General features: G+C 32.5%; 52 protein-coding genes (2 of these 52 cut by a window edge). 42 read left to right on the forward strand and 10 right to left on the reverse strand.

Going from position 1 to position 57,671, the window contains the following annotated elements; translation table 11 throughout:
• The 18 genes from SYNTR_RS11025 to SYNTR_RS11110 form a co-directional block, all read left to right on the forward strand.
• On the forward strand, positions 1-540 hold the 3' portion of the coding sequence (locus tag SYNTR_RS11025; protein WP_243140287.1) for an energy-coupling factor transporter ATPase. It extends 282 nt beyond the left edge of the window; only the last 540 of its 822 coding nucleotides appear in the window; its start codon lies beyond the left edge, outside the window; it ends in the stop codon at positions 538-540.
• Complete coding sequence (locus SYNTR_RS11030; RefSeq protein WP_156204557.1) at positions 525-1,400, forward strand: ATP-binding cassette domain-containing protein; 876 nt, start codon at positions 525-527, stop codon at positions 1,398-1,400. The genes SYNTR_RS11025 and SYNTR_RS11030 overlap by 16 nt, the downstream gene beginning before the upstream one ends.
• Positions 1,366-2,181 carry an energy-coupling factor transporter transmembrane component T family protein gene (locus SYNTR_RS11035; protein WP_156204558.1) on the forward strand — a complete coding sequence of 272 codons (816 nt, stop codon included), beginning with the start codon at positions 1,366-1,368 and terminating at the stop codon, positions 2,179-2,181. Before SYNTR_RS11030 ends, SYNTR_RS11035 begins: the two co-directional genes overlap by 35 nt.
• Before the next feature lie 107 nt (positions 2,182-2,288).
• The gene (gene truA, locus SYNTR_RS11040) at positions 2,289-3,023 is read left to right on the forward strand and encodes a tRNA pseudouridine(38-40) synthase TruA (RefSeq protein ID WP_156204559.1); all 735 of its coding nucleotides are present in this window, start codon (positions 2,289-2,291) and stop codon (positions 3,021-3,023) included.
• A gap of 172 nt (positions 3,024-3,195) precedes the next feature.
• A complete protein-coding gene (gene rplM / locus SYNTR_RS11045; RefSeq protein WP_320411446.1) occupies positions 3,196-3,630 on the forward strand; it encodes a 50S ribosomal protein L13 in 435 nt (144 codons plus the stop codon).
• A gap of 11 nt (positions 3,631-3,641) precedes the next feature.
• Entirely contained in the window at positions 3,642-4,034 is a 393-nt protein-coding gene (gene rpsI / locus SYNTR_RS11050; RefSeq protein ID WP_156204561.1) for a 30S ribosomal protein S9, read from the forward strand.
• A gap of 356 nt (positions 4,035-4,390) precedes the next feature.
• Positions 4,391-5,149: an N-acetylmuramoyl-L-alanine amidase gene (locus SYNTR_RS11055; RefSeq protein WP_156204562.1), complete on the forward strand. Its 759-nt coding sequence runs from the start codon at positions 4,391-4,393 to the stop codon at positions 5,147-5,149.
• A gap of 21 nt (positions 5,150-5,170) precedes the next feature.
• Positions 5,171-6,565, forward strand: a complete 1,395-nt coding sequence (gene amrA / locus SYNTR_RS11060; protein WP_156204563.1) for an AmmeMemoRadiSam system protein A — start codon at positions 5,171-5,173, stop codon at positions 6,563-6,565.
• A gap of 15 nt (positions 6,566-6,580) precedes the next feature.
• Positions 6,581-7,579: an AmmeMemoRadiSam system radical SAM enzyme gene (gene amrS, locus SYNTR_RS11065; RefSeq protein ID WP_156204564.1), complete on the forward strand. Its 999-nt coding sequence runs from the start codon at positions 6,581-6,583 to the stop codon at positions 7,577-7,579.
• 292 nt (positions 7,580-7,871) lie between these two features.
• Positions 7,872-8,540, forward strand: coding sequence for an MBL fold metallo-hydrolase (locus SYNTR_RS11070; protein WP_156204565.1), 669 nt, complete (start codon positions 7,872-7,874; stop codon positions 8,538-8,540).
• A gap of 192 nt (positions 8,541-8,732) precedes the next feature.
• Positions 8,733-9,770, forward strand: coding sequence for an N-acetyl-gamma-glutamyl-phosphate reductase (gene argC / locus SYNTR_RS11075; protein WP_156204566.1), 1,038 nt, complete (start codon positions 8,733-8,735; stop codon positions 9,768-9,770).
• 156 nt (positions 9,771-9,926) lie between these two features.
• Positions 9,927-11,132, forward strand: a complete 1,206-nt coding sequence (gene argJ / locus SYNTR_RS11080; protein WP_156204567.1) for a bifunctional glutamate N-acetyltransferase/amino-acid acetyltransferase ArgJ — start codon at positions 9,927-9,929, stop codon at positions 11,130-11,132.
• Positions 11,133-11,163: 31 nt separating this feature from the next.
• Positions 11,164-12,024 carry an acetylglutamate kinase gene (argB, locus tag SYNTR_RS11085; RefSeq protein WP_197079248.1) on the forward strand — a complete coding sequence of 287 codons (861 nt, stop codon included), beginning with the start codon at positions 11,164-11,166 and terminating at the stop codon, positions 12,022-12,024.
• Between the two features lie 17 nt (positions 12,025-12,041).
• Positions 12,042-13,229, forward strand: a complete 1,188-nt coding sequence (locus SYNTR_RS11090) for an aspartate aminotransferase family protein (RefSeq protein ID WP_156204569.1) — start codon at positions 12,042-12,044, stop codon at positions 13,227-13,229.
• Between the two features lie 12 nt (positions 13,230-13,241).
• The gene (gene argF / locus SYNTR_RS11095) at positions 13,242-14,180 is read left to right on the forward strand and encodes an ornithine carbamoyltransferase (protein ID WP_156204570.1); all 939 of its coding nucleotides are present in this window, start codon (positions 13,242-13,244) and stop codon (positions 14,178-14,180) included.
• A 487-nt stretch (positions 14,181-14,667) separates the two neighbouring features.
• Positions 14,668-16,785 carry a ribonucleoside triphosphate reductase gene (locus SYNTR_RS11100; RefSeq protein ID WP_156204571.1) on the forward strand — a complete coding sequence of 706 codons (2,118 nt, stop codon included), beginning with the start codon at positions 14,668-14,670 and terminating at the stop codon, positions 16,783-16,785.
• A gap of 127 nt (positions 16,786-16,912) precedes the next feature.
• Positions 16,913-17,620, forward strand: a complete 708-nt coding sequence (locus SYNTR_RS11105) for an anaerobic ribonucleoside-triphosphate reductase activating protein (RefSeq protein WP_156204572.1) — start codon at positions 16,913-16,915, stop codon at positions 17,618-17,620.
• A 229-nt stretch (positions 17,621-17,849) separates the two neighbouring features.
• Entirely contained in the window at positions 17,850-18,014 is a 165-nt protein-coding gene (locus SYNTR_RS11110; protein WP_156204573.1) for a hypothetical protein, read from the forward strand.
• A 30-nt stretch (positions 18,015-18,044) separates the two neighbouring features.
• Here SYNTR_RS11110 and SYNTR_RS11115 read toward each other — a convergent pair whose 3' ends face one another.
• The 3 genes from SYNTR_RS11115 to SYNTR_RS11125 form a co-directional block, all read right to left on the reverse strand.
• Entirely contained in the window at positions 18,045-19,475 is a 1,431-nt protein-coding gene (locus SYNTR_RS11115) for an asparagine synthase-related protein (RefSeq protein WP_156204574.1), read from the reverse strand.
• A gap of 144 nt (positions 19,476-19,619) precedes the next feature.
• Positions 19,620-20,504 (reverse strand): YitT family protein, encoded by an 885-nt coding sequence (locus SYNTR_RS11120; RefSeq protein ID WP_156204575.1) that lies wholly within the window; start codon positions 20,502-20,504, stop codon positions 19,620-19,622.
• Between the two features lie 247 nt (positions 20,505-20,751).
• On the reverse strand, positions 20,752-23,112 hold the full coding sequence (locus tag SYNTR_RS11125) for a PAS domain S-box protein (RefSeq protein WP_156204576.1): 2,361 nt from the start codon (positions 23,110-23,112) through the stop codon (positions 20,752-20,754).
• 192 nt (positions 23,113-23,304) lie between these two features.
• Here SYNTR_RS11125 and SYNTR_RS11130 point away from each other — a divergent pair, with 192 nt between their 5' ends.
• Together SYNTR_RS11130 and recQ are read left to right on the forward strand one after the other, a co-directional pair.
• Positions 23,305-24,078: an REP-associated tyrosine transposase gene (locus SYNTR_RS11130; RefSeq protein ID WP_156204577.1), complete on the forward strand. Its 774-nt coding sequence runs from the start codon at positions 23,305-23,307 to the stop codon at positions 24,076-24,078.
• A 54-nt stretch (positions 24,079-24,132) separates the two neighbouring features.
• The gene (gene recQ, locus SYNTR_RS11135; protein WP_156204578.1) at positions 24,133-26,286 is read left to right on the forward strand and encodes a DNA helicase RecQ; all 2,154 of its coding nucleotides are present in this window, start codon (positions 24,133-24,135) and stop codon (positions 26,284-26,286) included.
• A 55-nt stretch (positions 26,287-26,341) separates the two neighbouring features.
• Here recQ and SYNTR_RS11660 read toward each other — a convergent pair whose 3' ends face one another.
• Both SYNTR_RS11660 and SYNTR_RS11145 read right to left on the reverse strand, forming a co-directional pair.
• Positions 26,342-26,965, reverse strand: coding sequence for a 3D domain-containing protein (locus tag SYNTR_RS11660; protein ID WP_243140194.1), 624 nt, complete (start codon positions 26,963-26,965; stop codon positions 26,342-26,344).
• A gap of 224 nt (positions 26,966-27,189) precedes the next feature.
• Positions 27,190-28,074, reverse strand: a complete 885-nt coding sequence (locus tag SYNTR_RS11145) for an MBL fold metallo-hydrolase (protein WP_156204579.1) — start codon at positions 28,072-28,074, stop codon at positions 27,190-27,192.
• 203 nt (positions 28,075-28,277) lie between these two features.
• Here SYNTR_RS11145 and msrA point away from each other — a divergent pair, with 203 nt between their 5' ends.
• Complete coding sequence (gene msrA, locus SYNTR_RS11150; protein WP_156204580.1) at positions 28,278-28,907, forward strand: peptide-methionine (S)-S-oxide reductase MsrA; 630 nt, start codon at positions 28,278-28,280, stop codon at positions 28,905-28,907.
• A gap of 64 nt (positions 28,908-28,971) precedes the next feature.
• On the opposite strand, the gene SYNTR_RS11155 is transcribed toward msrA, so the two are convergent.
• The gene (locus tag SYNTR_RS11155; protein ID WP_156204581.1) at positions 28,972-29,544 is read right to left on the reverse strand and encodes a restriction endonuclease; all 573 of its coding nucleotides are present in this window, start codon (positions 29,542-29,544) and stop codon (positions 28,972-28,974) included.
• A gap of 121 nt (positions 29,545-29,665) precedes the next feature.
• Entirely contained in the window at positions 29,666-30,496 is an 831-nt protein-coding gene (gene uppP / locus SYNTR_RS11160) for an undecaprenyl-diphosphatase UppP (RefSeq protein WP_156204582.1), read from the reverse strand.
• Between the two features lie 453 nt (positions 30,497-30,949).
• Between uppP and SYNTR_RS11165 the strand changes: the two genes are divergently transcribed.
• The gene (locus SYNTR_RS11165; protein ID WP_197079120.1) at positions 30,950-31,654 is read left to right on the forward strand and encodes an N-acetylmuramoyl-L-alanine amidase family protein; all 705 of its coding nucleotides are present in this window, start codon (positions 30,950-30,952) and stop codon (positions 31,652-31,654) included.
• A gap of 51 nt (positions 31,655-31,705) precedes the next feature.
• On the opposite strand, the gene SYNTR_RS11170 is transcribed toward SYNTR_RS11165, so the two are convergent.
• Together SYNTR_RS11170 and SYNTR_RS11175 are read right to left on the reverse strand one after the other, a co-directional pair.
• Positions 31,706-31,867, reverse strand: a complete 162-nt coding sequence (locus SYNTR_RS11170; protein WP_156204584.1) for a hypothetical protein — start codon at positions 31,865-31,867, stop codon at positions 31,706-31,708.
• Between the two features lie 276 nt (positions 31,868-32,143).
• On the reverse strand, positions 32,144-33,244 hold the full coding sequence (locus tag SYNTR_RS11175) for an HD-GYP domain-containing protein (protein WP_156204585.1): 1,101 nt from the start codon (positions 33,242-33,244) through the stop codon (positions 32,144-32,146).
• 197 nt (positions 33,245-33,441) lie between these two features.
• Between SYNTR_RS11175 and SYNTR_RS11180 the strand changes: the two genes are divergently transcribed.
• From SYNTR_RS11180 to SYNTR_RS11245, 14 genes are all read left to right on the forward strand, one after another.
• The gene (locus SYNTR_RS11180) at positions 33,442-35,439 is read left to right on the forward strand and encodes a hypothetical protein (RefSeq protein ID WP_156204586.1); all 1,998 of its coding nucleotides are present in this window, start codon (positions 33,442-33,444) and stop codon (positions 35,437-35,439) included.
• 506 nt (positions 35,440-35,945) lie between these two features.
• Entirely contained in the window at positions 35,946-37,607 is a 1,662-nt protein-coding gene (gene ilvD / locus SYNTR_RS11185) for a dihydroxy-acid dehydratase (protein WP_156204587.1), read from the forward strand.
• 221 nt (positions 37,608-37,828) lie between these two features.
• Positions 37,829-39,511, forward strand: coding sequence for a biosynthetic-type acetolactate synthase large subunit (gene ilvB / locus SYNTR_RS11190; protein ID WP_156204588.1), 1,683 nt, complete (start codon positions 37,829-37,831; stop codon positions 39,509-39,511).
• A 3-nt stretch (positions 39,512-39,514) separates the two neighbouring features.
• Positions 39,515-39,997: an acetolactate synthase small subunit gene (ilvN, locus tag SYNTR_RS11195; RefSeq protein ID WP_156204589.1), complete on the forward strand. Its 483-nt coding sequence runs from the start codon at positions 39,515-39,517 to the stop codon at positions 39,995-39,997.
• A gap of 24 nt (positions 39,998-40,021) precedes the next feature.
• Positions 40,022-41,035 carry a ketol-acid reductoisomerase gene (gene ilvC / locus SYNTR_RS11200; protein ID WP_156204590.1) on the forward strand — a complete coding sequence of 338 codons (1,014 nt, stop codon included), beginning with the start codon at positions 40,022-40,024 and terminating at the stop codon, positions 41,033-41,035.
• 316 nt (positions 41,036-41,351) lie between these two features.
• On the forward strand, positions 41,352-42,881 hold the full coding sequence (locus SYNTR_RS11205; RefSeq protein WP_156204591.1) for a 2-isopropylmalate synthase: 1,530 nt from the start codon (positions 41,352-41,354) through the stop codon (positions 42,879-42,881).
• A gap of 36 nt (positions 42,882-42,917) precedes the next feature.
• A complete protein-coding gene (gene leuC / locus SYNTR_RS11210) occupies positions 42,918-44,177 on the forward strand; it encodes a 3-isopropylmalate dehydratase large subunit (RefSeq protein WP_156204592.1) in 1,260 nt (419 codons plus the stop codon).
• Positions 44,178-44,552: 375 nt separating this feature from the next.
• A complete protein-coding gene (gene leuD, locus SYNTR_RS11215; RefSeq protein ID WP_156204593.1) occupies positions 44,553-45,038 on the forward strand; it encodes a 3-isopropylmalate dehydratase small subunit in 486 nt (161 codons plus the stop codon).
• A 33-nt stretch (positions 45,039-45,071) separates the two neighbouring features.
• Entirely contained in the window at positions 45,072-46,148 is a 1,077-nt protein-coding gene (gene leuB / locus SYNTR_RS11220) for a 3-isopropylmalate dehydrogenase (RefSeq protein WP_156204594.1), read from the forward strand.
• The gene (cimA, locus tag SYNTR_RS11225; protein WP_243140195.1) at positions 46,145-47,749 is read left to right on the forward strand and encodes a citramalate synthase; all 1,605 of its coding nucleotides are present in this window, start codon (positions 46,145-46,147) and stop codon (positions 47,747-47,749) included. The genes leuB and cimA overlap by 4 nt, the downstream gene beginning before the upstream one ends.
• 292 nt (positions 47,750-48,041) lie before the next feature.
• Positions 48,042-48,263, forward strand: coding sequence for a DUF1659 domain-containing protein (locus SYNTR_RS11230; RefSeq protein WP_156204595.1), 222 nt, complete (start codon positions 48,042-48,044; stop codon positions 48,261-48,263).
• Positions 48,264-48,301: 38 nt separating this feature from the next.
• A complete protein-coding gene (locus tag SYNTR_RS11235) occupies positions 48,302-48,526 on the forward strand; it encodes a DUF2922 domain-containing protein (protein WP_156204596.1) in 225 nt (74 codons plus the stop codon).
• Between the two features lie 24 nt (positions 48,527-48,550).
• Positions 48,551-48,700, forward strand: a complete 150-nt coding sequence (locus SYNTR_RS11240) for a YvrJ family protein (protein WP_156204597.1) — start codon at positions 48,551-48,553, stop codon at positions 48,698-48,700.
• Positions 48,701-48,821: 121 nt separating this feature from the next.
• The gene (locus SYNTR_RS11245) at positions 48,822-49,886 is read left to right on the forward strand and encodes a nucleotidyltransferase family protein (protein ID WP_156204598.1); all 1,065 of its coding nucleotides are present in this window, start codon (positions 48,822-48,824) and stop codon (positions 49,884-49,886) included.
• A gap of 87 nt (positions 49,887-49,973) precedes the next feature.
• Here the strand turns inward: SYNTR_RS11245 and SYNTR_RS11250 are convergent, their stop codons facing one another.
• Positions 49,974-50,561 carry a hypothetical protein gene (locus SYNTR_RS11250; protein WP_156204599.1) on the reverse strand — a complete coding sequence of 196 codons (588 nt, stop codon included), beginning with the start codon at positions 50,559-50,561 and terminating at the stop codon, positions 49,974-49,976.
• Between the two features lie 99 nt (positions 50,562-50,660).
• Here SYNTR_RS11250 and SYNTR_RS11255 point away from each other — a divergent pair, with 99 nt between their 5' ends.
• The 6 genes from SYNTR_RS11255 to yhbH all read left to right on the forward strand — a co-directional run.
• The gene (locus SYNTR_RS11255; protein ID WP_156204600.1) at positions 50,661-51,902 is read left to right on the forward strand and encodes a BaiN/RdsA family NAD(P)/FAD-dependent oxidoreductase; all 1,242 of its coding nucleotides are present in this window, start codon (positions 50,661-50,663) and stop codon (positions 51,900-51,902) included.
• Positions 51,903-52,021: 119 nt separating this feature from the next.
• Complete coding sequence (locus SYNTR_RS11260) at positions 52,022-52,885, forward strand: AAA family ATPase (RefSeq protein ID WP_156204601.1); 864 nt, start codon at positions 52,022-52,024, stop codon at positions 52,883-52,885.
• Positions 52,886-52,929: 44 nt separating this feature from the next.
• Complete coding sequence (locus SYNTR_RS11265) at positions 52,930-54,141, forward strand: vWA domain-containing protein (protein ID WP_156204602.1); 1,212 nt, start codon at positions 52,930-52,932, stop codon at positions 54,139-54,141.
• Positions 54,142-54,386: 245 nt separating this feature from the next.
• On the forward strand, positions 54,387-55,064 hold the full coding sequence (locus tag SYNTR_RS11270) for a phosphoribosylaminoimidazolesuccinocarboxamide synthase (RefSeq protein ID WP_156204603.1): 678 nt from the start codon (positions 54,387-54,389) through the stop codon (positions 55,062-55,064).
• A gap of 414 nt (positions 55,065-55,478) precedes the next feature.
• The gene (locus tag SYNTR_RS11275) at positions 55,479-57,404 is read left to right on the forward strand and encodes a PrkA family serine protein kinase (RefSeq protein ID WP_156204604.1); all 1,926 of its coding nucleotides are present in this window, start codon (positions 55,479-55,481) and stop codon (positions 57,402-57,404) included.
• 11 nt (positions 57,405-57,415) lie between these two features.
• Positions 57,416-57,671: the beginning of a sporulation protein YhbH gene (yhbH, locus tag SYNTR_RS11280; RefSeq protein WP_156204605.1), read on the forward strand. Its footprint extends 914 nt past the window's final position; 256 of the gene's 1,170 nt are visible here — the first part of the coding sequence; the start codon lies at positions 57,416-57,418; its stop codon lies off the right edge, out of view.

Consider the following 57,671-nt stretch of genomic DNA (forward strand, 5'->3'; position numbering starts at 1 on the left):
GTAGAAGAAGACATAGCATTCGGTCCTGAAAATTTAGGTTTATCCCCTAAAGAAATAAAAAAAAGAGTTAAAAATGCTCTTAAGATGGTATCAATGGAGGAATACAATGTATATCCTCCTAATCTTTTATCTGGGGGACAAAAACAAAAAATATGTATAGCAGGTGTATTAGCATTAAAACCTAGCTACTTAGTACTTGATGAACCTACAACAATGCTAGATTTTAAAAGTAAGAAAGACATAATAAACACCTTACTAACTCTAAACAAAAAAGAAAATAAATCATTAATAAATATTACACATAATGCTGATGAAGCAATTTTTGCTGATAGGGCTATAGTTCTTAATAAAGGAAAAATAGTCTTAGAAGGTCCAACAAAAGAAGTTTTAACCCAAAGCAACTTACTTGAAAAATTAGGGGTTGAACCTTTAGATGTAAGCAAAATTGTAGAGAATGTAAATAATAAAAGCAAATTTACCTTAGATAAGTCAATACTAAAAGATGAAGAATTGGTGGATGCACTATGTCAATTAAAGTAGAAAAAGTTTCTGTAATCTACCAAAAGAAAACACCTTTTGAGCAACGAGCACTAAACAATGTATCTTTAACTATAAATCAAGGAGATATTCTAGGTATATATGGTTTAACAGGTTCAGGAAAATCAACTCTACTACAAACACTGAACGGTTTAATAAAACCTGATAGCGGCAATATCATTGTTGATGGTGTAGCGGTAAACAAATTAAAAGGTTCACAAATAACCGAGCTTAGACATAAAGTAGGGATGATATTTCAATATCCTGAACTGCAAATATTTGAACGTAATGTTTTTGAGGAAATAGCATTTGGTTTAAAAAATATAGGTCTGAAAGGTGAACAACTAAAAAAAAGAGTAACTAAAGCCTTGGATTTAGTAGATATGTCATTTGATGAATTTAAAGACCGCTCTCCTTTCACCTTAAGCTCGGGGCAGAAAAAAAGAATTACAATTGCTAGTGTATTAGCTTGTAAGCCCAAATATTTACTTTTTGATGAACCAACAACTGGACTAGATACAACAGGTAGAACAAAACTTCTAAGCCACATAAATGAAATTAATAATTTAGAAGGCATAACATCGGTTCTAGTATCACACAAAATTGAGGAACTAGTAACTGTATGTAATAAACTAATAATCATGGCAAATGGTGAAATTGCATTAAAAGGTACAGCTCTAGAAGTCATACAACAAGCAGAAAAAAATGGTTTAGTAGAACCTATTACTATCAGGAATATAGCAAATAACTTAAAACAAAGAGGCTTTAAGTTAGAAAAAAACATATTAAATATTGAAGATTTAAGTAATGAGATAATTAAAGCACTAAATGAAAGAGGAAATAATAGTGATTTCCGGTATTAATTTTGGACAATATATACCCGAAAATTCATATCTACACCAAATGGACCCTAGAACTAAAATAATTGTAACCATGTCTGGTGTGATAGCGGCTATTTCATTACAAACTACAATAGAGTTAGTAGTATTATTAGGCATAAATATAGTACTAATAATATTAAGCAAAGTGCCAATAACTACTTACCTAAAAGGTTTAAAGCCTTTCATAATAATAATAGCTATTATGTTTTTGATACAGGCATTTTTTACACCGGGTGAGCCAGTTATCAACATCTATTTGGAAAATATTAACATATCTAAAGAAGGCATAACATTTGCTTATATTTTAAGTATAAAGTTAATTATAATCATTCTGTTTGCGTTATTACTTACAACAACAACTTCAAGTATGAGTTTAACCTATGGTTTAGAAAAAATACTTAATCCCTTAAAGCGATTAGGTATGCCAGTTCACGAGATTATTATGATTATGACAATAGCACTAAGATTTTTACCAATGCTATCAGAAGAATCTCAAAGAATAATTCAGGTACAAAATGCTAGAGGTACTGATTTTAAAACTAAAAACATCTATAAACGTGTTAAAAATCTACTAGCCATTATTACTCCTCTAACAATTAATGCATTTAGACGTGCAGAGACTTTAGCAGAAGCTATGGAATCGAGAGCCTACACAGGAGGACAAGGGCGAACTAGATTAAACGAACCAAACATGACTAAATTAGACTATACAGTTATAGCTTTAATCATATTTATGTGGATAGTGCTTCTACTACTAAGATAAATATATCACGGGGATGTACGGGGGCGGTATATCACGGGGACGGTTCCTTTGGTATATTTTCTTAAACATATCAAAGGAACCGTCCCCCCCGATCGGAGGGGACATTTGTGCGTAAAATAAAAATGATTGTTGAGTATGATGGTAGTAATTACCATGGATTTCAATCACAAAAGAATGCTCATACTATTCAAGATACAATTGAAAATGCTTTATATAAGCTAACAGGCCATAAAATCCCCATAATAAGTGCAGGAAGAACAGACAGAGGGGTACATGCCTTAGGACAAGTAATAGCTTTTGAAACAGAGGCTAAAATTCCTTCTGATAAGTTTTATTTAGCACTTAACAGTGTATTACCAGAAGATATAAGAATATTAAATAGTAAAGAAGTTGAAACCGATTTTCATCCAAGGTTTCAGGCTATAAAAAAACAATATAGCTATTACATTTATACCAAAGATAGTGGAAAAACCTTTTTAAGAAAATTTGCTTGGTGCAACTCTGAACCACTTAATATAGATGATATGATAAAAGCTTGCAAACAATTCGAAGGGAGACATAATTTCTTATCTTTTTGTTCAAGTGGTTCAAGTGTAAAAACATTTGAACGGACGATAGAAGTATGTCAATTACAACAAAAGAATGCGTATTTAAAATTTGATATAAAAGCAAATGGCTTTTTATACAATATGGCGCGAATTATTGTAGGAACAGTTGTAGATGTTGGGAGGGGAAAAATTAAAGTAAATGATATAAACGATATAATTAAAGCAAGAGATAGAAATGCTGCAGGATCAACTGCACCACCACAAGGGTTATATTTAATGTATGTAGAATATTAAAAAATTAAACAAAAACATAAACTGTCTAATTGACAAAGCCTATAATTTTTGGGTAATATTAAAAGGTAGGCTCTAAGTTTGTCTGACCCAATTCCCCGTTGACAGAACAACATTTAGAGTAATTATTATAATAATTAAACAGTCCATGTATTTTAGTACAGGAGGTAATAACGTGAAAAGCTATATGGCAAAAGCTACCGATATAGACCGCAAATGGTATATAATAGATGCAACAGACCAAACTTTAGGAAGATTAGCGTCTGAAGTAGCTTCAATTTTAAAGGGTAAACATAAACCTATTTATACTCCACATGTAGATACCGGTGACTATGTAATAGTTATTAACGCAGAGAAGATAAGACTAAGTGGTGATAAGCTAAATAAAAAGAAATATCGTTACCATACTGGTTATCCTGGTGGACTTAAAGAAATGGATTATAGAACTTTATTACAAAGAAAACCAGAACAAGCAATAAAATCTGCTGTAAAAGGCATGCTTCCTCATAACCGTCTTGGTAGACAAATGAATAAAAAATTAAAAGTCTTTAGAGGAAGCGAACATCCCCATCAGGCACAAAAACCTGAAGTTCGTGAACTTAAAGGTTAAGGAGGATAAAAATGGCACAAGTACAATATTTGGGAACCGGAAGAAGAAAAAAAGCCGTAGCCAGAGTAAGATTAGTACCTGGTGATGGAAACATAATTGTAAATGGTAGGAAATTTGAAGATTTTTTTCCGAATAAAACTAATAGACTTATAGTATTACAACCTTTAGAGCTAACAAATATGGACGGAAGATTTGATATTATCTGCAGAGTTCATGGTGGCGGTATTACAGGACAAGCAGGTGCTATCCAATTAGGAATTGCACGTTCATTAATAAAAGCAAGCCCTGAGCTTCGCTCAGACCTAAAAAAAGCAGGCTTTCTTACCCGTGATCCTCGAATGAAAGAAAGACACAAATATGGATTCAAGAAAGCAAGAAAATCCCCTCAATTTTCAAAAAGATAATACAAACACAAAAATCTCTTCTTACTGGAAGAGATTTTTTTTTGCTTTTTTCGATAAAAATTGATTCTGCTGCAAAAAGTAACTACAACAAACTTAAGGCTGAGCAAACATGTTTATCTAAGTCCCGAATAGCAAGGCGTGGTGCATAGATCACGGCTAAGTATAGATAAAAATCATTTTAGATAATAAGTGCTAAGCTAAAATGAAGGTAAAGACCGATGAGTGGCGTGATAAACATGTTTGCTCAGCCGATTCCATACTCTAAGTTTAGCTTTTTGCAGTGGAATCAAAATTATAAATTTGAGAGTATTAGCATATATAAGTAAATAATAATTTTTCCTCTAGGAGGGAAATATATGCGAAGAATCGAAATTTTATATTTTAATAAGAAAAAAGGTGCTATATCTTTAGCGACAGTATTGTTAATTGCGCTGTGTTTTGTTGGAGCCAAAATGGGATACCAAGAAGAACGAATGGTTATGGAAGATAGTGCAGTTATATCCTATGCTATTGCCAACAAAGTTATAGTAGTAGATGCAGGACATGGTGGTGTTGATCCTGGAGCAATAAGAGGCAATATTGTGGAAAAGGATATAACCCTAGAGATTTCCAAAAAGCTTACCGAAAAATTGAGTCAAGCAGGTGCATTGGTAATAATGACAAGAGAAACTGAGACTGATGTAATAGGGGAAGAAATATCAGGAAAAATATCAAACAGAAAAAGAAAAGATTTAGCTCGTAGGGTAGAAAAAGCAGAAGAAGCAAAAGCGGATTTATTTATTAGTATACATACTAACGCAGATGTTAGTTCAAAGTGGCGTGGGGCCCAAACATTTTATAGTAGTGGTAGTGAAATAAGTAAAATTTATGCAGAAAGTATACAAGAGGAAATGACAAGGATATTAGGCAACACGAATCGAAAAGCAAAACCAGGTAGTTATTATGTTATGGATAAATCATCTATGCCTACTGTTATAGTTGAAGTTGGATTTATATCTAATCCTCAAGAAGCAAAGTTATTACAAGATGATGCTTATCAGTCACAGGTTTGTTACTCAATTTTATCAGGGATTGTAAAAGCAGAATTGCAGAAAATGCAAGTAGAAGAAAATTAAAAATAAGGAGGTAATTTTTAAGTGATTAGTTATGCAGCTATAGCTCCTCATCCCCCTCTTTTAATACCTCAAATTGGTGGACAAAACATTAAAGAAGTAGAGAGTACAGTTAATTCTATGGAAACCATAGCTCAAGATTTAGTAAAAATTTCTCCTGATACAATCGTGTTTATTACACCTCATGGAAATGTCTTTTCAGACTGTGTATCTTGTTTAACAGATCCAATCCTAGAAGGTAATTTAGCTCAATTTGGAGCGGCTGATATTAAGACTAGTCACAAAAATGACATAGCCTTAATAAGAGAAATAGGAGAAAATGCCCTTGCCGAAGGGGTTAATGTTATTGGTATAGACCAAGATTTAGCTCGGGGTAAATCCTTAAAATCTAAATTGGATCATGGAATAATGGTACCTCTTCATTATGTAGAACAGGCGGGGTTAAAAGAAGTAGCAATAACAGCAATGACATTAGGTTATCTTCCTTTAATGGATTTATACACTATTGGTAGTGCTATAAAAAAATCTGCTGAAAAACTAAACAGAAAGATAGCAGTTATTGCTTCTGGAGATCTATCACACAGATTAAAAGATAGTGGGCCATATGATTATCACCCAGATGGAAAACAGTTTGATATGACATTAAAAAAACATATTGAAAATCAAGATATTCAAAGCATACTTACAATGCCAGAAGAACTAGTTAATAATGCAGGTGAATGTGGCTATAGGTCTTTAATTATTATGCTAGGTGCATTAGATGGAAGCGAGTATGATTCGCGTGTTTTAAGTTATGAAGGCCCCTTTGGAGTTGGTTATCTAACAGCTTCATTTATTCCTAAGAAAGAAAGCCATAGCTTATTAGAAAATTTAAAACAAGAATATAAAGAACAAATTAAGGAACAACGTGAAAGTGAGTCAATGTGTGTTAAATGGGCTAGAACAGTTTTGGAAAATTACATTAAAAATGGTGACAAAGCTAAATTGCCAGAAGAATGGAAAGACCTCGAAAAAGAAAACAAAGCAGTATTTGTTTCTTTGAAAAAACACCAACAATTAAGAGGTTGTATAGGAACAATAGTTCCTATTCAAGATAATTTAGCAGAAGAAATCGCCAATAATGCTATTGGTGCAGGCATAAATGATCCGCGATTTTTTCCAGTAGAAGAAAATGAATTAAATGACTTAGTATACTCCGTTGATGTTTTAACTGATTCAGAACCATGTGAGAAAAACCAATTAGATCCTAAAAAATATGGTGTAATAGTGACTCAAGGTAATAAGCGGGGTCTTTTACTACCTGATTTAGAGGGAATAGATACTGTTGAACAACAATTATCAATAGCACTAGAAAAAGCAGGAATAGCTCCGGATTCCGATTATAAAATAGAAAGGTTTGAGGTTAAGCGCTATACATAAGGGTGGAGTGGTTAAATGTCATATGAAAAAGAAGCTCTATACTATAATAGTTTAAGTAACAAAGAAGTTAAATGTTCTTTATGTCCACATAATTGTAATATAAAAGAAGACAAGTTAGGGCTATGTAGAGTCAGATACAATAACAATGGCATACTTTACTCTTTAAGTTACGGAAAAACAACTGCATTAGCTGTTGATCCAATTGAAAAGAAACCACTATATCACTTTTATCCAAATAGTACTATCCTTTCTGTTGGTAGTTTTGGATGTAATTTATCATGTGGTTTTTGTCAAAACTATAGAATTGCTCATTCCCAACCAGATTATAAATATATAAGTCCAGAGTTACTTTGCAATATAGCAGAAGATGCTAAACAAACTGGTTCGGTAGGAGTTGCTTTTACATATAATGAACCATCCATTTGGTATGAGTATATATATGATACAGCGAAACTATTAAAAAAGAATGATATCAAAACAGTATTAGTAACTAATGGTTATATAGAACTTGAACCTTTAAAAGATTTAATTCCATACATTGATGCAATGAATATTGATGTAAAGGCATTTACGGAATCATTTTATAAAAAGAACTGTAAAGGGAAATTAAATGATGTCAAAAGAACTGTTGAATTCTGTTCTAAAAAAACACACATAGAAATAACTACACTATTAATACCTAGTGAAAATGATAGTTCAAAAGAAATAACAGATTTAGTATCATGGATATCTTCAATAAATAGCGATATACCTATTCATTTATCGCGTTACTTTCCTGCGTTTAAATTTAAACAACACCCAACTCCAGAAAATACAATGTATCTAGCTAAAGAAATAGCTAGTAAATACTTAGCATTTGTTTATATGGGAAATATTCCAGGAATAGACAACAACACTTATTGCAAGATTTGTCAAAACCTAGTCATAAACAGAAATAATTATGAGGTTAATGTAAGGGGTATTCAAAATAATTCATGTAAAGAATGTGGCAATCCAATAAATATAGCAATGTAAAGTGGGAAGGGAAATAAAGATCCCTTCCCATCTATATGAAAGCTGGTGGGGGAAAACCCACCAAGCTGTTCACTCTTCTCACACAATATATTACCCATAATAAACAATATTAATACGAACATAATTATGTGACAAAATAATAAATTAAAAAGTTATTTTTTCTAATAGGTTAGTACATAGATAAATTGCAGTAGAAATAAGTACAAAAAAATAGGTCGGTTTATTGTTTTGCGTTAATGAAACAATAAACCGACCCTTTGCATATTTGGTATTATATTTATGAGGTGATTTCATGGATATAAAAAAAATAAGGCTAGGAGTTACTAATATATATTTAATTAAGGGTAATAATGGATATGTTATGATTGATACTGGGGAACCAAGAAAAGAAAAGAAGTTTTTCAAAGCACTTAACCGCTTAAATATTAAGCCCCAAGACATAAAGCTAATAATAATAACTCATTGTCATTTTGACCATGTAGGTAGTTTGGCTGCAATTAAGGATGTAATTAATAGTCCAATACTAATACATCCTTTAGAAGCTAAAACAGTTGAAAATGCAGATGTAATAATTCCTCCCGGAACTGATATAATAGGTAAAATTTTAGGTGCAGTAGGAAAGAAGTTAACGTGGTTTTTGGCCTTTAAAGGAATAAAAGCTGAAAAATTATATCAAGATGAATATGACCTATCCACATATGGCATAAATGCAAAGGTTATAAATACTCCTGGTCATACCAATGGTTCATTATCAATTATATTCAATGATGGAAGAGCAATAGTTGGGGATTTAGCTATGAACTATCCGTTACATAGCAAATTTCCTATTTTTGCAGAAGAGCCGGATAAAGTTTATGAATCGTGGAAAACTCTTATAGAAAAAGGTGTCAAAAAAATTTATCCTGCGCACGGAAATAGTTTCGATAGTATCGAGATAGTAAGGCTACTAGGAAAAAAATAAACCAATATCGAAAACCAGGTGCAGGTCACCTGTTTTTTGATGCTTATTTTCAAATCCATAATCAAGTAATATTACAACCACTAGTTTAGATCAGCTAGTTTTTATTAGAATAACATACTACAAGTAAAACCCATTGTGTTTTTATACATCCAAATGTATAATTATAAATGAAGATTCAAAGGAGGAAATAAAATGTTTAAGGTTGGAATTATAGGAGATGGCTATACAGCAGCCGATTTATTAAGATTATTAACAAGGCATGATTATATAGAGCCTGTTTACATATCATCAACAGAGAATATAGGTAAAAAAATATATGAATTATATCCTAACCTTATAGGTTTTAGCAATTTAACATGTGAAAAAACAAATATTGATAAAGTTAAGGAAGTTTGTGATGCAGTATTTTTAGCTTTACCTCATGGACTCTCAGTGCCAATGGTAAGAGATTTATCCAAGGCTAATATAAAGTGTGTAGATTTAGGTGCCGATTTTAGGTTAAAAGATTCGTCTATATATGAGAAATATTATGATATGGTACATGAATCACCAGAAATGCTAACAGATGCAGTTTATGGTTTGCCGGAACTATATCGAGAACAAATAAAAAAGGCTCAAATAGTTGCTAATCCAGGTTGTTTTCCTACAGGAGCCATAGTGCCTTTAGCACCGCTTTTGCAGGCTGGTGTAATTGAAAATGAAGGTATAATTATAGATTCTAAAAGTGGTGTATCAGGGGCTGGAAGAACACCTAAAACAGCTAGCCATTTTTGTGAGGTTAATGAAGGATTAAAAGCATATGGGGTGGGAACACATAGACATAGTCCAGAAATAGCACAAGAACTTAAATTTGCGGCAGGCAATAAAACACAGCTAATATTTACACCACACTTAGTACCTATGAACAGGGGGATTTTAACAACGGCTTATAGCCGTATAAGGTCTGGTATTAATCCTTCTAAAATTAGGCAATTAATAGAGGATAAATATAACAATGAGTATTTTATAAGAATACTACCAGAAGGTGTATTTCCTAATACTAAATGGGTTTATGGAACCAACTTTATAGACATTGGAATATATGTAGATAATGAAACTGGCCAAGCCATAATAGTTTCAGCAATAGATAATCTAACAAAAGGAGCATCAGGGCAAGCAATACAAAACCTAAACCTAATGTTAGGGCTTAAAGAGAATGAAGGGTTAAAGCTAGTAGGACTTCATCCGTAGGAATTTTTAATTTTTAATTCATAATTCTTAATTAAGGAAGGAAAGCAAAGCTTTCCGTATATTTAATATAAAAGGGAAACTTAGTTTCCCTACAATAATTAAAAATTAAAAATTCACAATTAATAATTTATACAGTTGTAGTTGGAGGTATAGATAATGAAGATTATAGAGGGTTCTGTTACTGCTCCAGAAGGTTTTATAGCCCAAGGGGTTTGTGCAGAAATAAAAAAGCAGGATAAAAAAGATGTAGCTATTATATATTCAGAAGATAAATGTACTGCAGCAGGAGTTTTTACTAAAAATAAAGTTAGGGCTTCATGTGTTGATATAAGTAGATTTCATCTTCAGGATGGACATGCCCAAGCCATTGTTGTTAACAGTGGAAATGCAAATGCATGTACAGGAGAGCAAGGTGTTGCAGATACAGTTCGTATGGCCGAACTTACCGCACAATTACTTGATATTGGAATCAATGACATTATAATAGCATCAACTGGTGTTATTGGTGTATCAATGCCAATGGATAAAATTGAAGGTGGTATTAGAGATGCAGCTAATAACTTATCTAAAGAGGGAGCACAAAATACAGCATGTGCAATAATGACTACTGATTTAGTAAAAAAAGAAATTGCGGTTGAAATCGAAATAGACGGTATACCGATAAAAATTGGGGCAATAGCGAAAGGTTCTGGCATGATACATCCTAATATGGCGACAATGCTAGGCTTCATAACAACAGATGCTGATATAAACAGCACTTGTTTACAAAAATTGGCAAAAGATAGTTGTGACCTATCTTACAATATGATAAGCGTTGATGGTGATACATCTACAAATGATATGGCCATCATAATGGCTAATGGCAGAGCGGGTAATAATCGAATCGAAAATGAAAATTCTAAAGAGTACCATATTTTTAAAAAAGCTCTAGACTATGTAAACATTACACTAGCTAAACAAATCGCTCGTGATGGAGAAGGGGCTACTAGAGTAATCGAAGTTCAAGTAGCAAATGCTCCTAATGAAATTACGGCACGTACTATAGGTAGGTCTATTACCACCTCAAGCTTAGTAAAATCAGCTATTTTTGGGGAAGATGCTAACTGGGGACGTATCATAGCTGCTGCTGGTTATTCAGGTGCGGATTTTGATCCCTCTAAAACTGACATATATCTTGGGAATGAAAAAATGGCTTCTAATGGCATGGGATTGGTTTTTGATGAAGATAAAGCTCGACAAGAGCTACAAAAAGATACCGTAATTATTAAAGTAGACTTAAAACAGGGTAATGAAAATGCTACAGCCTGGGGTTGTGATCTTTCATATGATTATGTGCGTATTAATGCAGCATATAGAACTTAATCACCTTACTTAAGGGGAGGAAAATATTGTGATATTAACAGCTATGGAAAAAGCAGAAATATTAGTTGAGGCTTTACCATATATAAAAGAATTTTACGGTAAAAGGGTTGTAATAAAATATGGTGGTGCTGCTATGCTAGACTGTGACCTTAAAGAAAAGGTTATGCAAGATATAGTACTTATGAAATATGTAGGCATGCACCCTATTATTGTACATGGTGGTGGTCCAGAAATAACTAATATGCTAACTAGAGTAGAAATTGAAACAAATTTTGTTGACGGACTTAGAGTAACCAATAAAGATACAATGGAAATTGTAGAAATGGTGCTTGGAGGAAAAGTAAACAAAGAAATAGTTAGTGGTATTAATGCTAGTGGTGGTAAAGCGGTAGGTATTACAGGTAAAGATGCAAGGCTTATAGAGGCTGTACCCGTAGATTCAAGTGGTCAATTAGGATTTGTAGGTGAGGTTAAAAATATTAATGCAGAGATTGTGGAAACAATAATACAAAATGGCTATATACCTGTTATAGCTCCAATTGGCATAGATAATGAATGCCAAAGCTATAATATAAATGCTGATTTTGTAGCTGCAGCTATAGCGGTAGCAATGAAAGCGGACAAATTAGTACTTTTAACAGATGTGCCTGGTCTGTTAAAAGATAAAGATGATATAGAAAGCATAATATCAGTACTTAAAATAAGTGAAGTTTCAAAATATATTGAAGCAGGAATCATTGCAGGTGGAATGATTCCTAAAATTAAATGTTGTGTAGAATCAGTAACTGGAGGAGTAGGCAGAACTCATATAATAGATGGGAGAGTTGCCCATGCTATACTGCTAGAGATATTTACTAATAAAGGTATAGGTACAATGGTTGTAAATGAATAAACAGGGAGGCTTAATCAATGACTAATAAAGATATAATGGATAAAGGACAGCAATATGTAATGAATACCTATGGTCGCTTTCCTATAACTATGGTTAAGGGAGAAGGGGCATACTTATGGGATGTTGATGGAAAACAATATTTAGATTTTGTTGGTGGGATAGCAGTTTGTTCATTAGGACACTGCAATAATGATCTACAAAAGGTTTTAAAAGAACAAGCTACTAAATTATGGCATACTTCTAATTTATATTGGATAAAACCACAGGTAGAGCTGGCTGAAAAGCTAGTTAATCTATCAGGGATGGGAAAAGCATTTTTTTGTAACAGTGGAGCAGAAGCAAATGAAGCAGCTATTAAACTAGCGCGTAAATATTTTTACCGAAAAAAAGAAGGAAACAAAAACGAAATAGTGGTATTTAACAATTCCTTTCATGGAAGAACATTAGCTACTGTTACAGCAACAGGACAGCCAAAATACCAAGAGGGCTTTGCACCTTTACCTACAGGCTTTGCTTATGCAGAGTTTAATAACATAGATTCGGTTAAAAATGTAGTTAATGAAAATACATGTGCAATAATGGTTGAAGCTATACAAGGTGAAGGTGGAATTACACCAGCAGACTTAAACTTTTTACAAGAAATAAGGAAAATTTGCGATCAACAGAATTTATTATTAATATTTGATGAGGTTCAAACAGGAATAGGTAGAACAGGTGAATTTTTTAGTTATCAGACATACGGTGTTACTCCAGACATAATAACACTAGCTAAAGGACTAGGAGGAGGTTTTCCAATTGGTGCAATGTTAGCTACAGATGATGCAGCTAATGGTTTTGCTCCAGGTGATCATGCATCAACCTTTGGAGGTAATTATTTGGCTACAGTAGTAGCAAATGAGGTGGTAGATACAATAAGTGAACAGCAATTTCTTGATAATGTTGATAAAGCCGCAGAGCAACTTTTCAAAGGGATAAATGAATTAAATGATAGTAGAATAAAGAACATTAGAGGAAAGGGTCTAATGCTTGGAATTGAGTTTGATACAGAGGTTAAAGATCTTATTAGTATATGCATGAATAAAGGTCTTCTTTTGATAGGTGCTGGTACTCATGTATTACGCTTTGTACCACCTTTAAATATAAAATCGTTGGAGATAACACAAGCTGTTTCTATATTAAAAGAAGCTTTAAAGGAATGGAATTAAGGGGAGTGAACAATGATAATAAAAGATCATCTAAGGGGAAAACACTTTATTAGTATTCATGATTTTTCAGCCGAAGATATTTTACACATTTTAGAGGTCGGAGCACAGCTAAAAGCAAGACAAAAGAACGAAATACCACATAAAATATTAGAAGGAAAAACTTTAGGTATGATTTTTCAAAAATCATCAACTCGGACAAGAGTTGCTTTTGAAGTAGGAATGTATCAGCTTGGAGGACATGCATTGTTTTTGAGTCCTCGTGACATACAGATAGGCCGAGGAGAAACTATAAAAGATACAGCACAAGTATTATCCCGCATGGTTGATGGTATTATGATAAGAACCTTTGATCATGATGAAGTAATTGAACTAGCTAAGTGGTCTTGTGTTCCAGTAATAAATGGCTTAACAGACTTATTACATCCAACTCAAATAATAGGTGACCTAATGACTATTCAAGAATACAAAGATGAACTAGAAGGCTTAAAATGTGCCTTTATAGGAGATGGAAATAATGTAGCTAATTCTTTATTATTTGGTGGAGCTAAGGTGGGGATGAATATTACAATAGCAACCCCTGAAGGTTTTGAACCTAATGATAAAGTATTAACCTCTGCTAAAGAGGATGCATTAGAAACTGGAGCAAAGCTTGAAGTCATAGAAGACCCATTTGAAGCTGCGCGTAATGCAGATGTAATCTATACAGATGTTTGGGCTAGTATGGGTCAAGAAGATGAAGCTGATGAAAAGGAAAACAAATTTAAAAAATATCAAATAAATGACCATTTATTATCTTATGCTAAGGAAGATGCAATTGTATTACACTGTTTACCGGCTAAAAGAGGTAAAGAAATTACTAACGAAGTAATGGATGGACCTAAATCAGTAGTATTTGAAGAAGCAGAAAATAGACTACATGCTCACAAAGCTATAATGGCGGTATTAATGTAGAAATACTAAAGGCTTTAGTAAACTTGTTTATCTAAAACATAAGTGAAATGAATCGTAGGGGAGAATTCATTCCCTAGACTATAGACTTAGTTGTTTTAACGCAGACAATGAATTCTCTTCTACGTTTAATGGTTATATATTCTATTATAAAGACAAAAACTAGTAACAATCAAAAAGAAATTGGTTAAAACAAGGAGAAATTTGAAAAAATTAGAAGTAATTAAGACAAAAAGCAGAAAGAAAGTCCTGGGACGGGTCAGTTGGCTCGTTTTTATTATTTTTAAGATTTATAAAACGAAATTTTAAGAATCATTGAATAAAACAAACAAATATAAAGGTAATATTTTCTTAAATAGGCTAACTAATCTAACAAGAACTTGTCTTTTTGCTTATAGAATAGGAGAATATTTAAAGCACATATACTGAATATTGTGGTGTAAAATAAAACATACCATATATATTGTGGTTTTCAAAGGGGAAATGATTAGTGGATATAAGTAAGATTATAAAAAGAGATGGTAGTATTGTTGAGTTTGAAAAAGAAAAAATAACTAAGGCCATATGGGGAGCAGCGCAAGCAGTTGGAGGTAAAGATTATCAAACAGCTGTAGAGTTAACAGACAAAGTAGTAGAGATTGCACAATATATAGATGATGAAGAAATATCAACAGTTGAAAAAATTCAGGACTTAGTTGAGCGTGTTCTAGTTAAAAACGGTCACTATAAAACTGCTAAGGCATATATTTTATATCGTAAGCAACGTGCTGATGCTCGTGATGCTAGTCAACTGTTATTAAATAACCAAATTATTTCATCATATCTTGAGAAAAATGATTGGAGAATAAAAGAAAATTCTAACATGACTTATTCCTTACAGGGAATGAATTTTCATATCTCTTCAGTAATAGTATCTCAATATTGGCTTAACCAAATTTATCCAACAGAAGTAAGAGAGGCTCATAATAGTGGAGATTTCCATATACACGACTTAGGAATATTAGGGGTATATTGTGTTGGCTGGGATATTAGAGATTTACTGCAAGAAGGTTTTAAAGGAGTGCGGGGTAAAGTAGCTTCGGGTCCGGCAAAGCACTTTAGATCAGTACTTGGACAGATAGTAAACTTCTTTTTTACCCTTCAGGGTGAAGCAGCAGGAGCACAAGCGTTTTCAAACTTTGATACTCTTTTAGCTCCATTTATCAGATATGATAACCTTGATTATAAGCAAACCAAGCAAGGTCTTCAGGAATTTGTCTTTAATATGAATGTGCCAACAAGAGTGGGTTTTCAAACACCATTTACTAATGTTACCTTAGATTTAAAGGTACCTGAATTTATGAAGGATGAACCAGTAATCATAGGTGGTAAGCATATGGATGCTACTTATGGAGAATTCCAAAAAGAAATGGATATGTTTAACCAAGCATTTGCTGAAGTTATGATGGAAGGAGATGTGGAGGAAAGAGTATTTACATTCCCAATTCCTACCTATAACATTACTGAAGATTTTGATTGGGACAACCCTAACTATGATAAGATTTGGGAGATGACCGCTAAATATGGTATTCCTTACTTTTCAAACTTTATAGGTTCAGATATGAACCCAGAGGATGCTAGAAGTATGTGTTGTCGCTTAAGGCTTGATAATAGAGAGCTTAGAAAACGTGGCGGTGGGCTTTTTGGAGCAAATCCTTTAACTGGCTCCATTGGAGTTGTAACTATTAACATGAGTCGAATAGCATACTTAGCAAGCACCGAAGAGGAATTTTACCAAAGGTTAGCCGAAGTAATGGATAAGGCTAAAACCAGTTTAGAAATAAAGAGAAAAGTTTTAGAAAACTTAACTGAATCAGGTTTGTATCCATATTCACAATTTTATTTAAGAAGCGTCAAAGAGGGATTTGGCCAGTATTGGAAAAACCATTTCTCAACAATAGGAATGGTTGGTATGAATGAAGCATGTTTAAATTTCCTAGGAGAAGACATAGCAAGTGAAAAAGGTCAGGATTTTGCTAAAATAGTTATGGATTATATGCGGGATAGACTAATGTGGTATCAGGATGAAACAGGAGATATTTATAATCTAGAAGCTACACCAGCTGAAGGTGTAAGCTATAGTATAGCTAAAAAGGATAAGTCTCAATACAAAAACATAATGGTAGCAAATCAAGAAGAAGTTCAAAATGGTGCAGAGCCATATTACACAAATTCAACTCAGTTACCAGTTAGTTACACAGATGATTTATTTAAAGCACTTAAGTCACAGGATGAATTACAAACTAGATATACAGGGGGAACAGTATTTCATATTTTCTTAGGGGAAGCAGTTCCCACAATTAATTCAGTTAAAAACTTAGTGCATAAAGTGTGCCAACAATTTAGTTTACCATACTTTACCTTATCGCCAACATTTAGTATATGTCCGAGTCACGGATATATCGGTGGTGAAAACCAGACCTGTCCTCTGTGTGAGGCTGAAGGTATTACTACACCATGTGAAGTATATTCAAGAGTAGTGGGCTATCTAAGACCTGTTGATCAATGGAATGCAGGAAAACAGCAAGAGTTTAATGAACGGAAAACATTTGCAGTTGAACACAAATAATGTAATAAAATTACCCCTGCTAATATGTGATTTAGCAGGGGTTTATTTTATTTTAAAGCTTTGTACACTAGCCAAATTATAAGCTATAATAAATACCGATAAATATTGAGATGGGAAGATAACAATAATGAAATTTGCAGGTATGGTAAAGCAAAGTCTAGTAGACTATCCAGGAAAAGTTGCAGCTACATTATTTACTAGAGGCTGTAACCTTAGGTGTCCTTTTTGTCATAATGAGCATTTACTAATAAAATCGGAAAGATATGAAGCAATAGAATTAGCATATATTTTAGAATTTTTAAATGAACGAAAGGGGTTTTTAGATGGAGTTGTTATAACTGGTGGTGAACCTACACTCAATTCTCAGTTATACAACGCCATAATAGAGATAAAAAAAATAGGATATCCTGTTAAACTAGATACAAATGGTACTAATTCAATATTATTAGAACAGTTACTAAATGATAACCTTATAGATTATATTGCAATGGACATAAAAGCCCCAATTATTTATGAAAAATATATTAAAGCCTGCAATAGCTTAACAAAAAAGGATTTTTTTAATATAAGAACATCAATTAGCATCCTTAAAAAACAAAATATTGAAGTAGAATTTAAAACAACAGTTGTTCCAGAAATACATAGTCCTGAAGATATAGTTGAAATAGCTAAATATATTCATGGAAGTAAAAATTACTCTTTACAACAATTTAACCCACAGTATACTTTAGACCCTAGACTAAACAAATTAGTCCCATATTCAAAAAAAGAAATGCAAGAAATAGCTAATAAATGTTTGGCTTATATCGAAAATGTTAGAGTAGTTAATATATAAAGATGGGATAGTATAAAGGGGTAATTTAAAATTAAGAAATTAGCTGAAATAGAACTAGATAATTATAAACCATACACAAAACAGGTCATTAGTCACAACTTCACACACCCTTAAGTAGGTCATAAGTCCACAGAAAAAAGTGACTAAAAGTGTGATGAAAAAGGACTATTACAACGAGAACTTGGGTGATAAAATTCGATTACCGTAACTTTTAAGAGGTGAAGAATAATTGGGAAAATGTAATAGCTGTTCTAAAGTCTATCCAGATGCAGCTCTAAAAAAAATGATTCATATAGTAGAGCGAAAAGCCTACCTTAATTATATATGCCCTTCATGTCAAGCAATTGTACATAATAATCCTAATTATTATTATCTAGTAGAAAGTAATAAATAAAAGATGGTACCAAAAGAACCAGCTTTTATTTTACCAAGGCTTCCACCTACCAACTACCTCTGCTAAATTTTGATCAGGGTAGAAGTCCTTAAAAATTCTATAATAATAAAGTTCTTCCTTCGAGACCAACCTTAAGTTTTCGGATATTGTACGGTTTTTATCAAATTCTTCATCACTTATATGCGCAGAAATTATTTCTGACATAATATCTGCAGTACCTGAACCCTTACTAAACTCCTCTTTTTGCCTAAATAAAATATTGTTGGGAAGCAAATTGATAAATGCTTCTCTTAATATCCATTTTTCGATACCTTCATTATTTATTTTCCATTCTATAGGTATCAAGTTAGAAAAATCTATTAGCTCATAATCCATAAACGGTAGGTCGACATCTAAGCCAAATGCAGAGGTCATTCTATCAACCCTTTGAAACCCCATAGAATGACTGGTTTTAAGTAATAAATCTAATTCATCAATTTGTTCATTTCTATTTTTATTTTTTAAATATTCATATCCCCCGAAAAGCTCATCAGCACCTTCGCCCATAAGAACAAATTCAATATTATTTTCACATGCTAATTTGGAAGCAAAATAATTTGCAATTGAACTTCTTACTAATGACCAATCAAAGGATTCTAAATGATAAATAACCTGAGGAAGAATATCAAATATTTCTTCAATTGTATATATATATTCAAAATGCTCTATGTCTAAATGCTTTGCTAAACTACGTGCATAAAATAAATCATCTGCATTTTCAAAACCAACAGATATACTTTTATAAGATGGTTGCACATTATTAACTAATGCTGCAATAATACTGCTATCAAGCCCTCCACTTAAAAATACACCTATATTATCTTTATTATCAACACTTCTTTTAATAGCAGTTTGCAATAAGTTTCTTATTTGTGTTGAACATTCAAGTGTATTTAAATCAAAAGAAGCAGTGGAATCTTCTTCATCGTCTACAAAAGACCTTAGCTTATTATTGTAATACATATATCCAGGTGGAAAAGGTCTGATATTTTCACAGTTACCTACCAAAGACTTTATTTCCGAAGCAAAAAAGATACTATCATTTTTTTGTCCCCAATATAGTGGTTTAATACCATAACGGTCCCGTGCTAATAATAAATCTTTATTATCGTAAATACAAAATGCAAAACTACCGTTTAGCTCTTTGATAAAATCAGTCCCATTTTGCTGATAAGTTTTTAAAATATCTTGAATCATATTACCATTATTATTGTTATTAAAATATGTATTACCATCTAAGCTAATAAAACTTTTCCCATCATTAAAATAATCATTATTGTTACTTCCAACCATACCTAAGGCAATTTCATCATTATTAAAAAAATAAAGTCCAGCCTTATGGCCTCTATGTTTAAGTTTAGTTATTGTTTCTTTGGAGATATACTTAGCTACATTTCCTTTGGCTACAAAAAAACCACTCAATTTATTACCTCCTTAAAATTTTAATTTAATAGAATATTTAACTACAAAAAGCAACTAGTTCTCAATGTTAATATTTATTATTGTGTGCCAAAATAATGTAAAAAAAACAAACAAAAAAATAACCCATATCATGGGGTTATTTTGCTAAAAATCATATTTGCTAGTTTTAAACCCATGGCCATAGGCTTCTATGGTCTCATTTACGGAAATAAATGCTTTAGAGTCTAGCTGAAAAACAATTTCTTTTAGTCTAGGAAGTTGGGTTTTACCAACAGTTACCATGATTATTTTTTTATCTTGTCCTGAATAGGCTCCCTGTCCAGGTAAATAAGTGCATCCTTTATGCAAAGTGTTCATTATATTATATGCAATATCATCACTTTTATCTGATATTATTATTGCTGTTCTTCCTACTTGAGGACCAGCTTCAACTGAATCTAAAACTTTTGAGGCTATATATATGGAAATTGCAGAAAATAAAGCTAACTCTAGATTTAATATTATTAGAGATAAAGCTAGTACTGAAATATTTCCAATGAAGAAAGTTTGTCCTATGTTATAACCCCAAAAACGTTTAAAAATAACTGCTATAATATCTAATCCTCCAGATGAACCTTTATATCTAAATATAATACCTGCTCCAACTCCTGCTACAACTCCACCGAAGATAGCTGCTAACAATAAATCATCTATATTTATACTTAATGGTTGAAACATCCATAAAAATAGTGCTTGGGAGAAGGTAGCTATAAGGCTATAAATGATAAATCTTTTGCTTACAAATTTATAACCAGCAATAAAAACCGGTACATTTAGTGCTAAAACCCAAAACCAAACGGGTATAGGTGTAGTAAAATTTAATATTATTGCTAAACCAGTAATTCCAGCAGTTAAAACATTAGCAGGAACTAAGAGAGCTTCAATTGCAAATGCTAAAATTAGAGAACCTACTAATATTCCTATAATATCTTTAATAGAGAATTCCTCTCTAAACTTACTGATTCTAGCTTTGACTAAAAAGCGGTTCATTTTAACCCTCCCCTAATGAAATAAGACAATTACATAAGCAAAACCAATATACCATGTAATTAAACTATTAAAAAGACTATTGACGTAGTTTTTTGCTGTAATTTTTTTTATCACACAGTCATAAAAGAAACTATTTTTTGTTTATAAGGACAAAGGCGAATTCAATCATCTGCATATATAGCTAAGCTATATTGCCGACAAATAAATTCGCCTTAGCTTTTTGAAATTATAATGTAGTTATGAATTATTACTTAACATCTTTAAAAACAACTTCAAAGGTAGTGCCATTATTGTCACTATTAAATCTAATGATTGCATTGTGTCGTTCTGCTATCTTATAACATATTGGTAGACCTAAACCAGTTCCATTTTCTTTGGTTGTAGCAAAGGGGGTAAACAATTTATCCTTTATAATATCATCAATTCCCTTGCCTTCATCAGTTACTGATAAAACTACAGAATTCTTTTCAACATAAGTTTTAATAGTAACAGTTCCTATATCCATTGCTTCTAAAGCATTATTAACAATATTTAAAAACAATTTGCGTATTTCATTTTTATCTAACATGATATCGGGGATACTTTTTAGTTCTAGCTTAACATTTAAATCTAATAAACTAGCATTAGAAACTATAAGAGGATAAAGTGAACTTATAATATTATTTAAATTTTGATGCTTTAATTCTAGCATCTTATGTTTTGATAGAGTTAAAAATTCACTAATAATATTATTTGCCTTATCAATTTCATTTAACATTATTTCAAAACATTCCTTATGATCTTTAAACTCATCTGTAGAATTAAGCAATTGTATATAGCCTCTTACTGATGTCATAGGATTTCTAATTTCGTGAGCAATGCTTGAAGCCATTTCTCCAATTAAATTAAATCTATCTAAATTAGCTAACTTTTTTTCAAATAAAAGTTTATTTGTTACATCATTAAAAACAATAACATAGCCAATATTAACCTCTTTAGTATCATTTAAAGGTTGTATACTGTAAGTAACAACTTTTTCATTTCCATTTTTGTCTAACAATATTTTATAGTTATCAAGATCTTCAGTAACAAACTTTTTATATTTTTCAAATCGCTTGTCATGGTCTTTACTAACCACTTTTAAAATACTACTTATATCTTTATCATTAGCTTCACTTGCTTGCCACCCAGTAATTTTTTCAGCTGCATTATTTAACATTACAATTCTCCCATCTGGGGTAGTTGTTATTACTCCCTCGCTAATTGATTGTAATGTAATCTGTAATAATTCTTGTTCTTTATGTAAAGCTTCTGTAGCTTCTTTCCTAATAACAGTATCCCATATAGAATCAAAAAGTAATTTCAACTGTATTGCATCTTCCTCGGTATAATCATCTTTTTTATTAGCCATTCCAACAATAGCAACAATATTGTTATTATTAATTACTGGTATAGACAAGAAATTATTAAGCTTAATATGTTCTTTGGGATATCCTTTTTTTAATGGATGAGGAGCTTGGAAATTATTGACAATAATAGGTTTTTGTTGTCTAATTGCTTCTCCCCATATTCCACCATGCTCAAGTGTAAATCTATCTTTATTAATAAAACAGTTTTCAATAGTTTTATCAGAGTAAGAGTTTAAAAATAGTTCGCCTGAATCGTTATACAAGAAAATATAACCATAGGTACTGTTTAACATAGTAATACTTTCATTAAGAGTATAGTTTAACAAATCACCAGATGATTCAGATTTATATTGCAAAATCTTAACAATGCTTTTATATCGTTCTTTGTTTTTTTCTATTTTTTCAAGTAATAATTGGTTATCCGTAATATCTCTTGCTGCTGCATAAATATAGTGGTTTTTATACGGTTGGGATTTCCATTCAATATATCGGTATGATCCATCTTTTGATATATATCTATTAACAAAGTTTGTGATTGTTTGATTGTCGGCTAATCTGGATATGGCGTTTATGGTGGCATCAATATCTTCTGGATGAACGAATTCTAAAAATGTTCTTTTCTCTAACTCAGACTTTGTATAGCCCAAAATATCTTCCCAAGCTTTATTAACTTTAATAAAATTACCATCTGTATCAGCTATGCAAAGTAAATCAGGTGTGATGCTAAAAAATCTCTCAAGCTCATTTGATTTATTCATTAACTGTATTTCTGCTTTCTTTTGTTTAGTTATATCTTTACTTGAACCCACAATATAGTTTATTGTATCATTTTCCAAAATTGGAGTAAGTGTAGTTAAAAATATAATATTCCCATCTGCAAACGATATGCATTCTTCAAAAGTTATAGTTTTTTTTTGTTCCACACAGTTTTTATAATGTTCTGTTAAAATTTTAGCTGTGTCACTTTCAAAAGCTTCAAAAGGGGTTTTCTCACATATTTCATCTTGGGTAATCCCCAATAACTTTTCTGTTTTAGCATTTATAGTTATAAATTTAAAATTTTCATCTTTTGTATAACTTAATAAAAATAAGGCATCTTGGGTTTTATTAAAAACTGTTTCGTATTCTTTTATTATAGTTTCTTTATTTTTACTAACGGTATCATAAAATATAGAAGCATTTTCTAAACCTTTAGTTTTTTCATAATTATCACACTTCAAAGAACCCTCCCCTTTATTACTTTTTAATATCCAACACTGGACTAGTTATATATTTCCATTTAATAGAAAATATTTCCTGCAAATTTAAGTGTGAAAAAATTCTTTATCAAAAAAGGAAGCATAGGGACGGTTCTTTTGCTTCCTTTTTTGTGGTAAGATATAACAAAATTAATTGGGGGGGGAGGTCAAAAAGTGCCACGTCAACCTAGAGTCAAAAGTGAAAGCGGGATATATCATGTAATGTTACGCGGAGTAAGGAAACAAGATATTTTTCATGATGACGAGGACTGCTTAAGATTTCTTACTACAATCAAAAGATACAAAAAGCAGTCACAGATAAATGTATATGGATGGTGTCTAATGGGAAACCATGTACATTTGCTATTGAAAGAAGGTAATGAAAATATAAGTACAACAATGAAAAGAATAGGGGTAAGTTATGTCTGGTTTTATAACCAAAAATATAAAACAGTAGGTCACTTATTTCAAGATAGATACAAAAGTGAACAAATTGAGACTGATGAGTATTTATTAACGGTAATTCGCTATATACACCAAAATCCCGTAAAAGCAGGTTTTGCAAAAACACCAGCGAGTTGGAGATGGAGTAGTTGTTTTGGTTATTATGGAAAAGAATACGAACCAGTTGCACTACTTGATGACCAATTAATATTAGGTTTATTTGCACATAATCAAACTGTAGCAAGAGATGAATTTAAGGATTTTAATGAAATAAAAAATGATGACCAATGTCTTGATGATAAATATATTAAAAAATTAACTGATGAAGAAGCTTTACAGGAAATAAACAAATTACAGTTAGGGTTAGATTTAGAAGCAATAAAAAAATTACCAAAAACAAAACGAAACGTAATTATATCTCAAATTAAAACTATTGAAGGATTAACCCAAAGGCAAATAGCTCGAATTCTTAATATATCGGAAAATGTAATTTTTAAAGCTTAAAAAAGGAAGCAAAAGAACCGTCCCTATGCTTCCTTTATATGGGGAGGGTAAAGCATGGAGTCTGCACTAGCGGCAATGGCTCAGTATTTTGGTTACCAAGATTTTAAACCAGGACAAAGAGAGATAATAGATGGAATTTTAGATTCTCGTGATGTTATAGGTGTGATGCCTACAGGTGGAGGAAAATCACTTTGCTATCAATTACCGGGTTTGGTTTTATCCGGGATAACTTTGGTGATATCTCCTTTGATTGCATTAATGAAGGATCAAGTAGATGCACTTAATAATCAAGGGGTACCTGCATCTTTTATTAATAGTTCATTGAACTTAAGTGAAATACAAGCACGCTTAAAGCTAGCATATAATGGTGAAGTTAAACTATTATATATTGCTCCAGAACGCTTAGATTCAAAAGACTTTACTAGATTACTTTATAACCTTCCTATTTCTTTAATAGCAATTGATGAAGCGCATTGTGTATCACAATGGGGGCATGATTTTAGACCAAGTTATTTAAATATTAGATCATGGATTGAAGCAATGAAAAATCGACCAGTGGTAGCAGCTTTTACTGCTACGGCTACTACTCGTGTACGTCAAGATATTATAGAAAACTTAGGGCTTAAACAGCCTAAAACTATAATTAATAGCTTTAATCGCCCTAATCTTTACTTTGCCGTTAATAAGGGAGTAGATCGAATAAGGTATATTAGTAATTATATAGATAAGCATCCTAATCAGTCAGGGATAATTTATGCTGCAACACGTAAAGAGGTTGAAAATATTTTTGAACAACTACTAACAAAAAATTATTCGGTAGCAAAATACCATGCAGGTTTAAAAACTGAAGAAAGAACTAAAAATCAAGAAGACTTTTTACATGATCGTATTAAAGTAATGATAGCAACAAATGCATTTGGCATGGGGATAGATAAATCAAATATTAGTTTTGTTATTCACCATAACATGCCCAGGCACCTAGAAGCTTACTATCAAGAAGCTGGTCGTGCAGGACGTGATGGGCAACCGGCAGAATGCATTCTTTTATACCATCCTTCAGACATACAAATACAAAAATATTTTATAGAAAATGCAAACTTAGCCGAAAAAAGAAAAATATCGGAATACGAAAAACTAAAAAACATAATTGATTACTGTCATAGTCCCCGTTGTCTAAGGGAAAACATATTGAAATATTTCGGTGAATTAAGTACAAGTGATAATTGCGATAATTGTGCTAATTGTAAAGAGCAGGAAATAGTGGATATTACCATAGAAGCACAAAAGATTTTCTCTTGTATAATTAGAATGAGAGAACAATATGGCAGCAAAATTATTGCTGCTGTTCTAAAAGGTTCCCAACAAAAAAGAGTATTTGAGCTAGGGTTTGAAAAATTGTCGACTTATGGAATTATGAATAACCTCACAATGCCTCAAATTACCGAGTATATTAACATTCTAGCTGCTGAGGATTTTTTAACCATTACTAATGGGCAATACCCAGTAGTTAAAATGAAATCAAAAGCCTTACCAGTACTTAGAGGACAAGAGAAAATTCTTATTAGACGTCCAAAAGCAACTGAGACTACAGTTTATGAAAACGAACTTTTTGAAGCACTTCGTAATTTGCGTCAGGAAATAGCGCAACAACAAGGTGTTCCACCTTATGTTATATTTGCAGACAAAACATTGTGGGAAATGTGTGAGTATCTACCCCTCAATGTAGAAGCTATGTTATGTATTAATGGAGTAGGTCAAGTAAAATTTGAAAGATATGGTGAAAAATTTTTAGAAATCATAAAAAATTATACAGAAGCTAACTTACAAGGTTCAATTGAAAATTCTCAAAACAATGACACCTCAATAGAATCAACTAATTCTAAAACCAAAAAGAAAACTAAAGAATCTAAAACTCCAACTCATGTACTATCATGGCAGATGTACCAAGAAGGTAAAAGTTTATCAGATATATCAAAAGTACGGGAATTAAAAATTACAACCATAGAAGAGCATATTATAAAAGCTGTTCAAAATGGCTATAGTGTGGAATGGTACGATTTTATTACTCCTGAAACTGAAGCAAAAGTTTTAGAAAAGGTCAACACCATAGGAGTTGAAAAATTAAAGCCAATTAAAGAGTCTTTACCTGATAAAATAAGTTATTTTGATATTAAGATTGCACTCTTAAAAAATGAACTAAAAAAATAAGCTGTTAGCTATTTGCTAACAGCTTAAGGAAGCAAAAGAACCGTCCCCGTGCTTCCTATTGATCGTAGATTTTTACTTCTACTTCTCTGATACCCCATTCATAGGCTTCTTCTTTGGTCCACATAAATACATCTATTCTATTTCCCTTTATTGCGCCACCTTGGTCAGCAGCAATACCTTCTCCATAACCTTCGATGTAAAGTTTTGTTTCCATTGGTATAACATCTGGGTCTACAGCTACAATTCCTCTATCAAGAGGCAGTCCTATATATGAGGGATAACCACCCCACGGATAATTTTCTTCGTGGCAATCAGTATAAGCAGTTGCTACCATGGTCATTGTTCTATACCCAGGTTCTTCATTGGTTGGTTTTTCTTTAACTTTTTTAGGTGTATCATCAGCTACTATTTCCTCTGGATTATTTACGGGTTGTTCATTATTTTTATTGTCTGTACTTGTAGGTAAATCTTTTTTCTCTTTCTCTTCACTAGTTTCTACTTCTTTTTCATCATTTTTGTTGTTATTAATTTCTTCATCCTTATTTGCTAGGATAGTTTCCTCATTGTCTTGTGGAATATTATCGCCATTCTTAGAAGCAAGGTTTTCATATGCTAATGTTGTTCCTAGTATAAAGATAACCAATAAAATACCAATATAAATATGATTTTTTTTATTCAACTTTATCACTCCTTTAAACCTATACAACAAGGTTAATTACCCCTGCATAAGGCATGCCTAAGTTTAAAGGATTAATTGGTCAAGCTCAATGTTTTAATATTGATACCTATTGGTTTATTTAAGAACTAGCTTTTTATTTTAACTAAGGTGATGTAAATTCATAAAAGAACTTAATGATACTTAAATATTTTATTTATAACCAATAAAAACCAAGGCAAGCAAGACTACTCTAATTTGGCTTTAACATTTTTGATCAATAGATGCATTGATCCTAACATCATTTCTTTAGGATAAAGAGCAAGAGCACCTTTTATGTATATGTTATACATCTCTTCTGCTAACTCTTGTTCACTATAACCATCTTTTAATTTATTACTTATTGTATCAAATGCTTCATAGGCAGCTTTTAGGCTCTCCTGGTAGAAGGAGTTTACTGCATTGCCTGTAGGTATATCTCCATGAGCAACTCCTAGTACTTGGGTTGGATATGATTTTAGCCTATTTATAGTATTTAAATAAGTATCATAATCTTGGAAAAATACTGGAGAAAACTTTCCATCTTCTGCTTTATAGCCAGTTGCATCAGATACAAACATAACTTTATCATTAGCTAAATAAGCTGATATCGAACAAGGACTGTGACCTGGAGTTTCAAGTATTTCTAGAGTTAATTCATTATCTAGATTAATACAATCACCATCTTTTACTATCATATCTACATTAATTTCTTCTATGTCTCTACTAACTGGTTTATTTTCTAATAGTTCATTTTTTATATAAGAATCTGTAGTTATACTGTCACCTTGGAACATAGCTTTAACAATACGCTCTTTTGAAAGGAGTTTTTTACATACCTCACTAGCTACAACTTTAGCATCAGGAAATAGTTCTTTTAAAGAAGGAATACCACAAACATGGTCAAAATGTGAATGCATTGCAAGAATATATTTAATATTAGGCTTTTCTTGTAGTTGAACCCAGTCTTTTTTAAATAGTTCAACACCAGCACTAATTCCACATTCAATAATTGCAGCTTCTTTATTACCCACTATGTAATAATTTAAAAAACCATTACCTAGGACAATAACATTATCTGAAATTCTTTTCATTTAAAAAACCTCCTAACGTGATTAGTATTCTATTATAGATTATTACCAAGGCTGAAACATTAAACCTACTTAAATGTTATTTAACCATAGTTAAACTATTTTGACAATTTTTTACCCCAAGTAAATGTGGTTAGTTTTATGTGCATATTATTAATCACTAAAGCAAAAGAATAAATTGATAACTTAAATAAGGGGGTAGTTAGATGGCTCATGAAAGCAATGAATACCAAACAGCCACTTTTGCCGGAGGATGTTTTTGGTGTATGGTTGAACCTTTTAAAAAGTTAGAGGGTGTTATAGATGTAATTAGTGGTTATACAGGGGGGCATGTTAAAAATCCTGATTACGAAGATGTAACAACAGGTTATTCTGGGCACTATGAATCAGTTCAAGTTATTTATGACCCAGCCAAAATAAACTATTCAGATTTGTTAGATGTTTTTTGGAGACAAATTGACCCAACTGATGAATTTGGCCAGTTTGGTGATAGAGGGGACCAGTATAGAACAGCAATTTTTTATCACGATGAGGAACAAAGGGAAGTTGCTAAAAAATCGAAAAATAGGTTAGAAGAATTAAATTTATTTAATTATCCTATTGCTACAGAAATAATAGCTGCTCAGCCTTTTTATAAGGCAGAAGAACACCACCAAAATTATTATGCAAAAAATTCGGGTCATTATGAATTTTACAAAAAAGGATCTGGAAGAGAAGATTTTATTAACAAAGCATGGGGAAACATTGATGAAAAATTAGAGGAATTAAATGAACATCGGTTTTTGGTCACACAAAAAAATGAAACTGAAAAACCATATAAATATTGGGATAATTGATTTTAGTTACTTATTAGATTTTTGCAAAAACTGATACATAAAACTGTATCAGTTTTATACAAATCTAAACATTTGGTAAAGGTTCGTCTGACAATGGAGTTGATAGTTCTTCAGTACGAATTTTCCACTGTAGTTTAATTAATTCATCTCCATCTAGTACTTTGATTTGGTATTCAGGTGGTAGCTTATTTATGTACTCTCTAGAGCGATCGGATACTTTGCTGGTTGTCATTATTATTCCTTTTCTTATGCCATCTCCAACCATAGCCCCAACCAGTTTCTGTATAATATCTCGAGATATTTCGTTATAATAAATACCTTTATAAGCATATCTTTTACATTCTACATATACTTTTTCACCATCTTTTTCACAGATAATATCTTTTCCTCCATCATAATGTTCCGTGGTTACTTCCACAGATGAATAATCTAGCTTTTCAAGAAAATTTGCACACCAAAGTTCAAACTCATAAGGTTCTAGGTTATATATATCTTTTTTGGACAATAGACCATATTTTAATTTTGTTTGGTTTTCTCGCCTATCAACTTCAGCCTTTATTAGGGTATAAGCTTTTTCAGCTAAATTTATAAAAATAATAGCTACAAATGATAGAAAGACAGCAGTAAAAACATTCATCTAATCACCTCATTAGTAGCCTTTACAATATTTTCTTATTTTATACAGTACCAACAATGAGATTTCATATGGCATGTTAACTACTAATAAAAAATACTGAGCAAAAGTGTTTAGAAATAATCTATATGTCCATAACCACATTAGGATCCATAAATAGAATTAAAAGAATTGCTACTGTAAAGCAGTATATTGCAAAATAAATAAGCTTACTGCGTTTTAAAAAATCAATAAGCCAAACTATTCCAATCCATGAAAAGATAAAAGTAACAACAAATGAGACTATAAGTGGACCTAATCCAATAACAGACCACATTTCATTAGATAAGTCACCGATTACTAAAACTGATGAACCTAATATAACTGGTATAGCTAGCAAAAAAGAGTACCTTACTGCTGTATCTCTAGATAAACCAACCCAAAGTCCAGTTACTAAAGTTGAACCTGATCGAGAGATGCCGGGTAAAACTGCTAATGTTTGTCCCAAACCGACAATAATAGAATCTAGATATGTCATATTTTCAATTCTTCTTTCACCATATTGGCGAAATCGTTCAATAATAATAAGAAAAGTACCTGTTATCATTAAGGAAACTCCGATAAATGTAGGTGTTTTCATGGCATCTTGAATTACGCCCTTTAATACTATGCCTAGTGTTCCGGTTATAATAGTGGCTATTAAAATATAAATGCCAAACATAAATTGTGTACGATGGTTAGCTGACTTGTTAATTAAATAAGCAAAAAAACCAGTAACAACATTAATTAAATCCTTTCTGAAATAAATTATTACTGCTAATACTGAGGCTAAATGCAAATAAATTTCAAATGTTAAACCAGGAAAATGATAACCTAAAAGGTGTTCTGTAATAATTATATGGGCAGTACTTGATATAGGTAAAAATTCAGTAATACCTTGTACAATGCCAAAAATAATAGCTTCAATATAAGTCATTTAAAGTCTCCTTTATAACTATATTTATAAATTATCTCTAAAACAAATAAAAAATACAAGTAATATAAAAATTATAAAAACCTCTACATGCGTTGGGTTTAACACATAAGCCTAACATCGCATACCATAGAGTATATATAAAATTCTAGTTTAGCTTTTTGAAGTCAAATCAATTTTATATATTTGATTCTGCTGCAAAAAGTAACTGCAACAAACTTAAGGCTGAGCAAACATGTTTATCTAAGTCCTTAAGTAGCAAGGCGTGGTGCATAGATCACGGCTAAGTATAAATAAAAAATCATTTTAGATAATAAGTGCTAAGCTAAAATGAAGGTAAAGACCGATGAGTGGCGTGATAAACATGTTTGCTCAGCCGATTCCATACTCTAAGTTTAGCTTTTTGCAGTGGAATCATATTTATATAAATTATTTATGAGCAAAGGAGGTAAAATAATGATAAAGGTAGGTATTGACCCTGGTCATGGAGGAAGTGATTCAGGGGCAGTAGGGGTACGCGGGTATAGAGAAAAAGATATTGTTCTTTCTATAGCTAAAGAAGTTGAATCTCACCTGAAACAGAATTCTATAAAAACTGTAATGACTAGAACTGAAGATAAGTATGTTAGTCTTAATGAAAGAACTCGAATATTAAATGACTCTAAAGTAGATATCTGTCTTTCTATTCATGCTAATGCATCGACAAACCGAGATGCTGACTATATTTCTACATTTATTTATACAGCTAGAGGTGAAGCGGAATCTCTAGCTTATTTAATTCAAAAAGAAATGGTGAATGAATTAGGTTGGCAAGATGGTGGGGTTAGAATAAAAAATTTGCATATTTTAAGAGAGACAAACATGCCAGCTATATTATTAGAATGTGGATTTATAACTAATCTAAAACAAGAAAGAAAACTTATACAACAAGATACTAAAAAAAACTTAGCTAAGGCTATGGTTGCGGGAATTTTATCGCATTATAATTTGGCTCAAAATACTAAACCCCAAAATAGCGATTTACCTAGTAATAACAAAGATGAAATTAATCAAAAGATTAAAGAGTTTGAAAACAACTTGCTAAACAAGAAAAGAGAAACTGCTGAAAAAAACGAAACTATAAAACGTATACTAAATTTAGCTGAAAAATCCTTACAATAAAAAATGGCTCTTATTTAAATGAGCCATTTTTTATTAAAAAGGAGGGAGCGGCTAATCCATGGGGCCGCCTTCCCAATATTGCCTAATCTTTCGTAAAGCATATCCACCGAAATAAAGGCCATTAATAAATGCAATAGGTATTGCTAAAAAACCAAACCAATGAATTTTTTGTTTGTTGTCTTCTTTACCGTCTGTTGTTCTATATCTTGTCATAATAAAGCCCTCCTTTAGTTTAGTTTTAACTAAAAAGAGGGATTTATAATAGGTTTAATATCTCATCTTTTACTAATTAAGGAGGGATAGACTTTTAAAAACAAAAGATATAAAAGTGTGCCACCTAAAAATAGTATTAATATTACAGAAATGGTTTTTTCCATATATTAAACTACCTCCAATTAATCTCTTGTTTTTTATTATTGGCAAGCTTTATTATTATTCATACATATAACAGATTTCACCTGTTTTTCAAATAATGTTTGCAAAAAAATATTAGTCATCTAAGTTTTTTATTTGGTTTATCTCTTTTTCATTTAAAACACGAGTTATTAATATTCTTGTCATTTTTGATAAATCTACCTCATGTGGATTAGCAATTTTCAAACCATCATTTTTATATACAACTCTTATAATTGGTTTACTAGGTGTAGTTTTATTTATATCCACAACAATACCATAATCACCTGTGTTAAGTTGAACGATACTTCCTAAAGGATAAATTGCAATATTAGAAATTAAAGCATCAACACATTTTTCATCTAAATAAATGCCTTTCATCCTATTTAACACATCGATAGATTGCTTAATAGAATATGCAGGGCGGTAAGGTCTATCAGAAAGCAAAGCATCATATACATCAGCTACTCCCACAATACGAGCATATTCATGTATTTCTTCTCCTTGGAGTTTTCGTGGATAGCCATTACCATCCCAACGTTCATGATGTTGATAAGCTATATGAGCTGATAGTAAAGAGATATCATCATAATTTTTGAGTAATTTAAAACCATATTCGGCGTGCTTTTTAACTTCTTCAAATTCTTCTGGGGTTAAATCATCATTTTTTGTTAAAATTGATTTATCTACCTGTGTTTTACCAATATCATGAAGTAGTGCACCCATTCCTAATTCTTTAAGTTTAAGGTTATTATAACCCAAAGTCATAGCTGTCATTACTGAAAGTATACAAACATTAACCGAATGACCAAATGTATAATCATCAAATGCTCTTATATCTGTTAAATTAACTAATATATTTAGATTAGATAAAAGTTCGTCAATTATGTTATTAACAGTATTTTGTACTGACTTTATATTAATTTTACGTTCTTGTTCTATTAAATTAAAACCATCTTTTACAATTTTGGCTGTCTTTAATCTTGTTTGCTCGGATACTACATCAGGTGCGTTTTCTACATCACCAAATGCTTCATCAATAATATATACAGAGGCAATGCCCATCTGTTTTAAGCGCTGTATGTATGCCTCAGTTAATTTAATTCCAGCATTTATGAGAATACGGCTATCACTACTATAAATTCGTCTTGCTACTTCCATTCCAGGTTTTAAATTATCAATAAAAACTCTTCTCATATAAATATCACCTTATTTTGACATACAAAAAAATTATTAATGATGTAATTCTGTATACGATATCTAATTCCTCCCTTATTAATGACAAAAACAACTAATAATAGATATAAAAACCTTTAAACTAGCTTCAACATAATTTGCCTGTCGTTTGCTAACGTGGTAAATTACAATTAAGAAAAAAATTTATGGAGATCTAAATGGGAAAAAATAAAAAGAACAAGTTTCCAAGGGTTCTTCTTAAAAACCTAGTGCATGACATAAGAAAACTAATATCAAGTAATGAGGGTCGAATATTTATATTAGAGATTTTTGAAGAGGTTCCATTTGAACTTAGACCAAGTTTACTTGAAAGCTTATCGGCCTTTTATGAAAAAGAAATGGCCGAGTTTTTTCATCTGCTTATTATAGAGTATGGAAAAGAATGGAGTGCTATATGCAAACGTGCCTTAGAAAAATATGCTATGGCAGGAATAGAATTTAGTCCTCCAGTGTTTTCAAAAGGACGATTTTATAAAGCGTATGCAACAAAAACTAGACATACAGGAAAAACAAATGTTGATATAGCATGGAAAACAGATGATGGTTTTATTTATGTAGAAAGTATTTATTTAACGTATTCCTCAGATGGGATACACAGTTATTTTATTGATGAGAACTTTTCAATTTCGAAATTTAAAAAGGACAGAGAAGGGCTTAATGATTTAGTGGAAATTAACTTTGAAGAAGTGTGTTGCCTAATACAAGAGGCATATGGTTTTAATATGAGATCTATGACGCGTCCGGCTATAGGGAAGTTTTTATATCAAAAATACTTAGATCAAGAAGTTGGACTTACCCACACCGCAGAAGCTGAACTATTGCGTAAAGTATCAAGTGAATTAAGTCCAAAAGAATTAGTAAATAGCTTATTTTATGCTTTACGATACCAAGATTATAACTATATTTTTTCCCTTCTATCTAGGGAAAGATCATACCAAGGATTACTTGTTTACCAACTTGATGATGTTATTAACCCCGGAGCCTTGTTATTAGAGGGGGAAATCGATGGTGTTAATGAGAGTAAAGAAAATATAGAAATATCTGCATATACAATTGTGGCTGAAAACCAAGAGCTATTTAAACAAAATTACTTATTTGAGCTAAGAATAGAAAATAGCACGTGGTACGTTTCTAATATAGAAAGATTAAGTTATGACTCAATAGATTCAGATTCTAAGTTAAATCCACTTTCCTCACAAGTAACTTGTAAAGTTTATCAAATAATTGATCATGAGGATTTATTTAACATTCTAGAAGGTATAGATGATTTAAGAGAAGTCGAAGAAATTCCTAATGGTATTCATTTGAGAATTACAACAAACAATCACAGCCTTGATGAAGGGGTTTCATTCTTAACTGGTATATTTGCAGATCTAATTGTTAATGGAGAAGAATTTGTAATAATTGCTAAAGATAGGGATTCGCTAAATGACTTAGAAAACTTTTTATACTATGAAGATAGGGGATCAGTAGTATTTAAAAATGAATACACACTAACTATCCTTAATGCTTATAGTTATGCAGGAGGGCAATATAATAGTTTCGAAGAAGTTTTATTAAGAGAAGAAGTAGATTATGACCCTGATGATGGTATGCGTTTTTTATCTATACGTTATCTAATCAAAGATAAAGAAAAAGTAGAACAAAGACTAGAAGAATTAAAAAGTCTTGTTATACAATTACCAGGTAAACATAAAGTTTATTATCAACTTAACAAACAAACTAACGATTTCCTAGCGGAATATATTTTAGGTTCAAATTGGTTAACAGTATCTGCATTTGGTGAATTAGATATAAGCATTGCTAGAAAACAAATTGAAAAAGATATGTATGAAAGCCTAGAGTTTGATGGGATGGAAGTCAGAGAAGATGGTATATTTGGCATATTAACCTTTGATGTAAAAAAACAGTATCCAGAACTAGAATTATCACTTAAAGAAATGTATTTAGATAAATGGTATAGGTCTAGGTTAAACATATTGCAAGGTATGAGTCCTTCTGAAGCGTGCAAAACTGAAGAGGGTACTAGGATGTTATGGGCAATGTTTAAAAACATAAAAAACAAGGAAAAATATTCTAATCTTGCTAATAATAAATTTATAAATTTAAAAGAATATATGAAAAAAGTTGATTTATATTCCTTGCAAAAACCCTAGATTTATTAAACTTTGGAAAAATTGCGGCAAAAGGCAAAATATGTATATACAATAGACTATAGTATATTGTATAATTTAATAAATAAAATATAAATTTTTATATTGACAGCAATATTACCTTTAAATATACTATATAGATAACAAAATAACATATTCTCAATAGCGATGAAAAGAAATACACATCAGTAAGTTTGATTACAGAGAGTCGGGGGAGCTGGAAACCGGTATCTAAACTTGAAATTGTGTTTCATCATCTTGGAGCTGCTATCTGAAAAGTCATAAGACCTAGTAGGTGGTGCCGGACGTACAAGTCTGTTAAAAAGAGGTACTAAAATAATTTTGAGCGGTCGTATTTATGCTAAATACGACAAGCAGGGTGGTACCGCGGGAATACCCTCTCGTCCCTGATGTGGACGAGAGGGTTTTTGTATTTAAAAACATAACCAATTTACAAAGTAAATTATTATAACAATGTCTACAGCTTTTTCATAGAAAGGAGTAAAAAAATGAAGAGCAAACAGGTTAAACACGGAACAGAAAGAGCAGCACAGCGTTCGCTGTTTAAAGCATTAGGCTTAATTGACGAAGAAATGAACAGACCATTTATAGGTATAGTAAACTCTCACAATGAAATAGTTCCTGGTCATACCCATCTTGACAAAATTGCTGAAGCTGTAAAATCCGGAGTTCGCATGGCAGGTGGAGTGCCCTTTGAATTTCATACCATAGCAGTATGTGATGGGATTGCAATGGGGCACACAGGAATGAAATATTCCCTTGCTAGTCGAGAATTAATAGCTGATTCAATTGAAATTATGGCTACTGCTCATGGATTTGATGCTTTAGTTTTTATACCTAATTGTGACAAAGTTGTCCCGGGCATGTTAATGGCTGCCGCACGTCTAAACTTACCGTCTATTTTTATTAGTGGGGGACCAATGCTTTCTGGAGCGACAACTGATCGTAGAGTGAGTCTTAGCCAAGTTTTTGAAGGGGTAGGAGCAATTGCGGCTGGTAAAATAAATGAACAACAACTAAAACATTTAGAAGATAATGCTTGTCCAACCTGTGGTTCATGTGCTGGTATGTTTACAGCAAATTCAATGAACTGCTTAACAGAAGCCTTAGGAATAGGTTTGCCAGGTAATGGAACAATCCCTGCAGTTTATTCTGAAAGAATTAGGCTAGCGAAAACTGCAGGAACAAAGATTATGGAGCTTTTTGAAAAAGATATTAAACCTAAAGATATCATGACCAAAGCAGCATTTACAAATGCAATACATATAGATATGGCTATTGGATGTTCAACTAACTCGGTTTTACATCTTATGGCTATTGCTAATGAAGCAAATATAGATATTGACTTAAGTATTTTTAATGAAATAAGTTCTAGTACCCCACATCTTTGTAAGATAAGCCCTGCTGGTGACCACCATATGGAAGACTTATACCGTGCTGGTGGTGTTCAAGCAATTTACAATGAATTAAGTAAAAAGAATTTAATAAATAAAGAGTGTATAACTGTTACAGGTACAACTATTGGTGAAAACATAGCTACTAGACCAGTATTAGATAGTACTGTTATTAGGCCAGTTGACAATCCTTATAGTCTAACAGGTGGTTTAGCTATCCTATATGGCAACTTAGCTGAGGAAGGTGCAATAGTTAAAAGAAGTGCTGTATCAGAAGAAATGTTAGAACATGAAGGAACAGCACGTGTATTCAATTCTGAAGAAGAAGCAGTAGAAGCAATATTAAACAATAAAATAAAATCTAAAGATGTTATAGTTATTCGTTACGAAGGACCTCAAGGGGGACCGGGAATGAGAGAAATGCTAACCCCAACATCTGCACTTGCTGGCATGGGACTTGACAAAGAAGTCGCACTTATAACTGATGGTCGTTTTTCTGGAGCGACTAAAGGTGCTGCTATTGGTCATGTGTCTCCTGAAGCAGCAGAAGGTGGAATAATAGGTCTAATTGAAGACGGTGACCTGATACGAATAAACATTCCAGCTCTAAAGCTGGAGGTCCTAGTGGACGAGGGGATACTGAGTGAGAGAAAAAGCAACTGGCAAGCACCAGAACTCTCAATTAAAACTGGATATGTAAAGCAATATGCTAAGATGGTTCAGTCGGCAAGTACTGGAGCTATTTTTAAAAAATAAACCTTTTTATATAGATACATAAAATAGCGGGCCATTCATAGCCCGCTATTTTAATAGCTGAATTTGTTCTTTGAAAACTTAACACATCTAAACCTATCTAATCTTTTGCTTACAACCGATTTGACCTCTAAACTTAAGGGGCTAAGAGGAGATTGCCCTTGTAAGCAAAAGCTTAATAAACAATAGTTAAATAATTACAAAAAATTATGGAGGTGAGCCTAGTGAAAATTAAAGGAGCAGAAATCCTATTACATTGTCTCAAAAAAGAAGGTGTTGATACCATTTTTGGTTATCCTGGGGGTGTATTATTGCCTGTTTACGATGCTCTCTATGATTCAGATATAAGGCATATACTTGTTCGCCATGAGCAGGGAGCGGCTCATGCAGCAGATGGTTATGCGAGAGCTACAGGTAAAGTTGGCGTTTGTTTGGCAACATCTGGGCCTGGAGCTACCAACCTTGTTACTGGTATAGCAACTGCCAACATGGATTCTATTCCAATGGTTGCTTTTACAGGTCAGGTTGTTACTCCCATGATTGGTAAAGATGCTTTTCAGGAAGCTGATATTACTGGGATAACATTACCAATTACTAAACATAATTATTTAATAGAAAGAACAGAAGATGTTGCAGATATAGTTAAAGAAGCATTTCATATAGCTAGGACTAATCGTCCGGGGCCAGTTGTCGTTGATTTACCTAGGGATGTAATGGATAAAGCAATTGAATTTGATGATAATGATGAAGAAGTAAATATTAGAGGATACCGTGTCATGAAGGGTTATAACGCAGGACAAATTTTAGCAGCTATAAATCTTATTCAAGAGTCAAAACGCCCTGTGATTTATGCAGGTGGTGGTGTAATAGCAGCTGACGCAGCACAAGAATTAACCGAATTAGCTGAAAAGATGAAAATTCCTACTACAACAACTTTAATGGGAATGGGGGCATTTCCTAGCGATAATTATCTATCTCTAGGTATGTTAGGTATGCACGGTACACGATATGCTAATTATGCAATTAATGAATGTGACTTGTTAATAGCTATAGGAGTTAGATTTGATGATCGCGTAACAGGCAAGCTAGATGAGTTTGCTAATAGAGCTAAAGTAATTCATATAGATGTGGATGCTGCTGAAATAGGGAAGAACAAAGGTGTAGATGTTCCAATTGTAGGAAATGTTAAAGAAGTATTAAGTGCTATTATAGATAAAATTGAACCAGTAGAAGACCTTAATAGTTGGCATGATACTATTGAAAAGTGGAAAGATGAATATCCGCTTAAATATGGAGAATCAAATGAAGGAAGAATTATGCCTCAATATGTTGTTGAAAAAATATCAGAAATCACTAATGGTGAGGCAATAATTACTACTGAAGTAGGACAAAACCAAATGTGGGCTGCACAATATTATAAATATAAAAATCCTCGCAGCTTTATAAGCTCAAGTGGGCTTGGTACTATGGGTTTTGGTTTACCTGCGGCTATAGGTGCAAAGTTAGCTAGACCAGATGTTCCCGTTATAGATATAGCTGGAGATGGCAGTATACAAATGAATATTCAAGAATTAGGTACAGCCGTTGAGCAAAAACTTCCAGTAATCGTATGTATCCTAAACAACCAATATCTAGGTATGGTAAGACAATGGCAACACTTATTTTTTAACAACCGTTATTCATATACGGACATGAGCCATCAACCTGATTTTGTAAAATTAGCAGAGGCATATGGAGCAGTTGGTATTAGGGTTACTAAATCAGAGGATGTAGAAAAAGCTTTAAAAGATGCTTTAGCGGTTACAGATAGGCCCGTAATAATTGATTTTTGGGTTGACCGAGAATCAAATGTTTATCCAATGGTCCCACCAGGTCAGCCTCTTTTAAATATGCTAGGGGGTGAGTAAGCTATGGCAAAACATACACTTTCAGTAACGGTTGAAAACAAACCTGGTGTATTAACACGGGTATCAACTCTATTTAGAAGAAGAGGTTATAATATTGACAGTTTAACTGTAGGTGTTACTGAAGATCCAACAGTATCAAGAATGACCATAGTAGTCGAAGGTGATAATAAAATTATAGAGCAGGTTACTAAACAGCTTTATAAATTGATTGAAGTTATTAAAATTATAGATATAACAGATGAACAAGCTGTTGAGAGAGAATTAGCACTTATAAAAGTAAAGGCAGATAATAGTGCAAGACCTGATATAGTTCAGATTGCTGATATATTTAGGGCTAGAATTATAGATATAAGTAAAGACTCATTAATAGTTGAAGTAACGGGTGACTCAAGCAAAATAGCCGCTATGGAGGAATCCTTACAACCATTCGGTATAATAGAATTGGTGAGAACAGGTAAAATTGCGATGCTTAGAGGAAATAAATAATAAAAATTAAGGAGGAGTTTAATAATGACAAAAATGTATTATGATCAAGATGCTAACTTGGAGCTTTTAAAAGAGAAAACCATAGCAGTAATAGGTTTTGGATCTCAAGGTCATGCACAAGCACAGAACCTACATGAAAGTGGAATAAAGGTTGTAATTGGTCTTAGAAAACCTTTTGATGACACTAGTCAATTAGAATGGGATACAGTTAAAGAAGCAGGGTTAACACCAATGACAGTACCGGAAGCAGCAGAAGCTGCCGATATAGTACAAATACTTATACCTGATCAAATACATAGACAGGTATACAATGAAGAAATAAAACCTTATTTAAAGGAAGGTAATTCATTAGTATTTTCACATGGATTTAACATTCATTATGGGCAGGTTGTACCACCTTCATTTGTAGATGTATTTATGGTTGCTCCAAAGAGTCCTGGACACTTAGTGAGACGTATGTATGAAAAAGGTGTGGGTGTGCCTGGCCTTATAGCTATTGAACAAGATTATACTGGCAAAGCAAAAGATTATGCTCTAGCATATGCAGCTGGAATTGGTTGTACAAAAGCAGGAGTAATTGAAACATCTTTTGCAGAAGAAACTGAAACTGATTTATTTGGTGAACAGTGTGTATTGTGTGGTGGGGTAACCGAATTAGTTAAAGCTGGTTTTGAGACATTAGTTGATGCTGGCTATCAACCAGAAGTAGCTTACTTCGAATGCTTACATGAGTTAAAACTAATTGTTGATCTAATGTATGAAGGTGGAATGAGCTATATGCGTTATTCCATAAGTGATACAGCTGAATGGGGAGACTATATTAAAGGTCCAGAGGTTATTGGGGAAGAAGCAAGATGGGCTATGCAGCAAGCACTAAAAGAAATTCAAGAAGGACGATTTGCTAAAGAATGGCTTCTTGAAAACCAATGTGGACGTCCACAATTTGATGCTTTAAGAAGAATAAACAAAGAACACATGATAGAAGAAGTAGGTGCAGACCTAAGAGCAATGATGCCATGGCTTAAAGAAACAAAGTAAAGAATTTTTAATTAACAATTTTGAATTTGCTGCAAAAAGTAATTATAAAAAAATTAAGGCTGAGCTAACTTGTTTATCTAAGTCCCGAATAGTAAGGCGTGGTGCATAGATCACCGGCTAAGTAAAAATTGAATTTCTTCTTAAATTTCTTCTTAGATAATAAGTGCTAAGCCAAAATGGAGATAAAGACCGATGAGTGGCGTGATAAACATGTTTACTCAGCCGATTCCATAGTAACTTTAGATTTTCGCAGCGAAACCAAAATTAAGAATTTAAAATTAATAATTATTCACTATTAGTGAAGTAGGAGGAGCTTATGAGTAATCGTATATATTTATTTGATACTACATTAAGAGATGGGGAACAGTCTCCTGGTGTTAGTTTAAATGTAGAGGAAAAACTAGAAATTGCTCAACAACTGGCTCGTTTAGGTGTAGATATAATAGAAGCTGGTTTTCCAGTTGCATCACAGGGTGATTTCAATGCTGTAAAAACAATAGCTGATAACGTAAAGGGTCCAGTTATAACAGGTTTATGTAGAGCTACACGTGGTGATATAGACAGAACATGGGAAGCAGTTAAAAGTGCTGAATCTTCAAGAATTCATACGTTTTTAGCTACTTCAGATATACATCTTAAACATAAATTAGAAAAATCAAGAGAAGAAGCATTAGTTCAAGCAGTAGAAGCAGTAAAATATGCTAAAAAATATTGCTCTGATGTAGAGTTTTCAGCTGAAGATGCATCACGTAGTGATATAAATTACTTAGCTCAGGTAGTAGAGGGAGTTATTGATGCTGGAGCTACCGTTGTAAATTTACCTGATACAGTTGGGTACGCAGTTCCTGAAGAATTTGGACAATTTATTAAAACTATTATGGAAAAAGTATCAAATATAGATAAAGCCATAATAAGTATACATTGTCATGATGATTTAGGCATGGCGGTAGCTAACTCTTTAGCAGGAATAATGAATGGAGCTAGACAAGTTGAATGTGCTGTTAATGGAATTGGAGAAAGAGCAGGGAATGCATCATTAGAAGAAATAATTATGGCTATTTATACTCGAAAAGCATTTTATGATAAAGAAATTAACGTTAGCTATAAAGAACTATACCGTACAAGTAAAATGGTAAGCACATTAACAGGTATGAGTATACAGCCTAATAAAGCTATTGTAGGTAAAAATGCATTTTCTCATGAATCAGGCATACATCAGGCTGGTGTACTAAAAGAAAAATCAACCTATGAAATAATGAGTCCAGAACTAATAGGTATTAACCGAAGTAATATAGTTTTAGGAAAGCATTCTGGCAAACATGCTTTTAACAATAAACTAGAAGAGCTTGGCTTTAAATTAGATGAAGAAGAATTAAGCAAAGCATTTATTAACTTTAAAGAAATTGCAGATAAGAAAAAAGAAATCACGGATGAAGATATAGAAGCCCTTATTAAAGAACAGGTCTGGGCTATACCAGAACGATTTACTTTAAACTATTTACACATATCAAGTGGAACAAGCATAGTACCAACTGCAACTGTAAAATTAACGGTGGAAAAATTTATTTTTGAGGCTGCTGCAACTGGTGATGGCCCAGTTGATGCAGCGTGTAAAGCAGTAGATAAAATTACAGATATATACGGTAAAATGGTTGATTACAAGCTAAATGCAGTTAGTAGTGGTAAAGATGCATTAGGTGAAGTTTTATCACAAATAAAAATACATGGGAAAAACTATAATGGGCGTGGTTTAAGTACAGACATAATTGAAGCAAGTGTGAAGTCTTATATTAATGCTATAAATAAATACTATTATGAGCAACAAAAGGATAACGGAGAAATTTGATTTATTGTTTCAAGACTAGGGAGGAGATTAAAAGCAATGAAAATGACAATCAGCCAAAAGATTCTTGCTGCACATGCAGGAAAAGATTTTGTAGAACCGGGAGAATTAATTAATTGTAAACTAGATGTAGTTTTAGGGAATGATGTTACTACACCAGTAGCTGTTTCTGAATTTAATAAACTAGAAAAAGATAGTGTTTTTGATCAAGAAGGAGTAGTATTAGTTCCTGATCACTTTGCACCCAATAAAGATATAAATTCGGCTGAGCAATGTAAAGTAATGAGAGAATTTGCAAAAAAGTTTGAAATAAAAAATTACTTTGAAATAGGGCAAATGGGCATTGAACATTGCTTGCTCCCAGAGCAAGGACTTGCATTACCTGGTGATTTAATAATTGGAGCAGATTCACACACATGCACCTATGGAGCATTAGGTGCATTTGCTACCGGTGTAGGGTCTACTGATATGGCTGCAGGAATGGCAACTGGCGAGGCTTGGTTTAAAGTTCCTGAGAGTATAAAATTTGTGTATTACGGAAAAATGCCGGAGTGGCTAAGTGGAAAAGATTTAATACTAAATACTATTGGTGATATTGGAGTAGATGGAGCAAGATATATGTCTATGGAATTTACAGGTGAAACAATAAAGAATCTATCTATGGATAATCGTTTCACTATGGCTAATATGGCTATAGAAGCTGGTGGTAAAAACGGTATTATTGAGCCAGATGAAATTACATTAGCATATGTAGATGAAAGAGCTAAAAGACCATATAAACTGTATAAATCCGATGAAGGTGCTAATTATGCTGAAATAAGAGAATATGATGTTTCCAAGCTTGAACCAGTAGTGGCATTTCCGCACCAACCAGAAAATACAAAATCAGTGAGTGAATCTTCAGATGTTTTAATAGATCAAGTTGTAATTGGTTCCTGCACAAACGGAAGACTTGAAGATCTAGAAGTGGTAGCTTCTATTTTAAAAGGAAAAAAAGTCCATCCAGAACTTAGAGTTATTGTATTCCCTGGTACTCAACAAATTTACCTAGAAGCTATGAAAAAAGGATATATTGAAACATTTATTGAGGCTGGAGTAGCAGTAAGCACACCAACTTGTGGTCCTTGTCTTGGTGGACACATGGGAATTTTAGCTAAAGGTGAAAGGGCTTTAGCAACAACTAATAGAAACTTTGTGGGTAGAATGGGACATCCTGAAAGTGAAGTTTATCTAAGCAGTCCTGCAGTAGCAGCAGCTAGTGCCATAAAAGGCAAAATCACACCACCATGGGCGGTATAATTTTTAATTTTTAATTATGAATTCTTAATTAATGAAGGAAAGCTATACTTTCCTTATATAAAAAGAGAAACGAAGTTTCCCAACATTAATTAAAAATTGATTCTGCTGCAAAAAGTAACTACAACAAACTTAAGGCAAAGCAAACATGTTTATCTAAGTCCCGAATAGCAAGGCGTGGTGCATAGATCACGGCTAAGTATAAATGAAAAATCATTTTAGATAATAAGTGCTAAGCTAAAATGAAGGTAAAGACCGATGAGTGGCGTGATAAACATGTTTGCTCAGCCGATTCCATACTCTAAGTTTAGTTTTTTGCAGTGGAATCAAAATTAAGAATTAAAAATTCATAATTACTAGTATGAAGGAGGAAGGTTTGTGAAATTTACGGGTACAGTTTATAAATTTGGAGCAGATATAGATACAGATGCCATAATACCAGCACGCTATTTAAATACCTCTGACCCTAAAGAACTAGCTAAACACTGCATGGAAGATGCAGACCCTGAGTTTCCACAAAAAGTTAAAGAGGGAGATATAATAATTGCTGATAAAAACTTTGGGTGCGGTAGCTCAAGAGAACACGCGCCAATTGCAATAAAGGCTGCAGGAGTTTCTTGTGTAATTGCTAAATCCTTTGCACGAATATTTTATCGAAATTCAATAAATATAGGATTGCCGATTTTAGAATCTATAGAAGCAGTGGATGCAATAAATGAAGGTGATGAAATAGAAGTGATATTAGAAACAGGAAAAATAAAAAATCTAAGAACCAATGAAGAATACCAAGCTACTCCCTTTCCTGAGTTTATGCAACAGATTATGGCTAAAGGTGGTCTCATAAATTTTGTTAAAGATAAATAACTTATTTAAATAGAAGGAAAGGATGACAAATATATGTACAAAATTGCTGTATTACCTGGTGATGGAATTGGAGCAGAGATAACACCAGAAGCTGTAAAGACATTGAAAGCTATAGAAAAAAGATTTGGAAATAGCTTTGAGTTTACTGAGGCTTTAGTAGGTGGTACTGCCTATGATGCGGTAGGACATCCGCTTCCTGATGAAACCCTAGAACTATGTAAAAAATCTGATGCCATATTGTTAGGGGCAATAGGTGGACCTAAATGGGATGACTTACCTGTTGAGTTGCGACCTGAAGTTGGTGCACTTTTACCCTTAAGAAAAGAACTAGATTTATTTGCTAATTTACGTCCTTGTGTGTTATTTCCTGGATTAATAGGGGCTTCTACATTAAAGGAGGAGGTCATTGAAGGTGTAGATATACTAGTAGTTAGAGAGCTTACAGGTGGTCTTTACTTTGGAGAAAAATCTAGAGAAAAAACTGCTGATGGTGGCCAAAAAGCTACAGATATACTAAGTTACTCTACATATGAAATAGAAAGAATAGTTAGATTTGCATTTAATGCTGCTCGTAAGCGAAACAAAAAACTATGTTCAGTGGATAAAGCAAATGTAATTGAAACTTCTCGTTTATGGAGAGAGACAGTAACTGACCTAGCAAAAGAATACCCTGATGTCGAATTAACCCATATGTATGTAGATAACTGTGCAATGCAATTAATAAGAAATCCTAAACAATTTGATGTTATTGTAACAGAAAACATGTTTGGTGATATTTTAACTGATGAAGCATCAATGTTAACAGGGTCAATAGGAATGCTTCCTAGTGCTTCTATTGGAGGTGAAGTTGGTTTATATGAACCATCCCATGGAAGTGCGCCAGATATTGCTGGACAAAGTAAAGCTAATCCATTGGCTACAATACTTTCGGCAGCTATGATGTTAAGGTTTTCATTTGACCTAGAAGAGGAAGCCAAGTTAATTGAGGACGTTGTGCGCAATATAATGAAAGAAGGCTATCGAACTCCAGATTTAATGGAAAAAGGAAAAACTCTTGTTAATACTGTTCAAATGGGCGATCTAATTGCAGAGAGAATATTAAAAAGTTGATATTTGAAGGAGGAGAAAATATTGGGGATAAAAAATTAGATGTTTTTATTTATGATACTACACTAAGAGATGGTTCACAGGGAGAGGGTATATCCCTTTCAGTTAATGACAAATTAAAAATTGCAAAACGATTAGATCTTTTGGGAGTTTCTTATATTGAAGGTGGATGGCCAGGAAGCAATCCTAAAGACCGGGCGTTTTTCTTAGAGGCTAAGGAAATTGATTTTCAAAATGCTCGTATAGCTGCTTTTGGTTCAACAAGAAAACCAGATACACCAGTTACTCAGGATAGTAATGTCAAATCATTTATGGACTTAGGTGTATCAGCAGTTACATTAGTTGGAAAGTCATGGGATTTTCACGTATCAAAGGCTTTAGAAACAACCTTAGAAGAAAACTTAAGCATGATTAAAGATACTGTAATGTATCTAAAAGATAATGATATAGAAGTAATCTTTGATGCAGAACACTTTTTTGATGGTTATAAAAATAATACAGATTACGCTATAGAGGTTCTTAAAGCAGCAGCTGATACTGGTGCTGATTGGATTGTATTATGCGATACTAATGGTGGCACTATGCCTTGGGAGCTAGAAGAAATAATAGACCAAGTGCAAAAAACCATATATACACCATTGGGAATACATGTTCATAATGATGCTGGTTGTGCAGTTAGTAATACATTACTAGCAGTAAGAAAAGGTATTACACAAGTTCAAGGAACCATGAATGGATATGGAGAAAGATGTGGTAATGCTGACTTATGTGCAGTTATGCCTAACATTGAGTTAAAAATGAACAAAAGCTGTTTGCCTGAGGGTAATTTAAAATACCTAAGTGAAACTTCTCATTATATCAGTGAAATTGCTAATATGCCCCACCATAACACTCAACCTTTTGTAGGCAAAGGTGCTTTTGCTCATAAAGGTGGAATTCATGTTAGTGCTATTTTAAAGGACTCCTTAACTTATGAACATATTAATCCTGAAGATGTTGGTAATAATAGACGAGTTTTAGTCTCTGAACTATCAGGGTTATCTAACCTTTTATATAAAGCCAAAGAATTAAATATAGATGTTAATTCCTATGATAATGAAACTAGAAAAGTAATAAAACAAATTAAAGAATTAGAAAATGAAGGGTTTCAGTTTGAAGGTGCAGATGCATCACTAGAGCTTTTTCTCCGTAAAGCATTTAGTCAATATGAAGAATTTTTTCAGTTAAAAAACCTTAAAATAATATTAGAGAAAAATGAGGAAGATGGAATCATAGCAGAGGCTATGATAAAAGTTACTGTAGGTGACCAGACGTTCCACACAGCAGCTGAGGGTGATGGACCAGTTAATGCTTTAGATAATTCACTTAGAAAGGCTTTAACTGAGGTTTATCCGGAAATATCAGAAATGCATCTAACAGACTACAAAGTACGTGTACTCAATAGCAAAAGTGGTACAGCAGCTAAGGTTAGAGTTTTGATAGAATCAGCAAACCAAAAAGAGAAATGGAGTACTGTAGGGGTGTCTGAAAACATTATAGAAGCCTCATGGCAAGCTCTAGTAGATAGTATTAACTATTTATTACTAAAAAGACGACAAAACTAAATTGAGTCAAAAGCCGCGGTTTTTAGCCGCGGTTTTTTTATGTCAAAAAATATGGTTGCAAGCCAAGTGGTCTATAGGCTAATTTCATTTCTACCTTAAAATCAACCCCTGAGTATTATTTAGTTACATTATTAGTTAGTCTATGTTTTTATAACTAGTAATCGTTTATAAGAAGTAAAAACCTACCTAGGTTACGTTTTGCCAAACTTATCCAAATGAAGTAAAAGTAGTTAGAATAGCATCAGAGGTCAGGGGAACTGAGCTCAAAGATAAAAAGAAAGGAGGAGGTTTGATGCCTATCAATGCAACACCAGTAACCAGTGAAATGATTATTAACCTAGATAATGGGTTAAGTGCAACTGGAAATGTTCTAGTACGAGCTAGAAGATATTCTGGAGTAAAGCCTGATGCAGCTAATGAAGATATTTATAATATTGCATCAGAAATGGCTGCTTTACAGGAAAGACAAGTTATTAATATTCAACGTCGTGATATTACTGAATTAAGTGAGTAATAGTCATGCTGAATTAAGATGAAAGGAGGGAAAAATTAATGTCAATAACAACAACACTAGAAATGGACTTTGAAAACCAAGCAGGTAGAAATGTAAAACTACGAGTTAATGAAGCAAATGAAGATATAGAACAAACTGAAGTTTTATCAGTAATGAACTCAATTTTAAGTAAAGATATATTTACTAGTAATGGAGGAGACTTAGTATCTAAAAGAGGAGCACAATTAGTACAAAGAGAAGTTACATCCTTTGAAATTGAGTAGAATTAAAAAATAAGGAGGTTTAAAATGGAAGAAATGCTAGTAGCAATAGGGAACTTTGGATTTCCCATTGTGGTATCAGCATATCTCCTCATTCGTATTGAAGGAAAATTGAATGATTTATCAAAGGCTATAGTTGAGTTACGAGAAGCAATTATAATAGTTGGAAACAATTGAATAATATATTAAAATATAACTTTATAGAGTGAATTATTTCTAATAGCTACTGTAGAAACTTACAGTAGCTATTAATCGTAAATGATATATTAATAAAAAAATAAGATAGGGAGGACAGAATATGAAAGCAATGATAATGGCAGCTGGGGTTGGTTCTCGGCTAATGCCTATGACTATTGACATTCCCAAACCGATGGTACCAATGGGAAACAAGCCTTTGATGGAAAATATAGTTAATCTTTTAAAGCACCATGAGTTTAAAGATATAATTGCCAATCTTCATTACCAATCATCAGTAATAACCAATTACTTTGATAATGGTAGCAAATTCGGAGTTTCTATACAGTACTCTAAAGAAGATGAATTAATGGGTACTGCTGGTGGAGTTAAAAAATGTGATTGGTTTTTAGATGAAACCTTTGTAGTTGTTAGTGGCGATGCTTTAACAGATATTAATTTAACGGATTTAGTAAACGCCCATAAGAGAAAAGGTGCATTAGCTACTATAGCTTTAAAGGAAGTTGAAGATGTAGAGCATTTTGGCATTGTTATAACTGACGAAGAAGGAAAGATAGATAAATTTCAAGAAAAGCCTCGCAAGCAAGAAGCACTTAGCAAGACAGCTAATACTGGAATATATATTTTTGAACCAGAGATATTTAAATACATACCCAACAAACAATTTTATGATTTTGGAAAACAGGTTTTTCCCCATTTAGTGAAAATAAAAGCTCCATTTTATGGTATTGCTATTGATGAATACTGGTGTGATGTTGGGAATATAGATACCTATAGACAAGCTCATAATGATATACTTGAAAACAGAGTAAAAGTACAAACCTCTGGTAAAGTGTTAGAAAAAGATATTAGTAAAGTACTTATAGATGATTCGGTTGAGATGGGAAAAAATATTAACTTTAGAGGTAATGTAGTAATAGGTGAAAATTGCAAAATTGGAGATAACTCAAGTATAAATAACTCAGTTATTTGGGCTAATACTGTTGTAGGTGAAAAATCTGTATTAAATAATTGTGTCATAGGTGATAATTGCAATATAGGCAAACAAGTAATAATAAATCAAGGTGCTGTTGTAGCAAGTGGATGTTTTTTAAATGATAAGATAACTATAGCAGAAGGAATGAAGGTTTTTAATTCATCAGGTGACAAACTAAAAGCAGAGAATTAGGCATATTTCAAGAAGTGTAGGGGAGAATTCATTCGCCTATAGACTACAAAGAATGAATTCTCTACTACGTGGTTAAGTACTACTATCTTATTCATTAACTGAACTGGCTGGATCAAGTAACTCTTCAAAGGTTTCATCTAACTCTTCAAGATCAATTTCCAAAATTTGTTGCAATTCATAACTTTGAATTTGAGAAAAGTCAAATATTCTTGGTTGCCCTAATTCTTCGATTAATATAGCTACTTCCATTCCTACTATTGCCCCATCTTCTAATATTTCATATACTACTAAAGAGCTATATTCGCTATTTTTAGTATACTCACTTAAAACATCTACACCCAAAGTTGCTGCTAAGTAATTATCTTCTTCAATTGATGCAATTACATCTGCTGCTTCGGCTACTAATTCTTCGCGATTTGCAATCAGTTCCTCTGGAGTTAAAGTAGCGTATTCAGGTAAAAACCTAGAAATCCAAAACACGCTAAGATTATTAGCTACTGTTTCATAATCTTTGTTAAAATAAGCACTGTAAAAATCATTAATAGATTGTTCTGACCGAACTTTTTCTACTTGCTTATTATCAAAATATGTAGCATAGGTAAACATTCCTGCTAAAGTGAGAATAATAATAAGAAATATAAATTTAGGTACTCCATTTGCTTCAGGTATTTGCATTATTTACACCACCAAACAATTTTATAAAATATAATTACCGTGTTTTTCTATTATAAACTATTATGTCCCATTAGCAATGTAAAAATAACGGAGGTTTTTATGAAAAAAATAATTATAGTTGGAGCTGGACCTGCTGGAATGATGGCTGCTATCAAAGCTGCTAAAACAGGCGCAAATGTTATATTATTAGAAAAAAAAGAAAAAGTAGGTAGAAAACTTAGAATAACAGGGAAAGGAAGGTGTAATATTACCTCAGCACTTGAACTCCCTGAATTAATTAAAGGCTACCCTGGAAATGGTCGATTTTTGTATAGTAGTTTAAATGAATTTTCAAATAAAGATTTAATAGAATATTTCAAAGATAGGGGACTAAAAACAAAGGTTGAAAGAGGTGCACGTGTATTTCCTGAATCAGATAATGCGGATGATGTTGTAAATACATTATTAAAAGATGTTATTAATAGCGGTGTAACTGTATTAACTGCTAAAACTGTTACCCAAATATTAATTAAAGATGATATTGCAAGAGGTGTAAAGACCAAAGAAGAAGATATTGCTGCTGATGCGGTTATCATAGCTACAGGAGGCAAGTCATATCCTGGAACAGGGTCTACGGGTGATGGTTATAGATGGGCTGAACAATTAGGACACAACATTATTAATCCACGACCTGGATTAGTACCTTTAGTTACGCAAGAAAAATGGATAAAGGAACTTCAGGGATTAACATTAAAAAACATTAAAGCTAAATCGTTTGATCAACAAGGTGAAAAAATAAACGAAGATTTTGGAGAAATGCTATTTACTCATTTTGGAATATCAGGTCCAATTATTTTAAGTATGAGTAGGGAAATTGCTTTATATATAGATAAAAAAAATAAAAACGTTCAGATTATTATTGACTTAAAACCGGCATTATCAGAAGAAAAGCTTGATGAAAGAATTCAAAGAGAATTTTTAAAAAATTCTAGAAAACAATTTAAAAACTCTTTAGATGACCTATTACCCCAAAAATTAATACCAGTAATTATTAAATTAAGCAAAATAAGTTCGGAGAAGGAATGTAACTCAATTAGTCGTAATGAAAGAAAAAACTTAGTCTACCTTTTAAAAAACTTAAGCCTAACAGTAATAGGGACAAGGTCTATTGAGGAGGCTATAGTTACAGCAGGGGGGGTTGACGTTAAAGAAATAAACCCCAAAAATCTACAATCTAAAAAAATAAAAAACTTATATTTTGCTGGTGAGGTTATTGATGTAGATGGTTATACAGGAGGATTTAATTTGCAAGCTGCTTTTTCTACTGGTTATGTAGCTGGTAAGAATGCAGGACTAATGTAGCTTCAAATGGCGCCTGACAAAGGATTAAAGCTCTTTAAGTCGTTGACTATACTTGTGCATTCTGTTACTATTTGAGAGAAAATACAAGTATTAAAGGGAGACTGGAGGAATTAAAAAAAATGTCTAATAACGCTTTACAGTACAAAGGTTCATCAAATTACATAGTTTCTGATGAATTAAGAAATAGTGTAAATATAGCTATAGCCTTAGGAAAACCACTTTTAATTAAAGGTGAACCAGGTACGGGTAAAACTATGCTAGCTGAAAGTATTGCTGATTCCTTAAACAAAAAACTATTGATATGGAACATTAAATCAACTACAAAAGCCCAAGAGGGACTATATGTATATGATACGGTTCAAAGACTCTATGATAGTCAGTTTGGGGATAGTGATGTATCAAATATTGAGCAGTACATAAAACTTGGTAAATTAGGAGAAGCCTTTGATTCAGATGAACAAGTAGTATTATTAATAGATGAAATAGATAAGGCAGATTTAGAGTTTCCTAATGATTTACTTTGGGAATTAGATCAAATGAGCTTTTATATTCCCGAAACAAAAAGGACTGTAACTGCTAAAACTCGTCCTATAGTTATTATAACTAGTAATGCAGAAAAAGAGTTGCCAGATGCTTTTTTAAGAAGATGTATATTTCACTACATTGAATTTCCTGACCCCGAAGCGATGGAGGATATTGTTGAAGTACATCACCCAAGCTTAGATAAGCGTCTGCTACAACATGCTATGGAGACGTTCTATATGCTAAGAGGCATACCAAATGTTCAGAAAAAACCTTCTACAAGTGAGCTTATTGATTGGCTACAAGCTTTAGTTATAGGTGGAGTAAGCCCTAAAAAAATTAAGGAATTACCATTTTTGGGTGTACTTCTTAAGAAAAATGAAGACCTTGATTCTATACTTAGTGCTTTATATGGGAAAAATCAGGGTAGAGCAGGAAATATGGTTAATAGATTTAGATAATTATTTATTAAAATAAATTACTCTACTTTTATAGGAGAGATTGTATGTTTACTAAATTTTTTTATACCCTTAAACATTATGGGGTCCCAGTTTCATTTAATGAATGGCAAGACTTAATGCAAGCTCTTGATCAGGGAATGGCTAATTCTAGTTTAACAGGGTTTTATCATCTAAGTAGAGCACTTTTAGTTAAAACAGAGGCCCACTATGACAGGTTTGATTTAGCTTTTGCTATGTTTTTTGGTGATATTGAAACTCCTGAGGGACTTCCAGATAAGATATGGGATTGGCTCGATAAGGAACTTCCCGAAATTGGAATAACAGAAGAAATGAAAAAAAATCATCAGCAGCTTGACCTAGAAGAAATGAAGCGAATGTTAGCTGAAAGACTTGAACAACAAACAGAAGAACATCACGGTGGTAATAAATGGGTAGGTACAGGAGGAACATCACCTTTTGGACATTCTGGTTACCATCCTGGCGGAATTCGTATTGGAGGACAAAGTCGAAATCTATCAGCTGTAAAAGTTGCAGGCATGAGAAAGTTTCAAGAATTTCGAACTGATGAAACATTAGGTGTAAGGCAGTTTCAGGTAGCATTGAGAAAGCTAAGGCAGTTTACAACTAGGGTAGATGGAGCCAAAACAGAATTAGATATAGATTCAACAATAGATAAAACATGCCAAAATGCAGGGCGTTTAGAACTAGTTTGGGATCGCCCAAGAGAAAATGGTTTAAAGGTACTTCTTATTATGGACTCTGGAGGATCAATGACTCCTTATAGTAGGCTGTGCAATCAGCTTTTTACTGCTGTTAACAAAGCTAATCACTTTAAAGACTTAAAAGTATTTTATTTTCGCAACTGTATATATGATTGGTTATACAATGATTCAACCTGTAGCTTAAGTGATTATATTGATACTGATTATGTTTTAAAAACATATGATCCTGAATATAGAGTTATAATAGTGGGGGATGCTAGTATGGCCCCATATGAATTAATGCGTACTGGCGGAATTATTGACTGGGATTTATACAATGACAGGCCTGGCATCGATTGGTTAAGAAGACTACGTCAGCGTTTTGAATATTCTGTATGGTTAAATCCAATTCCTAAAGACTATTGGTCTTGGACAGACGGAGCTTATACTATCAAACACATAAAGCAAATATTTCCAATGGAAGAATTAACAGTAGATGGTTTGGAAACGGCAATAAACAAACTAAAAAGTCGTCATAAAGCAGATGTGGGATAAACACGTTTACTTATCTGATTCTTGTAGCTTTTTAACTGTATCAATCATTTGATTATTAAAAAGGGAAACTATAGTTTCCCTTTTTATGATATATAGTAAAACATAGAATCTAAATATCACATATTAATAGAGGTGAATTTATTCGTATACTTGGTTATTTAGCGGCAGAGAGCGATTTTCTGCTACATTGTTTAGAATAATATTTTTTACTACTAACAATTTTAAAAATAAAGGAGGATTTAAAATTGAAACATGTTTATGAAGGAAAGACAAAGAGTGTATATGAGTTAGAAGATGGTAATTACTTATTAAAACTAAAAGATGATGTAACTGGTGAAGATGGACAAATAGATCCTGGCGCAAACTCGGTTATTGGTGAGCTCGAAGGAATGGGAAAAGCTTCATTAAGAATGTCGCGTTACTTCTTTGAAAAACTAAACCAAGCAGGAATACCTACACATTATATAGACTCCAACATAGAAGAAAATACTATGACAGTAAAACCAGCCAAATTTTTTGGGGAAGGGCTAGAAGTTATTTGTAGGTTTAAAGCTTGGGGAAGCTTTGTAAAACGCTATGGTAAATATGTAGAAAAGGGCCAAGACCTTAATGCACTTGTAGAGATAACATTAAAAGATGATGATCGCGGAGATCCGCTCATAACAGAAGAAGCTCTCGAGCAATTAAACCTTTTATCTATAATTGAGTACAATTATCTTAAAGAAATTACAAGGAAAATAGCTACTATTATCAAAGAAGATTTGCAAGCAAAAGGACTTGAGCTATATGATATAAAATTTGAATATGGCAAAGTAAACAATAATATTACATTAATTGATGACATCTCAGGTGCAAATATGCGGGTATTCAAAGCTGAAGAACAAATTGATCCATTGGATTTGGCCAAAATTGTAGTTAAATAATCATGTAATATTAAAGCAGGAAGCATTCAATTAAATAAACTAAACTAATAAGAGGATATTATGTTCAACATATGAGCATATATCCTCTATTTTTATATATATTATTTGCTAGGCCAAAATAAATATATCTTTCGACAGGCTAAAGTCATAGCTGCTATCACAACTCGGTTTTGCAAGGTTAAATCTCCGGCTTTAATCTTACTTAAAAGCATAACCTGCATGCCCTTTTTTAGTGTAAAATTCTGTTAAATCATATCACTATTAGAGTATTACAATTGAGTATTTATTAAAAACAATATACCATATTATGGTTTTGAAATCATTTTAGCAAAACATAAGTAAAGTGACATATACATATAACATTAATATTAGTTAGTTGTTAAATAAATATCTCTTGAAAGGGAGGAGATAGATTTGCAAAACCAGTTTAATGAACTGATTAAAAAAGATAGAGAAAGAAGAAAAAAGAATAATGTTGAAATATCTTTTCTAGATTATCTTAATATAGTAAAAGAAAATCCAGTAACCACCATGTTAGCACATGAGAGAATGTTTGAAATAATTACTAAACCAGGTACTAAAATAATAAAAACAGAAGACTATCCTAGATTAAGACGTATTTATGGTAATGATGTAATTAAAAAATATAATTTTTTTGATAATGATTTTTTTGGAATAGATAAGACAATAATGGAAATTGTTCGTTATTTTCATTCAGCCTCGATGAGGGGTGAAGAATCACGGCAAGTATTATATCTTGTAGGTCCAGTGGGATCAGGTAAATCATCTTTAATGGAAGCTTTAAAAAAGGCTTTAGAGATTAGTGAACCCATTTATGCATTAAAAGGATGTCCAATGAGAGAGGAGCCCCTTCACCTCATACCAAAGCATTTACGTGATGAGTTTGAAGAACTTTTAGGAGTAAAAATAGAAGGGGACTTATGCCCAATTTGCCGCTACCGGTTATTAAATGATTATCAAGCAGAATATGAAAATTTTCCAGTAGTAACCGTTGACTTTTCTATTCGTAGTAGAAAAGGGATAGCAGTAGTGCCGCCAGTTGATCCCAATAATCAGGATACATCTGTTCTGATAGGATCTGTTGACATTTCTAAAATGGATCTTTATCCAGAAGATGATCCTAGAGTTCTATCACTAAATGGAGCTTTTAATACAGGAAACAGGGGGCTTATAGAATTTATAGAAATCTTCAAAAATGATACAGAATATCTTCATACTATAATTACTGCAACTCAAGAAAAATCTATCCCATCTCCAGGAAAAGGTTCAATGATTTACTTTGATGGAATAATACTTGCACATTCTAATGAAGCTGAATGGAATAAATTTAAGTCTGATCATACTAATGAAGCTATCTTAGATAGAATTGTAAAAATTGAAGTTCCTTACTGCTTAGAACTAAATCAAGAGACTAAAATATATAATAAAATACTTAAAAAGAGTAATTTTAAGGCACATATAGCACCTCATACTATAGAGGTAGCATCAATGTTTGCCATTTTAAGCCGTTTAAATCAATCAAATAAAATAGATATGATTAGTAAAATGCGAATATATAATGGAGAAGAAATTGTAGAAAAAGATACAACTAAGAAAATTGATATTCAGGAATTGCGCGATGAAGGGCCTAAGGAAGGGTTTAGTGGCATATCAACAAGATTTATTATGAAGTCAATAGATAATGCTCTATCCGAATCAGAGCACAATTGTATAAATCCTATCTTAATAATGGAGTCCTTAGTTAAGGCGGTTAAGGCTACTGATATGGGTGAAGATGAGAAGAATAAACTTTTAGGTTTCCTTCAGGATACTATTAAAAAAGAGTACAACCGAATTTTAGAAAAAGAAGTAACCAAAGCATTTATATATGGATATCGTGAGCAGGCGGAAACTCTTTTTAACAACTATTTAGATCATGCTGAAGCCTACGTAAACAAAGTGAAAATAAAAGATGAAAATACCGGAGAAGAATTAGATCCTGATGAGAAATTTATGGAATCAATAGAATCACAAATTGGATTAACGGGGTCTGCAGCAACAGGTTTTAGAAATGATGTTACCTCTTACATGTTTTCCATGTTAAGAAATAATCAAGTAATAGACTATACTAGCTACGAACCTCTTAAAGAAGCTATAGAGAAAAAACTAATATCTTCAGTAAGAGAGTTATCAAGGGTAATAACTCAAGCTAAAGTAAGAGATAAGAGTCAAAATGAGAAATACAATGCAATGGTAGAGGAAATGAAGCGTGCAGGTTATTGTGATTACTGTTGTAATGTAGTTTTAAAGTATGCTGCTAACAACTTATGGAAAGATTAGGGTGATGCCTTATGGCAATTTTCAGAGAAACTTTCAATAATGGTAGTGATAGAAGTGCAGAAGATCGTCGTAGACATCGTCAGTTAGTCGAAGATTCAATAAAAAGGAATATAGGTAATATTATTGCTGAAGAAAGCATAATTGGTCAGAGTAAAGATAAGACATTTAAGATACCTATTAGAGGTATAAAAGAATATCAGTTTATTTATGGCGAAAATCGACCAGGAGTAGCTTCAGGAAAAGGTAATGAAAAACGCGGTAACAGAA

The sequence above is a fragment of the Candidatus Syntrophocurvum alkaliphilum genome, assembly GCF_009734445.1.
Lineage (GTDB): Bacteria > Bacillota > Syntrophomonadia > Syntrophomonadales > Syntrophomonadaceae > Syntrophocurvum > Syntrophocurvum alkaliphilum.

Excerpts from the sequence above, each read along its gene's own strand:
- SYNTR_RS11260 (WP_156204601.1), top strand. The coding sequence starts at position 52,022 with ATGTCTAATAACGCTTTACAGTACAAAGGTTCATCAAATTACATAGTT.
- SYNTR_RS11230 (WP_156204595.1), top strand. The coding sequence starts at position 48,042 with ATGCCTATCAATGCAACACCAGTAACCAGTGAAATGATTATTAACCTA.
- SYNTR_RS11035 (WP_156204558.1), top strand. The coding sequence starts at position 1,366 with ATGAAAGAGGAAATAATAGTGATTTCCGGTATTAATTTTGGACAATAT.
- argJ (WP_156204567.1), top strand. The coding sequence starts at position 9,927 with ATGAAGATTATAGAGGGTTCTGTTACTGCTCCAGAAGGTTTTATAGCC.
- SYNTR_RS11255 (WP_156204600.1), top strand. The coding sequence starts at position 50,661 with ATGAAAAAAATAATTATAGTTGGAGCTGGACCTGCTGGAATGATGGCT.
- argC (WP_156204566.1), top strand. The coding sequence starts at position 8,733 with ATGTTTAAGGTTGGAATTATAGGAGATGGCTATACAGCAGCCGATTTA.
- rpsI (WP_156204561.1), top strand. The coding sequence starts at position 3,642 with ATGGCACAAGTACAATATTTGGGAACCGGAAGAAGAAAAAAAGCCGTA.
- SYNTR_RS11070 (WP_156204565.1), top strand. The coding sequence starts at position 7,872 with ATGGATATAAAAAAAATAAGGCTAGGAGTTACTAATATATATTTAATT.
- SYNTR_RS11155 (WP_156204581.1), bottom strand. The coding sequence starts at position 29,544 with ATGAATGTTTTTACTGCTGTCTTTCTATCATTTGTAGCTATTATTTTT.
- SYNTR_RS11245 (WP_156204598.1), top strand. The coding sequence starts at position 48,822 with ATGAAAGCAATGATAATGGCAGCTGGGGTTGGTTCTCGGCTAATGCCT.
- SYNTR_RS11180 (WP_156204586.1), top strand. The coding sequence starts at position 33,442 with ATGGGAAAAAATAAAAAGAACAAGTTTCCAAGGGTTCTTCTTAAAAAC.
- uppP (WP_156204582.1), bottom strand. The coding sequence starts at position 30,496 with ATGACTTATATTGAAGCTATTATTTTTGGCATTGTACAAGGTATTACT.
- SYNTR_RS11120 (WP_156204575.1), bottom strand. The coding sequence starts at position 20,504 with ATGAACCGCTTTTTAGTCAAAGCTAGAATCAGTAAGTTTAGAGAGGAA.
- msrA (WP_156204580.1), top strand. The coding sequence starts at position 28,278 with ATGGCTCATGAAAGCAATGAATACCAAACAGCCACTTTTGCCGGAGGA.
- SYNTR_RS11030 (WP_156204557.1), top strand. The coding sequence starts at position 525 with ATGTCAATTAAAGTAGAAAAAGTTTCTGTAATCTACCAAAAGAAAACA.
- SYNTR_RS11235 (WP_156204596.1), top strand. The coding sequence starts at position 48,302 with ATGTCAATAACAACAACACTAGAAATGGACTTTGAAAACCAAGCAGGT.
- SYNTR_RS11240 (WP_156204597.1), top strand. The coding sequence starts at position 48,551 with ATGGAAGAAATGCTAGTAGCAATAGGGAACTTTGGATTTCCCATTGTG.
- SYNTR_RS11170 (WP_156204584.1), bottom strand. The coding sequence starts at position 31,867 with ATGACAAGATATAGAACAACAGACGGTAAAGAAGACAACAAACAAAAA.
- ilvN (WP_156204589.1), top strand. The coding sequence starts at position 39,515 with ATGGCAAAACATACACTTTCAGTAACGGTTGAAAACAAACCTGGTGTA.
- recQ (WP_156204578.1), top strand. The coding sequence starts at position 24,133 with ATGGAGTCTGCACTAGCGGCAATGGCTCAGTATTTTGGTTACCAAGAT.
- argF (WP_156204570.1), top strand. The coding sequence starts at position 13,242 with ATGATAATAAAAGATCATCTAAGGGGAAAACACTTTATTAGTATTCAT.
- SYNTR_RS11055 (WP_156204562.1), top strand. The coding sequence starts at position 4,391 with ATGCGAAGAATCGAAATTTTATATTTTAATAAGAAAAAAGGTGCTATA.
- SYNTR_RS11090 (WP_156204569.1), top strand. The coding sequence starts at position 12,042 with ATGACTAATAAAGATATAATGGATAAAGGACAGCAATATGTAATGAAT.
- leuC (WP_156204592.1), top strand. The coding sequence starts at position 42,918 with ATGAAAATGACAATCAGCCAAAAGATTCTTGCTGCACATGCAGGAAAA.
- SYNTR_RS11265 (WP_156204602.1), top strand. The coding sequence starts at position 52,930 with ATGTTTACTAAATTTTTTTATACCCTTAAACATTATGGGGTCCCAGTT.
- amrS (WP_156204564.1), top strand. The coding sequence starts at position 6,581 with ATGTCATATGAAAAAGAAGCTCTATACTATAATAGTTTAAGTAACAAA.
- SYNTR_RS11205 (WP_156204591.1), top strand. The coding sequence starts at position 41,352 with ATGAGTAATCGTATATATTTATTTGATACTACATTAAGAGATGGGGAA.
- ilvD (WP_156204587.1), top strand. The coding sequence starts at position 35,946 with ATGAAGAGCAAACAGGTTAAACACGGAACAGAAAGAGCAGCACAGCGT.
- ilvC (WP_156204590.1), top strand. The coding sequence starts at position 40,022 with ATGACAAAAATGTATTATGATCAAGATGCTAACTTGGAGCTTTTAAAA.
- SYNTR_RS11145 (WP_156204579.1), bottom strand. The coding sequence starts at position 28,074 with ATGAAAAGAATTTCAGATAATGTTATTGTCCTAGGTAATGGTTTTTTA.
- SYNTR_RS11175 (WP_156204585.1), bottom strand. The coding sequence starts at position 33,244 with ATGAGAAGAGTTTTTATTGATAATTTAAAACCTGGAATGGAAGTAGCA.
- leuB (WP_156204594.1), top strand. The coding sequence starts at position 45,072 with ATGTACAAAATTGCTGTATTACCTGGTGATGGAATTGGAGCAGAGATA.
- SYNTR_RS11250 (WP_156204599.1), bottom strand. The coding sequence starts at position 50,561 with ATGCAAATACCTGAAGCAAATGGAGTACCTAAATTTATATTTCTTATT.
- SYNTR_RS11105 (WP_156204572.1), top strand. The coding sequence starts at position 16,913 with ATGAAATTTGCAGGTATGGTAAAGCAAAGTCTAGTAGACTATCCAGGA.
- SYNTR_RS11165 (WP_197079120.1), top strand. The coding sequence starts at position 30,950 with ATGATAAAGGTAGGTATTGACCCTGGTCATGGAGGAAGTGATTCAGGG.